At 40.7% G+C, this 41920-nt stretch carries 38 protein-coding genes, 2 tRNA genes and 2 riboswitches; of the genes, 34 read left to right on the top strand and 6 right to left on the bottom strand.

The window, feature by feature from the left end; translation table 11 throughout:
* The first annotated feature begins 744 nt into the window (after window positions 1-744).
* The 9 genes from IHV10_RS22110 to tsaD all read left to right on the top strand — a co-directional run bounded on the left by IHV10_RS22110 (window position 745) and on the right by tsaD (window position 7761).
* Window positions 745-1893 (top strand): trans-sulfuration enzyme family protein, encoded by a 1149-nt coding sequence (locus IHV10_RS22110; RefSeq protein ID WP_197134639.1) that lies wholly within the window; start codon window positions 745-747, stop codon window positions 1891-1893.
* Between the two features lie 109 nt (window positions 1894-2002).
* Window positions 2003-3382 carry an amino acid permease gene (locus IHV10_RS22105; protein WP_197134636.1) on the top strand — a complete coding sequence of 460 codons (1380 nt, stop codon included), beginning with the start codon at window positions 2003-2005 and terminating at the stop codon, window positions 3380-3382.
* Between the two features lie 141 nt (window positions 3383-3523).
* Window positions 3524-3600, top strand: a tRNA-Met gene (locus IHV10_RS22100).
* A 116-nt stretch (window positions 3601-3716) separates the two neighbouring features.
* Window positions 3717-3792: transfer RNA gene (locus tag IHV10_RS22095), tRNA-Asp, on the top strand.
* Between the two features lie 340 nt (window positions 3793-4132).
* Window positions 4133-5131, top strand: coding sequence for a thiamine-phosphate kinase (gene thiL, locus IHV10_RS22090; RefSeq protein WP_231619656.1), 999 nt, complete (start codon window positions 4133-4135; stop codon window positions 5129-5131).
* Between the two features lie 9 nt (window positions 5132-5140).
* Complete coding sequence (gene tsaE / locus IHV10_RS22085) at window positions 5141-5593, top strand: tRNA (adenosine(37)-N6)-threonylcarbamoyltransferase complex ATPase subunit type 1 TsaE (protein ID WP_197134633.1); 453 nt, start codon at window positions 5141-5143, stop codon at window positions 5591-5593.
* Window positions 5593-6288: a tRNA (adenosine(37)-N6)-threonylcarbamoyltransferase complex dimerization subunit type 1 TsaB gene (gene tsaB, locus IHV10_RS22080; protein ID WP_197134616.1), complete on the top strand. Its 696-nt coding sequence runs from the start codon at window positions 5593-5595 to the stop codon at window positions 6286-6288. The genes tsaE and tsaB overlap by 1 nt, the downstream gene beginning before the upstream one ends.
* Before the next feature lie 10 nt (window positions 6289-6298).
* Window positions 6299-6748 (top strand): ribosomal protein S18-alanine N-acetyltransferase, encoded by a 450-nt coding sequence (gene rimI, locus IHV10_RS22075; RefSeq protein WP_066399684.1) that lies wholly within the window; start codon window positions 6299-6301, stop codon window positions 6746-6748.
* Complete coding sequence (tsaD, locus tag IHV10_RS22070) at window positions 6745-7761, top strand: tRNA (adenosine(37)-N6)-threonylcarbamoyltransferase complex transferase subunit TsaD (protein WP_197134613.1); 1017 nt, start codon at window positions 6745-6747, stop codon at window positions 7759-7761. The genes rimI and tsaD overlap by 4 nt, the downstream gene beginning before the upstream one ends.
* A 404-nt stretch (window positions 7762-8165) precedes the next feature.
* On the opposite strand, the gene IHV10_RS22065 is transcribed toward tsaD, so the two are convergent.
* On the bottom strand, window positions 8166-10106 hold the full coding sequence (locus IHV10_RS22065) for an ABC-F family ATP-binding cassette domain-containing protein (protein ID WP_197134610.1): 1941 nt from the start codon (window positions 10104-10106) through the stop codon (window positions 8166-8168).
* A gap of 383 nt (window positions 10107-10489) precedes the next feature.
* On the opposite strand from IHV10_RS22065, the gene moaC reads away from it, so the two are divergent.
* From moaC to tatC, 4 genes are read left to right on the top strand one after another with little or no spacing between them, the layout of a single operon-like run.
* Window positions 10490-10993, top strand: coding sequence for a cyclic pyranopterin monophosphate synthase MoaC (gene moaC, locus IHV10_RS22060; protein WP_197134608.1), 504 nt, complete (start codon window positions 10490-10492; stop codon window positions 10991-10993).
* A 45-nt stretch (window positions 10994-11038) separates the two neighbouring features.
* Window positions 11039-11674: a redox-sensing transcriptional repressor Rex gene (locus IHV10_RS22055; protein WP_197134605.1), complete on the top strand. Its 636-nt coding sequence runs from the start codon at window positions 11039-11041 to the stop codon at window positions 11672-11674.
* 18 nt (window positions 11675-11692) lie between these two features.
* Complete coding sequence (locus IHV10_RS22050; protein WP_191755387.1) at window positions 11693-11875, top strand: twin-arginine translocase TatA/TatE family subunit; 183 nt, start codon at window positions 11693-11695, stop codon at window positions 11873-11875.
* A gap of 12 nt (window positions 11876-11887) precedes the next feature.
* Window positions 11888-12670, top strand: coding sequence for a twin-arginine translocase subunit TatC (gene tatC / locus IHV10_RS22045; RefSeq protein ID WP_197134602.1), 783 nt, complete (start codon window positions 11888-11890; stop codon window positions 12668-12670).
* Window positions 12671-13156: 486 nt separating this feature from the next.
* Here the strand turns inward: tatC and IHV10_RS22040 are convergent, their stop codons facing one another.
* The gene (locus IHV10_RS22040; RefSeq protein WP_197134599.1) at window positions 13157-13360 is read right to left on the bottom strand and encodes a YdiK family protein; all 204 of its coding nucleotides are present in this window, start codon (window positions 13358-13360) and stop codon (window positions 13157-13159) included.
* Complete coding sequence (locus IHV10_RS22035; protein WP_197134597.1) at window positions 13357-14070, bottom strand: CPBP family intramembrane glutamic endopeptidase; 714 nt, start codon at window positions 14068-14070, stop codon at window positions 13357-13359. Before IHV10_RS22035 ends, IHV10_RS22040 begins: the two co-directional genes overlap by 4 nt.
* Window positions 14071-14316: 246 nt before the next feature.
* Between IHV10_RS22035 and groES the strand changes: the two genes are divergently transcribed.
* From groES to IHV10_RS22015, 4 genes are all read left to right on the top strand, one after another.
* Window positions 14317-14601: a co-chaperone GroES gene (groES, locus tag IHV10_RS22030; protein ID WP_137792218.1), complete on the top strand. Its 285-nt coding sequence runs from the start codon at window positions 14317-14319 to the stop codon at window positions 14599-14601.
* A gap of 101 nt (window positions 14602-14702) precedes the next feature.
* Window positions 14703-16340, top strand: a complete 1638-nt coding sequence (groL, locus tag IHV10_RS22025) for a chaperonin GroEL (protein ID WP_137792217.1) — start codon at window positions 14703-14705, stop codon at window positions 16338-16340.
* A 276-nt stretch (window positions 16341-16616) separates the two neighbouring features.
* Window positions 16617-16994 (top strand): DUF4176 domain-containing protein, encoded by a 378-nt coding sequence (locus IHV10_RS22020; RefSeq protein WP_231618452.1) that lies wholly within the window; start codon window positions 16617-16619, stop codon window positions 16992-16994.
* Between the two features lie 162 nt (window positions 16995-17156).
* The gene (locus IHV10_RS22015; RefSeq protein WP_197134594.1) at window positions 17157-19304 is read left to right on the top strand and encodes a S9 family peptidase; all 2148 of its coding nucleotides are present in this window, start codon (window positions 17157-17159) and stop codon (window positions 19302-19304) included.
* A 74-nt stretch (window positions 19305-19378) separates the two neighbouring features.
* On the opposite strand, the gene IHV10_RS22010 is transcribed toward IHV10_RS22015, so the two are convergent.
* From IHV10_RS22010 to IHV10_RS22000, 3 genes are all read right to left on the bottom strand, one after another.
* The gene (locus tag IHV10_RS22010) at window positions 19379-20560 is read right to left on the bottom strand and encodes a DUF4317 domain-containing protein (protein WP_197134592.1); all 1182 of its coding nucleotides are present in this window, start codon (window positions 20558-20560) and stop codon (window positions 19379-19381) included.
* A gap of 137 nt (window positions 20561-20697) precedes the next feature.
* Window positions 20698-21105, bottom strand: coding sequence for a hypothetical protein (locus IHV10_RS22005; RefSeq protein ID WP_197134589.1), 408 nt, complete (start codon window positions 21103-21105; stop codon window positions 20698-20700).
* A 131-nt stretch (window positions 21106-21236) separates the two neighbouring features.
* Window positions 21237-21761: an ECF transporter S component gene (locus tag IHV10_RS22000; protein ID WP_197134586.1), complete on the bottom strand. Its 525-nt coding sequence runs from the start codon at window positions 21759-21761 to the stop codon at window positions 21237-21239.
* A 304-nt stretch (window positions 21762-22065) separates the two neighbouring features.
* Between IHV10_RS22000 and IHV10_RS21995 the strand changes: the two genes are divergently transcribed.
* The 17 genes from IHV10_RS21995 (at window position 22066) to IHV10_RS21915 (ending at window position 41694) form a co-directional block, all read left to right on the top strand.
* Complete coding sequence (locus IHV10_RS21995) at window positions 22066-22776, top strand: hypothetical protein (RefSeq protein WP_197134583.1); 711 nt, start codon at window positions 22066-22068, stop codon at window positions 22774-22776.
* Between the two features lie 383 nt (window positions 22777-23159).
* On the top strand, window positions 23160-24134 hold the full coding sequence (locus IHV10_RS21990; RefSeq protein WP_197134580.1) for an AAA family ATPase: 975 nt from the start codon (window positions 23160-23162) through the stop codon (window positions 24132-24134).
* The gene (locus tag IHV10_RS21985; protein WP_197134578.1) at window positions 24134-25405 is read left to right on the top strand and encodes a DUF58 domain-containing protein; all 1272 of its coding nucleotides are present in this window, start codon (window positions 24134-24136) and stop codon (window positions 25403-25405) included. The genes IHV10_RS21990 and IHV10_RS21985 overlap by 1 nt, the downstream gene beginning before the upstream one ends.
* Window positions 25392-27590, top strand: a complete 2199-nt coding sequence (locus tag IHV10_RS21980; protein WP_197134575.1) for a DUF4129 domain-containing transglutaminase family protein — start codon at window positions 25392-25394, stop codon at window positions 27588-27590. The genes IHV10_RS21985 and IHV10_RS21980 overlap by 14 nt, the downstream gene beginning before the upstream one ends.
* 40 nt (window positions 27591-27630) lie before the next feature.
* Window positions 27631-27732: riboswitch (purine riboswitch) on the top strand.
* Window positions 27733-27868: 136 nt separating this feature from the next.
* Window positions 27869-29425 (top strand): glutamine-hydrolyzing GMP synthase, encoded by a 1557-nt coding sequence (gene guaA / locus IHV10_RS21975; RefSeq protein WP_305069396.1) that lies wholly within the window; start codon window positions 27869-27871, stop codon window positions 29423-29425.
* Between the two features lie 102 nt (window positions 29426-29527).
* Window positions 29528-29629, top strand: a riboswitch (purine riboswitch).
* Window positions 29630-29957: 328 nt separating this feature from the next.
* Complete coding sequence (locus tag IHV10_RS21970; RefSeq protein ID WP_197134573.1) at window positions 29958-31256, top strand: NCS2 family permease; 1299 nt, start codon at window positions 29958-29960, stop codon at window positions 31254-31256.
* Between the two features lie 162 nt (window positions 31257-31418).
* The gene (locus tag IHV10_RS21965) at window positions 31419-32165 is read left to right on the top strand and encodes a prepilin peptidase (protein ID WP_197134571.1); all 747 of its coding nucleotides are present in this window, start codon (window positions 31419-31421) and stop codon (window positions 32163-32165) included.
* Between the two features lie 123 nt (window positions 32166-32288).
* A complete protein-coding gene (locus IHV10_RS21960) occupies window positions 32289-32810 on the top strand; it encodes a hypothetical protein (protein WP_197134568.1) in 522 nt (173 codons plus the stop codon).
* Between the two features lie 29 nt (window positions 32811-32839).
* Window positions 32840-33379, top strand: a complete 540-nt coding sequence (locus IHV10_RS21955; RefSeq protein ID WP_197134565.1) for a hypothetical protein — start codon at window positions 32840-32842, stop codon at window positions 33377-33379.
* Between the two features lie 404 nt (window positions 33380-33783).
* Entirely contained in the window at window positions 33784-33987 is a 204-nt protein-coding gene (locus IHV10_RS21950; protein ID WP_197134562.1) for a hypothetical protein, read from the top strand.
* A gap of 125 nt (window positions 33988-34112) precedes the next feature.
* The gene (locus tag IHV10_RS21945) at window positions 34113-35783 is read left to right on the top strand and encodes a transglutaminase domain-containing protein (RefSeq protein ID WP_197134559.1); all 1671 of its coding nucleotides are present in this window, start codon (window positions 34113-34115) and stop codon (window positions 35781-35783) included.
* 22 nt (window positions 35784-35805) lie between these two features.
* Window positions 35806-36012 carry a hypothetical protein gene (locus IHV10_RS21940; RefSeq protein ID WP_197134556.1) on the top strand — a complete coding sequence of 69 codons (207 nt, stop codon included), beginning with the start codon at window positions 35806-35808 and terminating at the stop codon, window positions 36010-36012.
* 15 nt (window positions 36013-36027) lie between these two features.
* On the top strand, window positions 36028-37407 hold the full coding sequence (locus IHV10_RS21935; RefSeq protein WP_197134553.1) for a VWA domain-containing protein: 1380 nt from the start codon (window positions 36028-36030) through the stop codon (window positions 37405-37407).
* Between the two features lie 78 nt (window positions 37408-37485).
* Window positions 37486-37776, top strand: a complete 291-nt coding sequence (locus tag IHV10_RS21930) for a hypothetical protein (RefSeq protein WP_197134550.1) — start codon at window positions 37486-37488, stop codon at window positions 37774-37776.
* A gap of 42 nt (window positions 37777-37818) precedes the next feature.
* Window positions 37819-39159 carry a VWA domain-containing protein gene (locus IHV10_RS21925; RefSeq protein WP_197134547.1) on the top strand — a complete coding sequence of 447 codons (1341 nt, stop codon included), beginning with the start codon at window positions 37819-37821 and terminating at the stop codon, window positions 39157-39159.
* Between the two features lie 12 nt (window positions 39160-39171).
* On the top strand, window positions 39172-40161 hold the full coding sequence (locus IHV10_RS21920) for a hypothetical protein (protein ID WP_197134544.1): 990 nt from the start codon (window positions 39172-39174) through the stop codon (window positions 40159-40161).
* 99 nt (window positions 40162-40260) lie between these two features.
* Window positions 40261-41694, top strand: coding sequence for a nicotinate phosphoribosyltransferase (locus IHV10_RS21915; protein WP_197134541.1), 1434 nt, complete (start codon window positions 40261-40263; stop codon window positions 41692-41694).
* Window positions 41695-41920 lie beyond the last annotated feature (226 nt).

Genomic DNA, 41920 nt, shown 5'->3' with positions numbered 1-41920 from the left:
TTTTTTTTGTGTTTTTTTAAAAGATAGAAAAGAAGAAAGGTGGTTTGGCGATTGCCAAACTTCTGATTATGGGGGCTGGGGCTGGAAGGCTCGAGCTCGGGGGTATAGCGCTTAGATCAGGCTGAGAGCGGTTGTCGAGATTTAGCGAACCGCCTTTATTTTTGTTTTTAGACTTAATTGTGGTCTGTTCCGACTTAATTCGCTCTCATTTTGACTTAATTTTTCTTATTTAGACTTAATTAGAGCTCTGGTATACCCCGCACCGTATGCTTCGAAGATAAGTTTCAAACACCACCCCCCTCATAACCCTCAAAATAAGAAGAAGATGGCCACAGCCATCTTCCACCTCGCGATATTCTTAAAGCAAAAGCTCCAAAATCCATCCAAAAAAGCCCCTCAAGCAGCTCCGACAACCATCATCCAAGCCAAAAACTCACTTAAACACCTCAGTTGCCACCACAAATCTCCTAATCAGCTCTCCCCATCAACTCCACCGCACATAATTTCACGGTAATCGTGATTTTATTCACGGTAATCCTCCATATATTCACGGATAAGCTTCATAATTTCACGGATAAAACTCTTTATCGAATTTTCGACAACTACACCCACTAGCTAATACTTAAAACTACGCCAGCAACTAACTAACACACAACACACACACTAACCAACATTTCTCTACACAATATCCCACCAATTTTATGCTAAACTAAAAGATAAAAAACAATGGGGAGGCCATATATCATGAAGAATGTTCATTTTGATACATCCAGCGTACATGCAAGTGGTCATAATAGTGTGAAGTCGGTAAGTAAGATCAATCCGATCTATCAGACATCAGCTTTTTCTTTTAACGATCTAGACGATCTAGAGGATTATTTTAGAGGAAAGAACGATTACTTATATACACGTATGAACAACCCCAACCAAAACGATTTTGCGAGTGGTGTTGCAAACCTCGAACAAGCTCCTGCCGGTGTTGTGACATCATCCGGTATGTCAGCCATCTTAGTTGGTATCTTAGCGGTCGCACAAGTTGGTGATCATATACTAGCATGTGATGATTTGTATGGCGGCACCTATCAGCTTCTTTCTGATGACCTCAAAAGCTTTGGAATCGAAACGACGTTCGTTTCATTCAAGGACCTAGATGAGGTTAAACGAAACATCCGTAACAACACAAAACTCATTTATTCAGAATCCATAACAAATCCTTTATTGCGTGTAGAGAATCTAGAGGGACTTGTTGCTCTTGCAGAAGAACATAATCTTACTACGATGATTGATAATACATTCGCTACACCTTATGTACTTCAGCCGTATACGAAAGGTGTCGATCTTGTTGTTCATAGTGCGACGAAATATTTAAATGGACATAGCGACGTGACAGCAGGTGTAGTAGTAGGAAAAGAGGAGTTAATCGCAAAAGCTCAAGCGAAAATGATTCACCTGGGCTGTAATCTAGGACCGTTTGATGCGTGGTTAGCATCCAGAGGATTGAAGACGTTAAGCGTGCGTATGGAGCGTCATATCTCGAACGCCACAGAATTAGCGAACCAGCTTAAACAGTCAGAGGGAATTAAAACCGTCTACTATCCAGAATACGTGAGTGAAAACGGAAATTCATCAATTGTTACGATCGAACTCGACGAGAAAAGCAGCGTGCATACGTTCTTTAAGTCATTGGATTGGGTTCATATCGTTCCAACGCTTGCTGGTGTAGAAACTACGGTCTCGTATCCACTCGGAACTTCTCACCGTTCACTACCAGCTGAAACATGTGAAAAATTGGGGATCAATAAGAATGTAATCCGAATATCTGTGGGTATTGAAAATATTGAGGATATCGTAACTGTCTTTAAAGAAGCTGCCAAAAAAGCCCTGTTACAATAGGGCTTTTGGGCTTTTTACTGTAATAAAAACGAATTGTTTCTTTTTGTCGAAATGTGATATGATACCTGAGTGAAAGCGCTTCATCATATACATCAAGGGAGGCATAAAAATGAAGCCAAAACAAGAATTACATCGTGGGCTCGAAGAACGACATATTACACTTATGTCACTCGGGGCCGCTATTGGAGTGGGCTTATTTTTAGGGTCAGCTTCAGCAATTGAAATGGCGGGGCCAGCAATTTTATTAGCATATGCATTAGGCGGATCTGTAATGTTCATCATTATGCGAGCGTTAGGTGAGATGGCGATTCATCAACCTGTTGCCGGATCTTTTAGCCGTTATGCTAAAAACTATATTGGACCACTAGCCGGTTATTTAACAGGCTGGAACTATTGGTTCTTATGGATCGTTACATGTATGGCTGAGATTACAGCTGTAGGTATTTATATGAAGATGTGGTACCCAGATGTACCTGTCTGGATTTGGGCACTATCAGCACTTGTGATTATGGCGAGCATCAACTTGCTTGCGATCAAAGCATATGGAGAGTTTGAATTCTGGTTTGCACTTATCAAGATCGTTGCTATCGTATTGATGATTATAACTGGTTTAGGCATGATACTATTTGGTTTTGGTAACGGTGGAGTGGCAACAGGAATCAGTAACCTTTGGGAAAATGGCGGTTTCGCACCAAACGGCATACAGGGAATCCTCATGTCTATGCAGATGGTTATGTTTGCATTCTTAGGAATTGAGATGATCGGTGTTACAGCAGGTGAGGTAAAGAATCCTGAAAAATCTTTAGCAAGAGCCGTAAACTCTGTATTCTGGCGTATCTTGATTTTCTACGTAGGGGCATTATTTGTTATCATGTCCATCTATCCGTGGGATCAGATCGGAACGCAAGGAAGTCCGTTCGTTCTTACTTTTGAAAAAATCGGTATCGGACAAGCTGCTGGTATCATTAACTTTGTCGTACTAACTGCGGCATTATCCAGCTGTAACAGTGGAATATTCAGCACAGGACGCATGCTTTTCAACCTGGCTGAACAAAAACAAGCACCAGCTAAACTTCATAAAGTAAGTAAAACGGGCGTACCATCAGTTGCTGTATTAGTTTCAGCCGGAGCACTTCTGATTGGAGTCGTTTTAAACTATCTTGTTCCTGAAAAAGTATTCGTGTGGGTAACAAGTATTTCAACATTCGGAGCGATCTGGACATGGTCGATTATTCTTGTGTCTCAGCTTAAGTTCCGCAGAAGCTTAAGTGAAGAAGAAAAGAAAACATTGAAATTTAAAGTTCCGTTCTTCCCATATGGATCATATATCGCACTAGCTATCCTAATCTTAGTTGTCGGACTCATGGCATACTTCCCAGATACACGTATCGCCTTGATCGTAGGGCCTTGTTGGTTGATCTTATTAACAGCGATCTACTATTTAAAAGGGTTCAACAAACGTCCTGAGAATAACGATAAAGTGGCTTAAAATAGAGGGCACAGGAAATAAATAAAATTTCTTGTGCCTAATATTTTTAAAACACTTGCATCATACTAAGATACATGATATATTAATAAATGTCCGAAACAAGTTGTTATCTAAACCAGAGAAAACAACATTTTATAACGTCGCGGGGTGGAGCAGTCTGGTAGCTCGTCGGGCTCATAACCCGAAGGTCGCAGGTTCAAATCCTGTCCCCGCAACCAATTTAAATTTCATGAACTACGTCGAGTAAACGTCTAGCCATGAAATATCGGGAGTGCCCATTGGGTGCAACCAATTTTTATTAAAGCAATAAACTACATCAATTACATACTAAGCTGGACCCGTGGTGTAGTGGTTAACATGCCTGCCTGTCACGCAGGAGATCGCCGGTTCGACCCCGGTCGGGTCCGCCACTTTTAAAAACGAAACAAGGTTTCGTGTTTTTTTATGTCTAAAAGTAAGTTAAACTAATATACAACTGTCACCTTAGGAGTTTTATTATGATCCTAAGGCTTTTTTATAATTTTTATTTGGCAATGGCCCATATGACTTGTGTTTTACTATTTTTCTTCATTGATTTGTTGATTGGAGTGAAAGGCGCGAGACTCCTGCGGGACGAGTGGGACAGGTGAGACCCTTAAAGGCGCAAAGCGGCAAGGGGCTCACCGCCCGCCCCGCGGAAAGCGAAGCACCTGTAACGGAAATCAACCACTTCCAAGAACAACAAAGTTAAGACCAGAGAGGAGCACATCCATGATTAAAGATGAATTTGAATGGATCAACAGCATCACGCCTCGTCACTTTTTTCAAAAAGAGGTGGTTCAAGGCATTGGGGATGACGCTGCTCTTTGGTCGGTGAACGAAAAGTTGGATCAAATCGTTTGTGTGGATACCATGGTAGAAGGTGTTCATTTTACGAGGAATACGTTGGCTCCTTATCAAACGGGCTTTAAAGCACTTGCTGTGAACGTGAGTGATATTGCTGCGATGGGTGGTATTCCGCAGTTCTACCTCGTCTCGATCGCGATTCCTTCAGAATGGACGGAGGAAGAGCTGCAAGAGATCTATCGTGGCATGAGCGAACTCGCAATGAAATACAAAATCGATCTTATAGGCGGAGATACTGTTTCTACAAAAGGGCCGTTAGTATTATCAGTGACGGTTATTGGAAAAGTAGAAAAGGGTAGATCTTTATTAAGAAGTAACGCGAGACCAGGAGACTCTGTATTTGTAACAGGAACAACGGGAGAATCAGCGGCAGGACTCAACGTTCTGCTTGTAAAAACAAGGCATGCTGATTTTACGGCAAATGAAGAAAAATGGAGAAGTCAGCATCAGATGCCCCTTCCACATATCGAGCAAGGAAGACTTCTCGCAGGAAGCGGTTTTCGCCTTTCCTTAAACGATGTCAGTGACGGAGTGGCGAGCGAATTGAATGAGATCGCTGAAGCGAGTAACGTTTCCATTCATATAGATAGAAACAGCCTGCCTGTTAGTGAGTCCTTAAGAGATTTACCAGAGGCGGACGTGCTCAACCACCAGTTATTTGGTGGGGAAGACTATGTGCTTGTTGGGACGGCGTCAGAAGAAGATTTTAAGGTGCTGTCAGATACATTCAAACAACATGCGCTGCCGCTTTATGAAATCGGTAAAGTTGGAGAAGCTGGTAAGGCAGAAGTCTATCTTCATAAACAGGACGCCAAGCCGGAACTTCTTACGAAAAAAGGATTTAATCATTTTAGGGAAAGGTAAGGGGAAGTCATGAGTACTTATCAATACGAAACAAAGTCAGCGGAAGAAACGATGTCTTTTGCCGAAAAGCTGGGCTCTATTCTTCAAAAAGGAGATGTACTCACACTGGCTGGAGATCTTGGAGCTGGAAAGACGACTTTTACAAAAGGGCTCGCAAAAGGGCTCGGAGTGACCCGTACAGTGAACTCTCCTACTTTTACCATCATTAAAGAATACAGCGGACGACTGCCGCTATATCATATGGACGTTTATCGATTAGAAGACTCGGACGAAGATTTAGGATTTGACGAGTACTTTTCAGGAGAAGGCGTTTGTGTGGTCGAGTGGGCTGTATTTATAGAAGACTATTTACCAGAGGAAAGACTTGAACTCGTGATCTCACATAAAGGCGACGATGAGCGCGAGATTAAATTAAAACCTATCGGAAGCAGATACGAAGAACGCGTTAAGGAGATTATGTAATGAAAGTTCTTGCAATAGATACATCCAATCTTGTGATGGGGATCTCGGTATTGGATGAAGGAAAAGTGCTCGGTGAGTATATTACAAACTTAAAAAAGAATCATTCGATACGAGTGATGCCCGCGATTGAAGAAGTATTAAAAGAGACCGGGGTAAAACCTGCAGAACTCGATCGCATCGTGGTGGCGAAAGGGCCAGGATCTTATACAGGTGTCAGAATCGGTGTAACGATCGCAAAGACACTTGCGTGGACGCTGAAAAAAGAACTCGTTGGGATCTCGAGCCTAGAAGTGCTCGCTCAGAGCGGGAAATACTTTGATGGCTATACGGTTCCATTATTCGATGCGCGCCGCACGCAGCTCTTTACGGGGCTTTACGGAAGAAATGATTCAGGAGAGTTTCAAAATCTTTGGGAAGACGGAATCATCTTATTAAAAGATTGGTTGGACAAGCTTCAAGAGCTAGATAAAAAGATATTATTCGTCGGGAACGATTTACCTCTGCACAAAGAGACGATTCAGAACGTGTTAGGCGATCAAGCTGTTTTTGGACAAGTATCCGATCACAATCCGCGTCCAAGCGAACTCGGACGTATCGGTATGACGAGCGAACCGGTTGAAATCCATTCGTTTACTCCAAGCTATCTTCAGTTGGCAGAAGCAGAAGTGAACTGGCTGAAGTCACAGGGGAAGTAGGGTGGATTTGATGGGAGAGCCTTATACATTCAGACTGGCAAAAGTAAGCGACATAGATGATATCCTTGGAATCGAGCAAGCATCGTTTGCTGTTCCATGGTCCCGAGAAGCTTTTTACAGAGAAATTGTTGAGAACCAGTTCGCTCATTACCTTGTTATCGAAGACTCCTTTCAGCCGGTCGGTTATTGCGGCATCTGGCTCGTTATGGATGAAGCACATGTTACGAACATTGCGATTCTTCCTTCATATAGAGGGAGAAAGCTAGGGGAGATGCTCATGAGAGAAGCGATCAAGCTCGCGAAGATGCATGGCGCTGTATCGATGACGCTAGAGGCACGCGTAAGTAATCATGTTGCACAGAATTTATATAAAAAACTAGGATTTGAAGCAGGCGGTATCCGGAAAAACTATTATAGCGATAATGGTGAAGATGCTTTAGTCATGTGGGTGGAATTATGATAAAAGATGAATTGATATTAGCGATAGAAACAAGCTGTGATGAGACAGCGGTAGCGATTGTAAAGAACGGTACAGAACTGTTGGCAAACGTTGTCGCGTCACAGATCGAGAGTCATAAGCGTTTTGGCGGAGTTGTGCCTGAAGTGGCGTCACGCCATCATGTTGAAGAGATTACAGTCGTGATCGAAGAAGCGTTGAATCAAGCGGGGTTAAAACCAGGAGATCTCACGGCTGTTGCCGTAACAGAAGGACCAGGACTCGTAGGTGCTCTTTTGATCGGTGTTAACGCAGCGAAAGCGTTCGCCTTCGCGCATGGTCTGCCACTCGTTCCTGTGCATCATATCGCGGGGCACATCTACGCGAACAGACTCGTAAAAGAAATGACGTTTCCGCTGTTGTCTCTTATCGTCTCAGGCGGACATACAGAGCTCGTTCTGATGGAGGAGCACGGAACGTTCAAAGTAATCGGTGAAACAAGAGACGACGCAGCAGGTGAAGCGTATGATAAAGTGGCGCGAACGCTTAACATGCCATATCCAGGCGGACCTCATATCGATAAACTGGCACAAGAGGGAGAAGCAAATATTGACCTGCCTCGCGCGTGGCTAGAGCCGAACTCACTTGATTTTAGCTTCAGCGGCTTGAAGTCAGCCGTGATCAACACGGTTCATAATGCAACACAGCGCGGAGAAGTGATCAAGCCAGAAGATCTAGCAGCGAGTTTCCAAGCAAGTGTTGTGGATGTACTTGTGGAAAAAACATACCGTGCCGCAGAGCAGTATAACGTAAAACAAGTCCTCTTGGCCGGTGGAGTAGCGGCGAACAAAGGACTTCGTCATATGTTAGAAAACCGTTTTAATGGAACAAAGTATGACCTCGTTATTCCTCCTCTCCACTTATGCACAGATAATGCAGCCATGATTGGAGTTGCAGGGAGTGTAGCGTACCAAAAAGGAACGCGTGGAGATATGGCGTTAAACGGTGTACCGGGGTTAGATTTAGAAGCGCAATAAGAAAAAAGCTCTTTTCCTTTAATGAGGAGAAGAGCTTTTTTAGTTATCGACAGAAATCGACACAAAAACCTTTCTTTTTGTGGAAAAGTTATACACAGCTTTGTGGATAATGTGGACAATGGTTTTGAAACATTTGAAACCAAGGGTTTGTGTTATACACAATTCACATCATGTATACACATGTTTGTGTGGATAAAGTGGATAAGTCGTCAAAAAATGCAAAATCCACAGATCGAACTGTGGATAATATTTTATAGTAGTAACGTATTTAAGAGGTTTTGGGGCTTTTGCTTCGTGAAATTGTTTGTAAAATGTGTAGAAGCAATGTCGAAATGTGCGAAGACCAACTTGAAGATGAATAAAAAAAGCTGATATCCCTCTATATAAGGATATCAGCTTTCAATTTAAGCATTCTGAAGTTCTTCCCATTCTTCCATCAACGTTTCCATCTCTTCGTTCAAAGCATCTAGCTGAGACTGAAATTCTTGCGTTTTTTCATAATCCTGAAAGACTTCAGGTTTACAAAGCTCAGCTTCGGCCGACGTGATTTTCGTTTCGAGTCCTTCTAGCAGCCCCTCAATCTCCTCGATACGGCGCTGCCTTTTACGATCGAGCTTCTTCGCTTCTTTATCGATCGAGTTCTTTGCACCGTTCCCTTGGTTGGAAGAAGGAGTATTAGCCGCGTTCTCAGCTTTCTGGCGAGCGGCAATTTCTTCACGTGCTTTCATCTCGTTTTTCTTTTCGGTGTAATAGTCGTAGTCACCTAGATACTCGGTCACCCCAGTTGGTGCGAGTTCAACGACTTTCGTGGCGATACGGTTGATGAAATAACGGTCATGCGATACGAAAAGAATCGTACCAGGATAATGGATCAGAGCTTGTTCAAGGATCTCTTTGCTGTCGAGATCCAAATGGTTCGTCGGCTCGTCCAGCAGAAGAAGGTTTCCTTTCTCCATCATAAGTTTCGCTAGAGCAAGTCGAGCCTTCTGACCACCGCTCAGCTCTGTTACAAGCTTCAACACATCGTCACCGCTAAACAGGAACTGTCCGAGAATCGAACGAATCTCTTTTTCCGTTTTTTCCGGATAGTCATCCCATAGCTCGTTCAACAAGGTCTTGCGTGAATGCAGGTCTGCTTGTTCCTGATCATAGTGAGAGATCATGAGTCCACTGCCGTAACGTATATCGCCCGATATGAGCGGCAGCTGCTTACGTATCACTTTTAATAAAGTCGATTTGCCGATTCCGTTCGGTCCAACGATCGCGACGCTGTCCTGGCGGTTAACCGCTACCGATACATTCTTAAATAACAGTTCACCGTCTTCATATCCCGTGCTCACGTTTTCAAGTTTCAGCACATCGTTCCCACTTTGTCTCTCAATCTCAAAAGAAAAACTAGCAGACTTTTCTGCGCCAGCCGGACGCTCTTTCAATTCCATCTTTTCTAACTGTTTACGACGACTCTGCGCACGTTTCGTAGTCGAAGCCCGCACGATGTTGCGCTGAATGAAATCTTCCAACTTCGCAACCTGATCTTGCTGCTTCTCAAACTCTTTCATCTCTTGAGCGAAGCGCTCCGCTTTTTGCTCGAGATAGTTAGAATAGTTACCAGTGAAACGGTAAGATCGTTTTCTCGAAACTTCATAAACGGTCGTTACGATCTTATCGAGGAAATACCGGTCATGGGAAACGATTAAGATGCCGCCGGGATAACTCTGTAAATATTGCTCGAGCCACGTTAGTGTTTTGATGTCTAAATGGTTCGTCGGCTCATCGAGAATGAGTAGATCGGGTTTTGTTAAAAGAAGCTTCGCGAGTGCGAGTCTCGTTTTTTGTCCACCACTTAATGTGTTGATCTTCGTATCGCGATCAAAATCGGCAAACTGAAAGCCGTGAAGCACCGTACGAATCTCCGCTTCATACTGATAGCCGCCTTCGTCTTTAAACGTAACCTGAAGCGCATCATAGTCTTTCAGGAGACGTTCATACTCCGCTTCATTCGCAATCACTTTTGGATCGCCCATGCGCGCTTCCATCTCACGCAGTCTTTTCTCTTTTTTACGAAGGTCTTCAAACACAGAGAGCATCTCGTTCCAGATCGACTCATCCGAATCCAGCCCCGCATCTTGTGCAAGATAACCAGTCTTCACGTCTTTCGGAATCATGACATGACCAGAATCATAGGAATACTCACCAGTAATCACCCGAAGCAGCGTAGATTTTCCCGCACCGTTCCGCCCAACAAGAGCGATCCGCTCGCCCTTTTGAACCTCTAGTTTTATATTCGATAAAATAACGTCCGCGCCAAAAGACTTCGTAACGTCCTGAACTTGTAAAATAATCATTGTAATTTCACCTCTGAAAACGGGTGGTTTTATTAAATGGCTTCCTAAAATGATTGGAATTATTGCTTCAATGTAAAGTTGATTGGAGTGCAAGGTGCGAGACTCCTGCGGGACAGGTGGGCAGGTGAGACACTTATACGTGAAACGTACGAATGTGGCTCACCGCCTGCCCCGCGGAAAGCGAAGCACCTGGAACGGAAATCAACTACTTTCAACAATCATGTATCAGCCTTAATACAAATAACCCTGTCTAACTAGTAGTTTAGCGTAGTTTGGAGATTCGCGCCAACAAAGGGAATGTTCAACATTTTGCAATAATTACAAGTAAAATCTTAACGACAATAAAAGCGGTTTCGTGTATATTCATCATGAGGAGGGGTTTTATGACAGAGTTTACCCATTTTAACGAAGAAGGCCGTGCGTGCATGGTAGATATTTCGGAAAAAGAAACATCTCACCGAACAGCCATAGCGGTAAGCGGGGTAACGGTTTCTGAAGAAGTCTTCCTTAAGATCAAAGAAAACGGATTTAAAAAAGGGGACGTTCTAGCCGTCGCACAGATCGCTGGAATCATGGCTGCCAAAAAGACCTCTGACTGGATCCCGATGTGTCACCCGTTATCACTGACTGGCGTTGATCTGTCTTTTTCATGGGATGAATTGGCGGACAGCATGTATAAATTAAACATTCAAGTCGAAGTGAAAACGAAAGGCAGCACCGGTGTTGAGATGGAGGCGTTAACAGCGGCTTCTGCAGCAGCGTTAACCGTCTATGATATGTGTAAAGCAGCGGATAAGGGAATGGTGATCGGGCCTACATATCTCCAATCGAAAACAGGAGGCAAGAATGGGGACTTTCTACGTTCTTCAAGCCCTGACAAAATATGATACAATAGGAATAGATAAGCTTTCTACACTTGGAGGGCTCCAAATATGAACCAAGATCAGTTAAAAATACCACACGCAACAGCAAAACGGCTGCCCTTGTATTATCGTTTTTTGAAAAACTTATCATCTTCCGGTAAACAAAGGGTGTCTTCTGCTGAATTAAGCGAAGCTGTTAAAGTAGATTCTGCGACGATCCGCAGAGATTTTTCTTATTTCGGCGCATTAGGCAAAAAGGGTTATGGCTACAATGTTAATTATCTGCTGTCGTTCTTCGCGAAAACGTTGAACCAGGATGAAACGACTACCGTAGCGTTAATCGGAGTAGGTAACTTAGGCACTGCCTTTTTACATTACAATTTCACCAAAAATAACAATACCAAAATAGAAGTCGCATTCGATGTAGACCAGGCTAAAATCGGTAGCGAAATTGCTGGAGTTCCGATTTATCACACAGAAGACATCGAGCAAGAGCTGAAGAACCGAGGTATTGATGTTGCGATCTTGACTGTTCCAGTCGGAGCGGCTCAACCGATCGCAGATCAGTTAGAGCGCGCAGGTGTAACAGGCATCTTGAACTTCACACCCGCACGATTGACCGTCTCACCAGAGATTCGTGTTCATCACATCGATTTAGCTGTTGAATTGCAATCGCTTGTTTATTTTATGAAAAACTATTCTTAAACCAAGGAGGTAATCGTTATGTTAGGACCAGGAAGTATCGCGGTAATCGGACTTGCAGCTCTTGTTATGTTTGGACCGAAAAAGCTGCCTGAGCTAGGAAAAGCAGCAGGTAAAACGCTTCGCGAGTTCAAGAATGCAACAAAAGGCATGATGGACGAAGAAGATGACAGCAAAAAGGAACGCGAACAACTGAAGAAGTAAGGATGTTTGTCTATGACCTCTGAAAAAAATATGTCGCTATACGGTCACATTGGCGAATTACGAAAGCGCATCATGTGGGCGATCCTAGCTTTCTTCGTATTCTTGATCGCTGGATTTTTCTTAGCCAAGCCCGTGATTGTATATCTGCAAAGTGATCCAATTGCAAAGAACATTCAGATGAACGCTTTTCATCTAACCGATCCACTGAACGTGTACATGACGTTTGCCTTCTTTATCGGCCTCGTCCTATCCGCACCAGTGGTGTTGTACCAACTCTGGGCATTCATCAGCCCGGGGCTTTATGAGAACGAACGAAAAGTAACGCTCATGTACATCCCGATCGCATTCATGCTCTTCTTAACGGGACTCGCATTTTCGTACTTTATTCTTTTCCCTTTCGTTGTCAGCTTCATGGGAAATGTCGCCGTGGCACTTAGTGTAGAAGGCGAATACGGAATTCAGGAATACTTCTCATTCCTATTCAACATCACACTGCCGTTCGGACTGTTGTTCCAGTTCCCGGTCTTGATCATGTTTCTGACTCGACTCGGAATCGTAACACCTGATCTCCTCAAGAGCATACGAAAAGTAGCCTACTTTGGAATTTTAGTAGTAGCGGGATTGATTACACCGCCAGAGCTGCTGTCTCACTTAATGGTTACGTTCCCGCTGATCTTGTTATACGAAATCAGCATCATCATTTCGAAGGCAGCTTATAAAAAACGAATGAAAGCCGAAGTCGAAGCACTCGTAAAAGAACGAGAAGCACAAGCAGAAGCTATGTATCATGATTAAAAAGAGGATGAACCCACGCGGGGAATCCTCTTTTTTGTGTGGTTGGAGTGAAGCTGTGGTATGGGAGAGTGGGAGTGGACAGTAATAATAGGGAAGTGGACAGTAAATTTGTAAAAGTGGACAGTATTTCATCGAAAGTGGACAGTAAAACTCAAGAAGTGGACAGTATTTTCTTAAAAGTCGACAGTAAAAGCATCGTTTGAAGTGGCTTGCGGGCTACTCAGGTGTCACCTAAAGTACTGAAACAGCCTTCGTTTTGGTGCTTGGTTCGATAATCTGTCGGATTCGAAGATTAATCTGTCCGATTGGCCGTATAATCTGTCCAATCTCCAACTTAATCTATCTAATCTCCCACATAATCTGTCCATTTCAGCCAATAATCTGTCCAATCTCATATCCACCATTGACCAGCCTCAAAAAGCACCACCGCGACAAATCCCACACAAACAAAAAAAACTGCCTCCATTAAGAAGCAGTTTCCCCATATTATTTCTTCTTTTTTCTTTTTAAGTGGCTGTTTAATGCGAAATAGCGGATGGCATTCGCGTAGTCGAAGGTAGCTACGATCATCGTGATGATCGTCCAGAAGCTTGTCATTCCGTACTCGCTTGCGTAATGAACGGCTAAGTACGTAAAGACGACTCCGATCCCTAGATATAAAAATGCCATAAACAGTGGTGATGTCTTCATAATAGTCCTCCAATAATCAATTGCGCTGTTTCTAGCTGTTGTTCCATTTCTTTGATTTTATCGGCAAATAATACTTGAATGATCAAAACGAGCGTGTTCATGGCAACGTGTGCCGCGATCGGAACGATAAGACGTTGGGTCCGAACATAAAGAAAAGCGAACGTGAAGCCCATTGCCGTGTAGATTAATAAGTGTGTGAAGTCCGCATGAACAGCAGCAAAGATTAACGAACTGATCAAAGCAGAGATAAAGAAATTAAAGCGTTTATGAAGAGAGCCAAAAATGATCTTTCGGAAGATGATCTCTTCTAGTATTGGCCCAACGATGGCCGTTACAATCATAAAATATTTAACGTTTTTAACGATTTCAACAAGTTGCTTCGTGTTCTCGGATCCAGGCTGAATACCAAACAGGTTCATCTCGATCATGCTCGCGATAATTTGAGCGGCGTACGCCATGAAAATACCGATGATCGACCATAGAACGGCAGATCCTTTTGAGACGCGCTTAGTATTTCGGTGGCGTTCTCTCATTTCAGGGATCAGCATGTAAAGGATAATAACAAGAGCCGCGATAAAGCTGAACGTTCCCCACATTCCAAAAAGTTGATTTTTAGGAACACCAAGTTCATTTAACAGTGGAATCCCAATGTAACCTGAGAATTGCATCACGATATATATGAAGATGATCCACCAATATTTTTTCTTCAAATTACCTTCTCCTTTACGTACAGCCCTAAAAATAATTACGTTTCATACCTCTTTATATGCTTACCCATTTTAACATAGAATAGGCAGGGCTCGCGAGGATATCGAATTTGCGGGTAATTCGATTTATATTTATATTTCTCGCTTGCAAAATTTTTTAGTTTTATTTATTATTAGAAATGGAGTTAGCACTCACTAACAAAGAGTGCTAATAAGAAATCTTTTAACTATTTAAGGAGGGTGTTTCACTTGTTAAAGCCACTAGGTGACCGTATTATTATTGAGCTTGTAGAAGGTGAAGAAAAAACTGCAAGCGGCATTGTATTGCCAGATTCAGCAAAAGAAAAGCCTCAAGAAGGAAAAGTTGTTGCTGTAGGTACGGGCCGTGTAACGGATAACGGCGAGCGTATCTCTTTAGAAGTTTCTGAAGGCAACACGATTATTTTCTCAAAATACGCAGGTACAGAAGTTAAGTACCAAGGTAAAGAATTCTTGATTCTTCGTGAGTCTGACGTATTAGCGATCGTAGGCTAAACGTTAGGTAACTGGGAAGCTTCAATAATTTGAAGCTACATAAATCAAACATAAAGCATATGTAAGTCACTAACTTTTAAAATTAATGGGAGGGTTTTTACATGGCTAAAGATATTAAATTTAGTGAAGACGCACGCCGCTCAATGCTTCGTGGTGTTGATGCACTAGCAAACGCTGTAAAAGTAACACTTGGACCAAAAGGACGTAATGTTGTGCTTGAGAAGAAATTCGGTTCTCCTCTAATCACAAACGACGGTGTTACAATCGCAAAAGAAATCGAGCTTGAAGATGCATTCGAAAACATGGGTGCTAAGCTTGTAGCTGAAGTTGCGAGCAAAACGAATGACGTAGCAGGAGACGGAACGACAACTGCAACGGTTCTTGCTCAAGCAATGATCCGTGAAGGATTAAAGAACGTAACGAGCGGAGCAAACCCAATGGTACTTCGCAAAGGGATCGAAAAAGCAACAGCTGCTGCTGTTCAAGAACTAAAAGCGATCTCTAAACCAATCGAAGGCAAAGAGTCTATCGCACAAGTTGCGGCGATTTCTGCAGCTGACGAAGAAGTAGGACAATTGATTGCTGAAGCGATGGAGCGCGTTGGAAACGACGGCGTTATCACGATTGAAGAATCAAAAGGATTCACAACAGAGCTTGAAGTGGTTGAAGGAATGCAGTTCGACCGCGGATACGCATCTCCATACATGGTAACAAACTCTGACAAGATGGAAGCAGAGCTTGAGAACCCGTACATCCTTATCACAGATAAGAAGATTACGAACATCCAAGAAATCCTTCCAGTTCTTGAGCAAGTGGTACAACAAGGGAAATCTCTATTGTTGATCGCTGAAGACGTTGAAGGTGAAGCACTTGCTACATTAGTAGTTAACAAGCTTCGCGGAACATTCAATGCAGTAGCTGTAAAAGCTCCTGGATTCGGTGACCGCCGTAAAGCAATGCTAGAAGACATCGCAGTTCTAACTGGCGGTGAAGTGATCACAGAAGAGCTAGGTCTTGACCTTAAGACTGCGAACATCACGCAGCTTGGTACAGCTTCTAAAGTTGTGGTTACAAAAGAAAACACAACTATCGTTGAAGGTGCTGGGGATTCTTCTAAAATCGCAGCTCGTGTTAACCAAATCAAAGCACAACTCGAAGAAACAACTTCTGAGTTTGATAAAGAAAAATTACAAGAGCGCTTAGCGAAATTAGCTGGTGGAGTAGCAGTAATCAAAGTTGGTGCAGCTACAGAAACTGAGCTGAAAGAGCGTAAACTTCGTATTGAAGACGCACTTAACTCAACGCGTGCAGCGGTTGAAGAGGGTATCGTATCCGGTGGTGGTACAGCTCTAGTTAACGTGCTAAAAGCGATCGCTCAAGTAGAAGCGACTGGCGACGAGTTAACAGGTGTGAAACTAGTACTTCGTGCACTAGAAGAGCCAGTTCGTCAAATCGCACACAACGCAGGTCTTGAAGGATCTGTAGTGGTTGAGCGTCTGAAGAACGAAGAAATCGGAATCGGCTTCAACGCAGCAACTGGCGAGTGGGTAAACATGTTCGAATCCGGAATCGTTGACCCAACAAAAGTTACACGTTCAGCTCTACAAAACGCAGCATCCGTATCTGCAATGTTCTTAACAACAGAAGCAGTAATCGCGGATAAGCCAGAAGAAAACGCTGGCGGCGGAATGCCTGACATGTCCGGCATGGGCATGGGTGGAATGGGCGGCATGATGTAATAACGCCCACAAAACCCAAGTGGGTTTGTGAGTTTAAAAACTGTGGAATGCTAGCTAGCATTTTGCTGAAATAAAGGATTTACCAGGAGCTTCTTATAAGTTGATTAAACTTATAAGAAGCTTTTTTTATATTATTCATTGGATAATTAAGGAACTTTATTATACTATTTATTGTATAAATGAAAGAAATAAAGTATTAGCCTGCACAAAATACTAATTTCTTTAAACACTGAAAAAGTTGACCCTAAAAATTAAACTGAAAAGGAACAATGAAAAATGATACTGATTAAAAATAGAAACAAACTAGCATTTATGTTTATACTTGTTTTACTTTTAGTAGGATGTACGAATGCGAAAGAAAATAGCTCCGAAAAAGAGAAGCTTGATAAATCCAAGCCTCTGCCCATTGGCACAGTCGTAAAGTTAAAGCAGATGAAGAAAAGCGTCATGATTTATGGCTACAATCAAATTCAAGTAAGTACTGGAAAACAATATGATTACATAGCGGTCCCGTACCCGGAAGGTAATATTTCTCCCGATTATAATGTGTTTTTTAACCGTAACTTTATTGAGAAGGTTATGTACGGTGGGTATGATTCAGAAGAAGGAAAAAAGCTGCGTAAGAAGGTAGAAAGCAACATGAAAGGCAATTAAGGAGAAATTCCAGAGTTATTAATGATTTGACGGAATTTTAATCTTATCATCTACACACGTTTTTTACTAAAGAGGATACAACAGCAGTTTGTCAAAATAATAAAACTAGTAGTATTTATACTTACTAGATTTGATACAGCAATGGAGGAAATTACAAAGTAAATGAAAATATCAGACTTAATGAATGTCATTGAACCCGCTGCCTTAGTACATATGTCTATGTCCAGTGATAAAAATTGGTTAGCACTTTGTGTAAATGGAGAGCCAGTAGATAAGAGGTCGAATGGTGTTTCGATGGCTGTTGAAGGAACAACACAATGGGTTTGTAATTTGAATACAGGTGAAGCATTTCCGATTGCTCCAGAGGCAAATAGTAGCTGGGCGGGAGTATGGTCTCCTGAAGGTAAGACACTTGCTTTTTTTGCGGATATTGGAGGAAAGGCCCGTTTATGGTTATGGGATTCTACAAACCATAGTCTTCATTTAGCTGCAGATTTAGTCGTTCGGCCATTCTTTGGCTTCGAAAAACCAATTTGGACAAAAGACGGCAAACAAATCATTATAAAAACTATGCCTGACACACCAATAAATGAAAATGATTTTTACTCGAATTGGGAAGAGTCTGGATCACATACTAAACTACCACAACAGGTAAAGGTATTTGATACAGGTGACATTTCTGATCGAGAAGTGATTGAAGATCTAAATAACTGGGCTGATCGTTATCGGGCAGACATTCGTATGATTTCTGTTGAGAGTCAACGTGTTACAACTCTTTGTAAAGGGTTGCGACCAGTAGGGATGAAACTTTCAACAGATGGTAACTATCTTGCTTTCACGCATTGTTTGGGTGAAGAAAATAGGAATACCCAACAAAATATTTTTGAATTATGGATATGCCCACTCAATCCTAGCGATACAACTGAGGTAAAATGTGTCTCTTCAAAAATACATATGATGTATGGTGTAAGTTTTAGTTGGGGAAACGACAATACATCTATCTACTACACTACAAGCGGGCCATTGTCAGATGGAGGCTTATGGGTTGCAAACACAATTACCAATACAAATGAGCTATTATTCCAAGATAAAACAAATCATTTAGGGCATGATTTTGAATCACCAAAAGTAACAAGTAATGATGATGTAGTCATGATTGCAGGAGGAAAGCTATGGTATTATCGTTCAACTTCTGGTTCGCTAAATCACTTTTCTTTGTCGGAAGGACGCATTATTGTTGCAGGGTTTCCGATCACTAAGGATAACCAAATTGTGGTTCAGACTCATGAACCTTTAGAAGTAAGGGATGGATTTTGGAACATTGATTGTGTTACAGGAGTAGCCAATCAAATACTTGAAGAACCAAAAGGGCACCTTCCATGGTTTGAAGGTGGAGTTGCTTATTGTGACCACATGACAGAAACAATAGCTTATCTATTTCAGGATGCTGATCTTCCACCAACAATAAGGGTATTTGATGTTGCATCTAAAAGTAGTACTGATGTAACGTTATCAAAATTAGAGACAGATACGTTTGGTTCTTCGGAAATCATTCGTTGGAAGGGTGAGCATCAAGAGTTGAGGGGAGCTCTACTACTACCTAAAGATAGTAAGGGGCTAGTTCCTGCAATCATTAGAGTTTACCCTGGCTCTATGCAATCCAATAATGTTCGATTATTTGGCATGAGTCCATCCATGTGTGATAATCACCAAATATTTGCTTCACACGGGTATGCTGTATTTTCACCTGACTTACCTATGAAAAGAACACATGAACCAGCAGAAGAAATTACGAAAATGATCGCTGATGCTTATGAGGCTTTAATTAAACATCCAAACATTGATTCAGAAAGAATTGGAATTATTGGACATTCCTTTGGTGGTTATTCAACATTAGTAGCTATAACAAAATTGCCACATTTTAAAGCAGCTATTGTATCGTCAGGAATAGGAAATCTAATCAGCTATTACACACAGTTTGATATTAACTCGAACTTGAACTATGGAAGTATTGAAGACGGACAATTTAACATAGGTGCTACATTATGGGAAGAGCGAGAACGATATATAAAAAATTCTCCATTGTTTGAGTTTCACAAGATACAGACGCCTGTACTAATCACGCAAGGAACAAGAGACCATTTATGCTATGCAGAAGCTGGACCTATATTTTCTTCATTAAATCGATTAAATAAAACGGCTCAGTTGGTATTATATGATGATGAAGAACATTACCAAGGAACGTGGCGGCGAGAAAACCTTGAGGATTATTATGAGCGCGTTCTGAAGTGGTTAGATAAGTACTTATAATTATATTTAACAAAATTTACACAATGGAAGTCATCCTCTAAGAGAAAGGCTTCCATTATGTAATCTGTAGTTAACTATTTCTCAACCTTCTCCCCAAAAGCCTCGGGAATCATCGTAAAGCCTTCAATCACCGTATCTTCCTCAACTTCAATCATGAGGTAACGTTTACCGCTTAGCTGTACTTGCTTCACATACCTTAAGTCTTGTGGACTTATCGAGATTTTAGCTACCTTCGTATCGATCTTAATCGACTTCGAGTTGTATTTCGGTACAACACTGCTCGCTTTGATCTCATACTTATCGTCATCAATCACTTTTTGAAAAGCCGATTCTACCTTTTCCACGCTGATATCTTCCACACCACTCGCTTTTAAAACGCGCTCTACGTCCTTGGAATCTAATCGTGGATGTTCTTCCTCTTCGTTCTCTTCAATCATCCTGTTGATTTCTTCATACACATTGGATAGGGTAGACGTGTTCAATTGATCTTGTGTTACGTCTTTAATGATTTCTTCAAACACGATCTTATCGTCTTTTGCCGTCATGATTTCTTCGCCATTTAATACGTCCACGATGAACTCATAATCAGGCTCATGAACTTTACCTGCTGAATACAGGATGTGGTTCACGTCTGCTGCATTATCGCTGAAACAAGGGAAGAGGAATCCTCCAATCGGTGCGTTTAGGTTGATGATCGGATCGACTACAAAATTGTACTTAAACTCTTTTTCGACATAATCAAAGAGCAGTTCTTTCTTCGGTTCTTGTGTATTGTTTATGCTGCACAAAATAAAGGGGAAGGAGTAGACGGCATCTCGTTCGCTAATCTCAGCCTCATCATTTTTGCGCTTCGTCGGTTTATAGTATTCTCCCTTAATGAAGGTAATCACGATATCCTTTTCGTATTGACGGTTTAGGAGCATCTTTCCTACCATTTGAAGCATGCGTTCTTTCCAGTCTTCTGTATCGCTAGCAAGTAGTCCCTGATGCAGAATGAGCTGGCTATTGTTTTCAGCATTTCTATTAAACTTTAATTCAAATAACTTTTCATCGAGGTTTCCACCAAGCAATTTTTTAAAGTTATTAAAAAAGAGCTCTTGTTGTTCACCATCTAGCATCTCAAAAGGCTGACTAACGTGATGATAGATCTCACTGGATTCTTTCGTAATATACACATTAAAGATGCTGGAGATCTTCAGTAGGTCGTTCTCTTTTTTGAACTGTTTTCGTATTTGAGCGATATCTTTTTTGTTCATGCTTGTATACACTCCTAAGTTGTTGCGATTTTAAGTCGACACTCTCTATATGTCTAACAGGGAAGTATTCTTTATTTTAACATTCAGAAGGAGTGAAGTGTGAAGGTGAAGTTTTGTTGGTTCATAGATTGGTTGCATTAGTAGTTTAATATCTTTTTTAATTTAACAACGTCAAGTTGCTGCAAGGTATAACCCGTACTTGTATCGTCGACATACATAATCATTCCACTATCACTGTCTTTTCGTAACCAAAGTAAATAGTTCTCCTTATTACCGTTTGAATCAACTAGAGTCATCTCTAAATTATTTTTTGACACATTTAAAATTCCAGGTATTCTTTCAGCAGACTGTATCGCATCTCTAGCAATTCTAACGGCCTTGTTATTTTTAAAAGTCTTATTCACATCGCCTGCAATAATAAGCGCTTCTTTTTTATTCTGTTTAATGAGATTTGGAGCGGTCTCTTTACTTTCAGAATAAACGCTGCACCCCGCAAACAAGATACTTAACGTAATAAGAATCAGTTTAAGTAATGACTTCTTCATTTTAGACCCCTTAAAATATCCGTTTTATGGTAAGTCGCATCATATTCTTAAAAGGTTTCAGTGAACTTCTTAAATATAAAAAACCCCATATCGCATAGCGGTTAAGCCGATACGATACAGGGTCTCTGTAACTAAAGAATTCTTTTCTTAATACGTGCTACGAGTGGAACCACGACAAGTCCAGCAAATCCTACTTGCAGAATGTTTCCTGGAATGGATCCAAACGGTACGATCCAGTTGCTGTAAAGCACAACTTCTGCAAAATAATAGCCTACCACTTTAATCAGCATAGCTACGACTACTGCCATTGAGTAGACGAGTACTCGTTTACCTGGTACTTTTTCTGCGATAACGCCCGCTACATAGCCCATTGCACCAACGATAATAAACGTGAACGGAGCCCAAATGGTGTAACCGGATAGAAGATCAAATAAGCCCATTCCGAAAGCACCTGCAATAGCACCTGTTCTTCTGCCAAAAACAAAAGCTGCTACGAATAGAGGAATGTTACCTAAGTGGATAAGACCACCGTTTCCTGCGATCGGAAGCTTAATATTGATGAACATCGTTGCAACAAGAGTCAGTGCCACGAATAGTGCACTGATGACTAACATTCTTGTTTTCGTCGATTCTATCGATGAATAAGTAGTATTCATAACATAACCTCTTTCATAAAAAAATGAATGTAAAAAATAATTGCACTTATTCATTATATATGTCCCTATTCTTTTAGAAAACAGCTATTTTCTGGGTGGGGTGAAGAAATAAAAAAATTATCTCGTGAAATGACCAACTTCCTCAAAAGAAAGAAGGGGAGATCGACACATTTGCCGAAATCTAATTTGTAGAAGATAGACGTATCGATACAGTTCATTGCGAATGCCTATAGTAGAGGAATTAAACGATATGTATCGCATGGCGATATAAGGAATAGATGAAGAGAAATGAAGGAGGCCCGATATGCGACGTGATATACAACCGAATGAACGAGCTTTCTCCTCCAAGGAAGTTGCAGAAGAAGTAGGGATCGCGACACCTACTGTTCGAAAGTATGGACAAATTTTAGAACGAAACGGATATGAGTTTTTAAAGGATGGAGATCGACGTATCTTCGTTCAATCTGACATCGAATCGCTCATAGCGCTACGCGATACAGATAAGCCATTAGACGATACAGCTAAAGATCTCGTGATTCAACAAAAAGAAAGATTGAAAGAAACAGTTCAAACGGACGTAGCGTTACCCGATACATATGAGAACCTTCCACAAGACCCTAATCAATTACGAGAAGTCTTGATGATGCTAGCGAATGAATTAGCAGCGACACGCGAGATGAATGCGCAGCTGACAAACGATATGTCAGAGCTTAAAGTAACCGTATCAAGACTTCAGCAAGATCATCATGCAATCAGTGCGAATGTCGGAAACGCAGCTCAGAAAACGAACGCTAAGATTGAGAAGCTGACTAATCAACAGAAAGAACAATACGAAGCATTGCTAGAACAGGAAAAAGAGAAAAGTGAACTTCTGCAGCAAGAAATTCAAAAGTTAAGAGAAGATAATGTAAAAGAATGGCGTCTACAGAACGATTTTAATAGACGATTAGAAATCGTGGTTCAAAGCCGACCGAAAAGCAAATGGGAAGCGATTCTATCTCTATTTAGAAAGTAAGTTTTGTGTATCGGGGGGCGATACGGTCAAGCGCTATGAAGCTCTTTTTACATAGATATATCGTGACCCGATATGGACTTTACAACGATACAAGATACATTCTTCAACATTCAATCGTCATATTTCTACAATTTCCCGAGAAATATCTACAAAAACAGCATACTTATTAAGCTTGGGAAATTAGAGTTTAAGAACTCAAAACAATATTTAGAAAGAGCGATTACGGTGCACTGTATAAGGTGCATCTTTTTTATTTGTTCACTGATATCGAATCTGCTCTTTTTTTGTAAAAAAACAAGGAATATCGTCTGTCTGATGAGAATATTTAAAGGAAAGAAAAAATTAAATAATGTAGAGACAGAAATGTTAGAGGGGAGTCTATCATGAGCGCTAGAAATGAAAAGACATTTGAATATCATCCTCATCTTAGAGAGGTCATCGCAAACGTAGAAAAAGTTATGGTAGGTAAGAAAAAGGTTACAGAGTTAACGCTTGTTTCGTTATTAGCAGGGGGACATGTTTTACTTGAAGACGTCCCAGGAGTAGGGAAGACGATGATGGTGCGTTCCATCGCTAAATCTCTGGGCCTAACTTTTAACCGCATCCAGTTCACACCTGATTTATTGCCTTCTGATATGACGGGGGTATCGATATATAACCAAAAAGATATGAGTTTTGAATTTAGACCAGGTCCTCTCGTTGGAAACATCATTCTCGCCGATGAAATCAACCGTACGTCACCGAAGACGCAATCGGCACTTCTTGAATCGATGGAAGAAATGAGCATGACGGTTGATGGACAGACGCACATACTGCCCGATCCTTTCTTAGTTATGGCCACACAAAATCCAATCGAATACGAAGGAACTTATCCGCTTCCAGAAGCACAGCTTGACCGTTTTTTAATGAAGCTTACGATGGGGTATCCAACTCCAGAGGAAGAATTTAATGTATTGAACGTGATTGGAAACGAACACCCGATCCATCTCCTTAAACCAGCCATCTCGCCTGAAGAGATCTCTGAATTGAAAACAGCTGTGAAGAACATCTATGTATCAGATTCGATTAAGCGATATATCGTCGATCTGATCAATCGTACACGGAATCATAAATCCATTGCGCTCGGTGTCAGTCCGCGTGGATCACTCGCGTTATTAAAAGCAGCACAGGCTTTTGCGCTTCTCATGAATCGTGATTTTGTTATCCCTGATGATGTGAAATACTTAGCACCGTATGTTCTTGTTCATCGTGTGTTATTAAAACCTGAAGCCCGTTTTGAAGGGGTCTCAGCAGAAGAAGTAATCAATGAGCTTTTGGCACGTGTGCCTGCACCTATTCATAAGGAACAGCATGCATAATGAAGGCGTTTCTTCATAAATTTCGGGAGCGGTATAAAACACCGATCGGGTTTTCAGGGATCATCTTTTTACTACTTGTTACGTTCTCTTTTGCCATGTTTCAGGGAGGATTCGTAAGCTGGTTTCTGTTTTACAGTGTACTTCCGCTCGTACTTTATTCCATTACGATGGCTTTTTATCCGATACAACGGTTGAAAGTTGAGCGATATATCTCGAAAAACAAGCTGATGGCAGGCGAAGAAATAGAAGTGACAATTGTCATCAAACGACGCAGCAACTTTCCGCTTTTCTACGTAGTCGTTGAGGACGTGCTGCCAGAGGTGCTGCTTCGTGAAACGCGATACGAGGGCAATACGCATCAGATCCAGTCTCGTATTTTGCTGTTTCCGTTGTTCCGCAAAAACCTAGAATATTCGTATACGATCAATCCTGCACCGCGTGGGTTATTTAAATTTGATCAGATTCAAATCAGTACAGGCGATATCTTTGGCTTTGTTTTAAAAAGTACGAGTGTCTCCGTACAAGACCAGATCTTTGTATACCCACAGTACCAAGATATCGAGCGGTGGGAAGCTGGTAAGATGCTTCAATCCGGTATGAAAAAAGTCGGGAAGCGTTCTTTTACTGACTATACATCAACCGTTAGTGTCCGTGATTATGTGGCCGGCGACCGGATGAACTGGCTGCACTGGAAAGCGAGTGCCAGGTCGAATAAGTTATTAACCAAAGTGTTTGAACAGCAGCGTAATGATGACTTCGTAATCGTGCTTGATCATTGTGAGAAAAGCTACGGCACGCAGGATTGGCTGTTTGAACGCGGCGTATCGCTTGCGGCATCGATCGTCCACTATGCGATCTCAAAGGGTGGTTCGATCGGCTATCATCCGCTATCTGGAAAAGAAATCCCGATGAATATTGGGGTTGAACAAGAGTGGCGGATTCTTCACGAACTTGCAAAAGTGAAGTCAGACGTGAAGCCGCCATTTGAAGAACGATTGAAACAAGAATACATGGCAGGTTATATGGAAGGAAAGACGGCTCTTATCATATCGCCGAACCTTTCAGAATACACGATGAAAACGCTCGAGCTTATCGCATCGAGACAGCAAACGAACGTGATTTTCTTTTACTTAGCGCTTGATTCCAAATTGAAGAGTCAAGAACTCACGTATATCTCTCGAATCAGACAGTTCGGTGTGCCTGTAACGCCGATTATTGGTTCTGACTTTAACGAAGCCCTGAAGGCAGGTGGCACGTATGCCTCAATCTAATCAGCAACAAGCGTCAACACTACACGTTTTAGTTCTGTACGGCTTAGGCTTTCTACTTTTATGGGAGTGGTTAAGACCACTTAAAGAACTTACGACGACAAACGATATTCAGATTTTTGTGATGTACACATTGTTTTTGTTTATTGTTACGTATTTTCAGCTTCCGTTCTGGATCTCTTTTCCGGTGAAATTGGGAGCGATGTTATATGCGCTTCATTCGCTTTACTTTTTTGATGTCTTCTTATCGTTTAAGTGGGTTCCGTTTCTGATTGAAGATATTAAATATAATCTAGGGCTTTTTTCAGACCAGAATTGGAATGAGATGACGTCTCTTTCCAGGAGTCTTCTGTTCTTTATTTTACTCTGGCTCGTAAGTTATTTGATGCATTATTGGCTCGTCCAGACACGCAGAATCTTCCTGTTCTTCTTGATCACGGTTATCTATATTTCGATACTCGATACATTTACGGTGTATGATGGGAAGTTCGCGATCATCCGTACCGTTTTCATCGGACTGATCTTGGTCGGTATTTTACGAATGATGAAGATTATTGAAACGCAAGGGTTTTCTCTTTTAAAAGGAAAGTTTCCTGTTCTTTGGGTAGCACCACTTTCTGGCGTCATTGCATTGTCGTCAGCTCTAGGGTATGTGGCACCAAAAGCATCTCCAATCTGGCCAGATCCTGTTCCGTTTCTTCAGAACATGTCAGGTAAAGATGGAGAAGAAGGACTAGGAAAAGGCGCTGGGATTGCAAAGATTGGTTATGGTGAAAACGACAGCCAGCTTGGTGGACCTTTTGAGTTCGATTATACGCCGATCTTCACCGCTTATGATAACGGCAGGCATTATTGGCGGATAGAAACGAAAGAATTCTACACCGGTAAAGGGTGGGAAAATAAGATTCCGACTCAGGCGATCGCTTTAGAAGCAGATAATCCTTCAGCCGATACGAATTACACGAGAGTCTGGGAAGATGGATTAGAAATGAAAGACCATAAAGCACGTATCGAAGCGGAAAAACGAAAAGAATATTCATTTTTAATGATTCCAGGAAAGTTAACCAACATTAAAGCAGAATCGGACATCAACTATCAGTTAGATGGTGTAAACGGAAAAATTTCTACCTTTCAAGGTGGAAGTGAAGAGAAACTTTCTGAATACGAGATGGACTACCAGTTACCTGTAATAAAAGAAGAACAATTAAAAGCTTCCAACAATCAATACCCCGTTTATATAACAGAAAATTACCTGCAGCTGCCTGAAACATTGCCGCAGCGGGTAAAAGATCTTGCGCAAGACGTTACTGCCGACCAACCAACGCTCTACGATAAAGTCAAAACGGTCGAAGGCTATTTTGCTAAAAACGCTTATGGCTATAACACGATCGAAGTTGCGGTTCCAAAAGGCGATGAAGATTACGTTGATCAATTTTTGTTTGAAACGAAAATAGGGTATTGTGATAACTTTTCAACGTCGATGGTCGTGATGCTGCGTTCTGTTGGCATACCTGCTCGTTGGGTAAAAGGATTCACTCCTGGAACCTTTGAGGCACTTGGTGATGATGGTCTTCGTGAATACACCGTTACAAACGCAAACGCCCACTCTTGGGTAGAAGTGTATTTTTCAGGAATCGGATGGGTTCCTTTCGAGCCGACGCGCGGATTTGATAATCCGTTCGAGCCAGAGAGTGAAGAAAAGGATTCTACACCAGCTGCCCCTGTACCGACTCAGCCGGATAAGCCTGAAAAAGACGTAACAAAGGACGATAGTTCTACTTCTGGAGAGAAAACGAGTTCAAGTTCAATCCTGAATTCTGTAGGAACGCTAGCTGTAGTTCTGTTAATCGCCCTTGTTGTGATCGCTGGGCTGGCTTATCTGTTCCGCAGAAAATGGCTTCGTCAGTACACGATTTGGCGCTATAAACATAAAAAGGGCGCTGATAGCTTTGAACAAGCCTTCGAACGCTTGATGTGGCTATTAAAAGTATATGGCATAAAAAGAAGACCTGCTTTTACGTTGAGAGAGTATGCTCTATATGTTGACAGAGAGCTTGATACAAAGGACATGAGAATCCTCGCGAAAGCTTATGAAGGCGTTCAATTCAGTCCGAAAAAGCAGTCGGATCTGTGGAATGATTTTCATAAAGAATTGTGGGAAAATTTAATTAAAAGAATCCGCCCTTGACCGCTATAACAGGCATTGTTAGAATGTCTTTAAGATTATAGTGTCAGATATTATTCTCCTTCGTATATCCTCGATAATAAGGTTCGAGAGTCTCTACCGGGTTGCCGAAAATGACCTGACTATGAAGGCAGGATTCTTTATAGCTACATTTTAAGGAATTCTGCCTTTGTTTTTGTATGTGGAAAACAAGGGTAGAATTCTTTTTGTTTTATAAAGAAAGTGTAAAGATAGACAAGCTGACGGATACTATAGCTGATAATAATAGATGGGGTGAGTACATGAGCGTAACGAATGATTTGCACGTAATGAGTGAAATGATCGTTGTGTTAGATTTCGGTGGACAATATAATCAGTTGATTGCACGTCGTATCCGTGATTTAGGAGTATACAGTGAATTACATCCGCACACAACAACGGCGGAAGATATAAAGAAAATGAACCCAAAAGGAATCATCTTCTCTGGTGGACCTAACTCTGTTTATGCAGAAGGGGCACCAGCTTGTGATCCAGCTATTTTTGATCTGGATATCCCAGTGCTTGGTATCTGTTATGGTATGCAGTTGATGAGCTATCACTTCGGCGGTAAAGTAGAGCGCGCGAGCCACCGTGAATACGGTAAAGCAGAAATCACTGTAACAAACACGAACAAGCTCTATGAAAAACTTCCAGAACAACAAGTGGTATGGATGAGCCATAGCGACTTAGTTGTTGCGCCACCAGAAGGTTTCGTAACAGACGCTACAAGTCTTTCTTGTCCTGTAGCGGCGATGAGTGATGTATCTCGTAAACTTTACGGCGTACAATTCCACCCAGAAGTTCGTCATTCAGAGTACGGTATCGAGTTTCTTGATAACTTCGTAAAATCTGTTTGTGAATGTGAAGGAAACTGGACGATGGAAAACTGGATCGAAGACGAAATTCAAAAGATCCGTGACGTTGTTGGCGACAAAAAAGTAATCTGCGCAATGTCAGGTGGCGTTGACTCATCTGTTGTTGCTGTTCTTGTTCATAAAGCGATCGGTGACCAATTAACATGTATCTTCGTTGATCACGGTCTTCTTCGTAAAGATGAAGCAGATCAAGTAATGAAAACGTTCAGCGAAGGGTTCAACATCAACATCATCAAAGTCGATGCAAAAGAGCGTTTCTTAAGCAAGCTTGAAGGTGTTTCTGATCCTGAGAAGAAACGTAAGATCATCGGTAACGAATTTATCTACGTATTTGATGAAGAAGCGTCAAACCTTCAAGGCATCGAGTTCCTTGCACAAGGTACGCTTTACACAGATATCGTAGAGAGCGGTACAGCAACTGCACAAACGATCAAGTCTCACCATAATGTTGGAGGACTTCCTGAAGACATGCAGTTCAAATTGATCGAGCCACTTAATACACTCTTTAAAGACGAAGTTCGTAAAGTAGGTACAGAGCTTGGAATTCCTGAGCACATCGTATGGCGTCAGCCGTTCCCAGGCCCTGGTCTAGGAATCCGTGTACTTGGTGCGATTACAGAAGAAAAATTAGAAATCGTTCGTGAGTCTGATTTCATTCTTCGTGAAGAAATCGCAAAAGCAGGCTTAGAGCGTGAAGTGTGGCAATATTTCACAGTCCTACCTGACATCCGAAGTGTTGGTGTTATGGGTGACGCTCGTACGTACGATTACACGATCGGTATCCGTGCTGTAACGTCGATCGACGGAATGACTTCTGACTGGGCACGTATCCCTTGGGACGTTCTTGAAAAGATCTCTACTCGTATCGTAAACGAAGTCGATCACATCAACCGCGTGGTGTATGATATTACGTCTAAGCCACCAGCAACGATCGAGTGGGAATAGGTATGTAAGCGAAAACACGAACGATTATTGCGAAATAACATAAAATCATTCGTAAAAACGCTTGACGTACGACAAAGTTCGACCTATACTACAGAAGTAATTAAAAATTAAATGTATTTCCTACGTATAAATTCGGGGATATGGCCCGAAAGTTTCTACCAGACTGCCGTAAATGGTCTGACTACGAAGGATTTTTGAAACATGGCGCACATGCTCTCTTTGCATAGGCCTCGTTTCATTAACTCTTACGTATTCAGACCCAAGGGCTTGTCCCTTGGGTCTTTTTGTTTGAACAAAGCTGCTTTTGGAAGTAGTTGATTTGCGCTCCAGGTGCTTCGCTTTCCGTGGGGCAGGCGGTGAGCCACTTGCCGCTTTGCGCCATTAAGTGTCTCACCTGACCGCTTGTCCCACAGGAGTCTCGCACCTTACGCTCCAATCAACTAGTCAATGAAGAACAGGTCAAACACTTCGAGTCATGGGCGACTTTTAAAGAGAAGCTTTATACGTAGACAGGGTATAGGGGGATGTATAGATGGAAAAGTATTTTGGTTTCAAGGAGTTCAACACTTCTTACAAAAAAGAAGCAACAGCGGGATTAACAACGTTCCTTGCGATGGCTTACATTTTATTCGTTAACCCATCCGTACTAGGTGATGCTGGTATGGATAAAGGTGCCGTGTTCACGGCAACTGCACTTGCTGCGGCCCTTGGAACACTTTTCATGGGGATTGTAGCGAAGTATCCGATTGCACTTGCTCCAGGTATGGGACTTAACGCATTCTTCGCTTACTCGGTAGTCTTAGTCATGGATATTCCGTGGCAAACAGCACTTGCTGGCGTATTGATGTCTGGAATTATCTTTATTTTTATTACATTATTTAAAATTCGTGAAACCATCATAAACGCGATCCCAGAAGATCTGAAGTTTGCTGCAGCGTCCGGTATCGGCCTGTTCATCGCATTTATCGGACTCAAGAACGCAGGAATCGTTGCTCCAAACGAAGCAACACTTGTTTCTCTTGGCGACTTAACACAAGGTCCAACACTTCTTGCCATCTTTGGTTTTATCATTACGATTTTAATGATGATCCGAAACGTTCGTGGAGGAATCTTCTACGGCATGGTAATCACCGCTGTAGTTGGTATCTTTGCTGGCTTGATCAATAAGCCTGATCAAATCGTAGGAGCGATTCCGAGCCTTGCACCAACATTCGGACAAGCGTTCTCTCACTTTGATCAAATTTTCACAGTAGATATGATGATCGTAGTTCTAACGTTCTTTATCGTAGATTTCTTTGATACAGCAGGAACATTGATGGCAGTTGCTTCACAAGCCGGAATCATGAAAGACAACAAGCTGCCTCGTGCTGGTAAAGCGTTGCTTGCGGATTCATCAGCGATCGCAGTTGGTGCGATCCTTGGAACATCTTCAACAACAGCTTACATCGAATCAGCTTCAGGTGTAGCAGCAGGTGGACGTACAGGATTCACATCCGTTGTAACAGGCGGGTTGTTCTTATTAGCTCTTTTCTTTTCACCATTATTAGTTGTCGTAACACCATCTGTAACAGCACCAGCACTTATTATCGTAGGTGTACTGATGGTATCCGTTCTAAGCAAGATTAAGTGGGACCGTTTAGAAATTGCAGTACCAGCATTCTTAACATTGATTGCAATGCCGCTCACATACAGCATCGCAACAGGTATCGCACTAGGATTTGTTATGTACCCACTAACAATGACAGTAAAAGGGCGTTTCAAAGAAGTTCACCCGATCATGTGGGTTCTCTTCATCGTCTTTATCAGCTATTTTGTATTCTTAGTCGAATAGTAAAAAACATTGGTAGGAATGTCCGTTTTCGGGCATTCCTTTTTTGTATTTGCAGGAAAACAAATAAAAAAGATAGCCGATAACTTTAAGGAAGAGAGATGCAAAAAATAAGTTTCTTCATTATAATAGTGTGCAGAAAGAAGATTAAGGGAGAAGTGGGAAATGGAAGCAATGTGGAGCGTTTGGTTTTTTGTAGTAGGAGCCGTATTAGCCTCGTTCGGCGGAGTAATCGGCTATCGTCTGCCAAAGGGGATGAAAATCGTAGGTGTAGAACGCTCACAATGTGACCATTGCGAAAGGCAGCTAAAATGGTACGAGCTGTTTCCCATCGTTTCATTTTTAGCTGCAGGTGCAAAGTGTAAAACATGTAAGAAGCGGATTCCCCTTTTATATACAATGGTAGAGCTCGCAACAGGTGCTCTTTATAGTTTTTCATACATAAAATACGGGTTCTCTATCGAATTGTTGTTAGCCTGTTCACTCGTTTTATTATGCGCCATCATTACCGTTTCCGACTTGTTGTATTTTATTATCTCGGACAAAGTGCTGATCGTCTTTTTCGTGTGGTTCTTAGCGTTACAAGTAATCTTTGAACCTAGAGGCTGGGTAGACGCTGCCGTCGGAAGTCTGCTTGGATTTTTATTTTTGTTGTTGTTAGCCATTCTCTCAAAAGGCGGAATCGGCGGTGGAGATATTAAGCTGATGGGCGTATTAGGACTCGTACTCGGGTTTCAAGGTTCATATCTGACATTGATGGTCGCGTCCATCGTAGGGGTATTAGTCTCAATCGTAGGATTAGTAACGAAGAAATATAACCGAAAGACCGCAATCCCGTTTGGACCATATTTAGCAGTAGGCGCGTTAGTGACGTTTTATTATAGTGAAGAGTTGTTGGGGTTGATTTTTTGACCTCAACTTTTTTTATGTCGAAACTTTGACTTGGATTGAGCGTAAGAAAGGTATGAAAATTAGAGTAGTTTGAGGATTACAGATACATATAGAAGGGGATTAAGTTAGGAGGTATTGTGGCCAGTGTGGTTAATTATATTTTGGAATATAATTGCGTTCATTTTAGCATTAATATTTGGAATAGGTTATTACAAAAAGAAAAAGAAAGAAAAAGTTAGTCAAATTCGAGCTGAACTCTGGGGAACAGCGGTCTTTATAGGAGTTATGGTTTTTTTTAATGGGGTAATTCTGTACGTGAACTATTCAGACGAGCAAAGAGTAAAAGCTGCATATACAGAAATGGAAAAAAACAATGAAAAAAGAGGAAATGAAGAAGAATCTTTTGCTAACCTGGAGTTATCACTTAAAACTGATAGAAACAAGGGCCCAGATACTCATTATATTTTTGTAGCTAATTTTAATAAAAAGGTATCATTTCATGGAAAGGTTTATATAAAAACCATCATCAATAATAAAATAGTTGACGGAGAATACACAACTAAAAAAATTACTATAAAACCAGGCGAAAAGAAACAAATAGATCATTTTGATGGGAGAAGTCTGTACGATTCATATTCCTGGGAGTGGAAAGGTGAACTTAATTAAATTGAAGTTTTAAAAAGGTGAGGACAAAAATGGATAATGACTATTTAAATGGTTTGTTCTGGTTTAACATAGGAGCTTTTGCATTTGGACTTATTCTAGCCATTAGCTCATTCGTTCACTACAAAAAGTTAGGTAGAACGAGAACAGGTGTTTATTGGGCGATTGGGTGTATAGCAACTTGTTTATTTTTCATAAATGGCATTATAAAAATTGTTGATAGTATGGATGAGCACATGAAGATTAAAGCCTTTGAAACCCTTGAAGAAACTTATGAGGACCGAGGAGATCATAAAAATGAATCCTTTAAGAACTTAGAGGTTGTTGTCATTCCCGAGAAGGGCAGAGGTTCTGCAGCTTATAATATATATGCAGCAAATTTCAACAAGCAATATACATATAACGGGAAAATCGAGATTACGGTTAAGAACAGACAAGACAAAAAGGTTTTTACACACGTTACGGAAACCGTTACTTTAAAACCCGGAGAGAAAAAAGAGCTTAAAAATACGCTGTATGACACCACGCACTATGGTTATTCGTGGAGATGGCTAGGCAATTTTGAAAAATAATGAATAGAATTTTGATAGCACCTAAATTAATTAGGTGCTTTTTTGTGATTTAATTCTTTTTACCTATTTGAATTCATTTGTTTTTAAATGAGTAAAATGCACATATCTAGTGAATTTATAGGTTTATATTTGTAAGAGTTAAGGAAAGTACAATGACAAAATGGATATTTATGTATATTAGTCATGAAGAAATTACTAGTATCGTTTTCTAGGAGGGGTGTCGTAAAAAGTCGAAGATTGCGAAAGGTAGTAATAAGGTTGTGGATAAGTGTGATAAACCTTTATATAGCAAGGTTTTAGAAGGTTGACTCTTCTGGAAATTCTGTGATAGTTTTGGCATAGAAAAAAATTAGACAAGACGAGAAATAAATACCTATTTATAAATTGTAGCCGGGGGAATTTGAATGTCAAATAGTGAAAAGAAATGGCGTCGTTTTTATGTAATCATGTATATCTTTATCTATGGTATTTATGTTCCTTATAATCTCTTCATGTGGTTAGGTGGATATGAAGGGTTTCCTATTGCTATGTTAGGTATAGCTTTAGGTCTGCCTATGATGAAGAAAAATCATATAAACAGTATTAGAGAAAAAGAACAAAGTGTCTAATAGTTATCTTTCTGGAAACTTTTTCAATTGAAATTCGTATTAATTTTTTAGATATAACAATGTTTGTCATGCGAGATGGAAGCTCCATCTCTTTTCTTTTGAAAATAAACAAAGGAGATTATTCAATGAGAAATAAAATAACTAATTTTCTTCTGATACTCATGCTTCTGGCACTAACCGCCTGCACAACCGAATCCCCTTCTGCCAAACCTGAACAAGAAGAGAAAAAAGACAAGTATACAACCCTCGCTGAGGAAGCAAACAAAGAAGACACATTAGAGAAACTAGAACTTCTTCCATACGCTGAAGAAGTAGAAGCGACGTTATCGAGCCCTAAGTACAAAGAGTTTACGGCGAACTCAACAGTACTCATTAAAGGTAAGGCGAAAAAGTATAACAGTTTCAAGTCAGACCATGTATGGATCAAAGTAAGAAGTGATGAAGAAGGGCCGAACGGTCGTGACTTTAGCTATTACGCTCCTTTAAAAGAAGGCAAGTTTGAACAAAAGGTACAGTTGTTTAATGGGAAGGGAAATTATTCTGTCAAAGTAAGTGTGCCAAGTGATACGGCTGAAGACTACTATTACGACATTGCCTCATTTGATGTAGAGAACGTAAACCCTGAGATTAAGAGAGATATTGCTTATACGAAGAACGCGTTTCAATACGATTTAAAGTTAAAAAATTCCATAAATGGGTATATGGAAAGAGATGGTTCTTTCGAGCTTACGGGTGACGTTGCTGATTCTAGTGTGGAGCAGCTTATGGTTGAGCTTAAAAAAGAAAGTGAATCTACCAAAATTATGGTCCCAGTTGAGAATGGAAAATTCACTCAGAAAATCCCTCTATATTATGGTGCGGGTGTTCATGAGGTACAGATTATGACGCCAAAAGAAGGGTCGACAGACTTTTTTACGGATGCGGCTCACTTATATGTGAAGAATTTATCTAGTAAATCCTCTGAACCGGTGAAATATTCCTCTGCTTATGAGGAAAAAGGCTTCAAACTTGAGTCCCCAGAAGTAGGCGGTGAAAAAACGGATCTGATATATAAGATTAAAGGAAGTATTGATCCTAAAGGTGAGGGTGCGAACAAGACAAATGTCGTTTTTGTTCAGACAGAGAAAGACGACCTAAAAGCGATGTACGCGATCCCCGTTAAGAACAATAAATTTGAGGGAGAGTTTTTCCTCCGTTTTGGACCTGGTAAGTACGATGTGTCCTTAATGGCACCAGATTTTACAATGACAAACGGATACATGCAGTATTTTGAAGGGGTAGCCTCCTTCATGGTTGAGAATACAAACACGATTGATCAACGATTTACCTTGCCGTCTAGAGGTATTCAATCAGATGCTCCTGAGATTAAAAAATTAGCAGCGCAACTAACAAAAAATAAAAAGACCGACAAAGAAAAAGCGCTAGCTGTATATGAGTATGTAGCAAATAACGTGAGCTATGACGTAGACAAGCTAAACAATCGAACGTTTGAGTTTGACGACAGTGCGGTAAAAACGTTGAACGAGAAAGAAGGCGTTTGTCAGGACTTTGCGTATCTAGCGATTGCTCTATTGCGTGCAAGTGGTATGGAAGCGCAAATGGTAACAGGATTTGCCGGGCAGAATCATGCGTGGGTGGAGACGAAGGTGGACGGACGCTGGTTAACGATGGACCCAACATGGGGATCAGGTTACCTGCAGAATAACAAGTTCGTTCCAAAGTTTACGATGGAATACTTTGACCCGAAGCCAGCAGAGTTTCAGAAAACACATACAAAAAAAGAGATAGAGTTTTAATCATTAGAAAATGAGGTGCGATATGTCCAAAAAAGAAAAACGATGGAGACGTGTTTATTTTCTTCTATATCTATTAATCTACGGGCTTGTCGTACCGTTAAGTTTGATTCTTTTTTTTATGGGGGAAGAATCATTTCCGTTCTTTATTATTCCAGTGGTTTTGGCATTGCCAGCTATGAAGCATAACCATATCCAGAAGATAAGAGAAAAAGAAGAGATGAGAGCTTAAGAGGAAATGAGGAATATGGGGAAAATGAAATTAGAGAGCTATGTAAAATTAACGTTCCTGAGTTTATCTTTATTTTTATTAATTGCTTGTACCAGTGAAGAAGCAAGTAAGAATAAAACAGAAGAACCTACTAAAGAATCACACACTGAAAATAAGAACGAGAATCAGACATCTCTAAAAGAAAAAATAATCAACCCACCTACAAGTACTGATGAATTGATTAAATACCCTGGGGGAAAATATGCAGGCAAAACTGTAGATTTGTTACCAGTTGATGAAAAAGCAGAGGTTTATAAATCATTAGATAAAATGCCTCCACTTAATAATGATGCAAGTGAGAAAGAAAAAGAGCTATATTGGAACAACATTTTGTACATGTTTCATGAGGATTTTATAGATCCGCAAACTGTTCTTGAAAAGTGGAAAATGGAATCCTTCGGAAGTCCTGAAATAAAAGATCCTCGTTTTAAATTTAAAGAAAATTTAAATGTTGAGATAGTACTTGATGCTAGTGGAAGTATGAACGGAAAAATTGGTGGAAAAACAAAGATGGACCTAGCTAAAGAATCTATAACAGAATTTGCCTCTTCTTTACCAGAAGAAGCAAACGTCGCACTACGGGTATATGGGCATAAAGGGACTGGCTCTGACAACAATAAGAAACTCTCTTGTGAGAGTAGCGATGTAGTGTATGTTATGCAAAATTATGAAGAGAATAATTTTGAGGAAGCACTTAATCAATTTAATCCTTCTGGTTGGACACCAATCACCCTTGCATTAAATAAAGCAAAAGAGGATATGGCCAAATATAATGGAGATCAAAATACAAATATTATTTTCCTTGTAAGTGACGGAGTTAACACGTGTGGTGGAGATCCAGTTAATGTTGCTAAAGATTTAGCTGAATCGAATATACAACCAATAATAAATGTTATAGGTTTTGATGTCGATTCTGAAGGACAAGCTCAGTTGAAGAATATCGCCACAGCCAGTGAAGGAATATACGCAACAGTCAACAATCAAGAAGCGCTAAGACAGCAATTTGAATCAGCAAAAGATATTGCCGAGAAATGGGATAGTTGGAAAAGAGATGCTATAAATGATTTAGATTCTATAAGAGTGGACAGAGAATTTATGACATTAGCATTCTCAAATGATTGGGGCGAAAAAAGAGATAAACAGAATGCAAATTTAATATCTGCTGCTGATTATTTATTCTATGAAAAAAAGAAGATTACTAAAGAGATGTATAACTACCTTAGTGATAAAAGGGATGAACAGAAAGACTTAATAGACAGTTCTCAGGAAGAAGTTGTAAGTTATTTGGAGTCAATTAATGATAAAACCTATGAGGAAATGAAAAAATCTATTGAAGAAGAGTATAAGCAGAAGTAAACATCCATACTAGTTTTTTGTATTTAGGTACTGAAAAATAGAAAAGTACATTTATAGCAGAATGAAGGAGGGTATCAAGTGGATTCTAAAGTACTAGGAAAAGTCTTCTTATTGGCTTTAGTAGGTTTTATAGTAGATATCTTCCTTATGTTTGTTTTCGTAATTGAAAAAACACCTGATAATATTTTAATTACACATAAAAACAAAATTTATTATGTGTTGTACCCAATAGCAATTCTTTGTATTTATATTATGGTTTTCACAAAAATTAAGGACTCAAATAAATCACTTTCAACCTTAAGAGCAATCATTTATACAGCTGTAGCGTTACCAGTCATGATGTTGGCAGTGCATTATATAAATAAGTAAATAAATGTAGTACTTATAAATAACTTTAAAGAGGAGAGAAGTATGAAAAAAATTAATATAGGATTAATGGTTTTACTATTTTTTCTTCTATTAACCGCATGCTCAACAGAAAAAACAGCATCTGATACTGATGAAAAGAAAAAAGAACCGAAAAAAGAGACGGTTGAAAAAGCGCCTACTGATCCTGAAGAGATGGTGAAACAGGGTGCAGGTAAGTATAACGAAAAGGTAAAAGATCTTGAAGGTGATGCTCTTGATAAAGAGATTAACGAAATCACAAAGAACTATCCTAAAGGTATGAAGGCTGAGGAAGCCTTTAATCGAATTGTTGCTGGGTTTGCTGCCAATCATCAGCAGGGGTTTCAGGAGTTAGAGGACTTTGACATTACGTTTGAAGAAGTAGAGGCGTATGAGAAGTATCAAGAAGAAAGTGAAGACGGAGAGGAAAAGAAGGAAGGTCCTCTTAATGTAGCCATTCTTTTAGATGCAAGCGGTAGTATGGCAGGAAAAGTATCAGGAACGGATAAGATGACGGCGGCAAAAGAAGCCTTGAAGAAGTTTGCAGGTGGATTGCCTGATGACGCGAACGTCATGCTGCGCGTCTATGGACATAAAGGAAGTAACGCTGATAAAGACAAGAAGGTTTCTTGTGAAAGTACGGAAGTTATGTACCCTTTCGGCGCATATAATGAAGGAACTTTCCAACAATCTCTCTCTAAATTCGAGCCAACCGGCTGGACACCGCTCGCAGCTTCTATTGAAGCGGCTGAAAAGGATCTACAGGGAAAAGAAGGAAATAACGTCATTTATATTGTGAGTGATGGAATTGAGACATGTGACGGAAATCCTGTAGAAGCAGCGAAAAACTTACACGAGTCGAACATCAAGGCAGAAGTAAACATTATCGGCTTTGATGTAGATAACGAAGGTCAGCAACAGCTAAAAGCAGTAGCAGAAGCGGGTGGAGGCGAATTCCAATCGGTTTCTTCTCAGAAAGAATTGTTTGATGAAGTTGATTCCAACTGGTCGAAGGCGATGCATAATACCCGAATTAATTGGGATTCTTCTATGGACATTACGGATATCAACTGGAGTAGCTCAAACAAATTTATGGATCTCGGAAAAGTTTACACAGACGCCGTTATTAATAGCGTTCGAGATGAACAGTCTCTTTTCCAAGATGTAAAGTTAATTTTGAGAGATCAGAAAAAGCTGACGGATGAAGAAATTAACAAGCTTGATGAACTGATTCGGGAAAGAAATGAAAAACTTATGGAATATGCAAAAGAAAAACACGAGACTAAGAAGGAAGCTCTAACAGCAGAAAGAGATCGTGCTGTAAAGGTGATCCAAGATTATGCGGAGGAAGCTAGAACTGAATAGGAGTGGTGAAGCTTGAAAAGGATAAAAAGCTTATTAGTAGCAACTATCGCGGTAATACTTATTACAGGATGCGGCAATAGCGAATCAGCAAGCTCCAATAAAGGCGTTGAAAGTGAAGTAAAGAATACTAACGAAAAAGAAAAAGTTAATGTTAAAGACACAAATGCTGATGCGCCTAAAGACCAAGGCGAATATGAAGTTTGGTTTGAGGGGGAAGCGAATCGTAAAGGGAAGTTGATTACACTTAAGGGACGGACGAATCTTTTGCCTGAGTCTGGATTAGTTATCTGGCTAGATAGTGTAGAGGGTACGATTATTGGCGGACGTGGTGACACTCAGGTTAATGAGGATGGGACGTTCGAGACTGAAATGAAAATCCCTAAAAACTCTGACGGGTTACTAAAAGTGCAAGTTAAATTTGAACCTAGTACCGACAATCAACCAATCAAAGATCACTATGGAGAAAACGGTGAAAAATTGAAAGGTCCGTTTGTCAGATTACAAGAAGAATCAGATATGCAGCAGAACATCACACTTTTAACCCTTGAAATTCCCCAAGATGAATCGAATGCTTCTGCTAAAATAAAGAAGCCTGAATGGGAAAAGCCTGAAGATTACGGTGCTCCTACAATTCGATTAGATGAACCCGACATTCAAAAAGATGATAAGTATCTTTATATAGAAGGAAAGTCAAATCTCTTAGAGGGAACAAGACTGAAAGGGAGCTTGGATATCCCGAACTATATTGTCTCAGGACTAGCGGATGTGGCGGATGTTAATCCCGACGGGTCTTACAAATTAATCATTGAAAAACCTTCAAGCATGAACAAATTGAAGGATGTTAAAGAATACGAAGTGGTTTTGAGTGTGAGCCCAGCGGATAATCAGTGGAAATCAAACTTAGAAGTATACGGTGTGAATGGCGAGAAGTTTATGGGTGATTACGTTGTCGATCAAAATGGAAAAAAAGAGATTGAAAAGCGGCTTTCCATTTCAGAATAAGAAGTAGCCCGATGATCTATTAGGTTATCGGGCCTTTTATTATGTTTAACAACTACACAAATAGAGAAAAATGAAGAGAGAGAAAGGCGGGACTCATACATGAGCTATGAAGATTTAGCATTACATACAGATAAGTATCAAATTAATATGATGTACGCCCACTGGAAAAACGGAACCCACAACAATATTCGCGTATTTGAAGCGTTTTTTCGAAAGAATCCCTTTAAAAGCGGCTATGCGGTATTCGCGGGACTCGAGCGAATCATTCGTTATTTGGAGCATCTTCATTTTACAGAGGAAGATATCGACTATTTAAGAACACAAGAAGAGCAGTATGAGGAATCTTTCTTAGAGGAGTTAAAGAACTTTAACTTTTCGGGAGAATTATTCTCTGTAAAAGAAGGAACGGTCGTGTTTCCGAATGAGCCGTTAATTCGCATAAAGTGCCGTGTGTTTGAAGCGCACTTGTTGGAAACAGCACTGCTTAATTTCATGAACTATCAAACTTTAATCGCGACGAAAGCGGCTCGGATTCGGTATGTCACTCCAGATGATCAATTGATGGAGTTTGGAACACGTCGTGCCCAAGAAGCTGATGCCGCAATATGGGGTGCACGTGCCGCATACATTGCCGGATTTGATGCCACATCGAACATGCGCGCCGGAAAACTTTTCGGTATTCCGACAAAAGGAACGCATGCACACGCGTGGGTCCAAGATCACGAAACAGAAGAAGAAGCGTTTGAACGGTTTGCAGATGCTTTGCCTAATCAAAGCGTTTTACTGGTTGATACGTACAATACGTTAAAAAGCGGAGTACCGAACGCGATAAGAGTGGGATTAAAGATGAAGGAAGCTGGGAAATCACTCAAAGGTATACGGTTGGACAGTGGTGATTTAGCATACCTATCTATTCAGGCTCGGAAAATGTTAGATAAAGCAGGTCTAACAGATGTGGGGATCGTAGCAAGTAATGACTTGGACGACGATGTGATTTCAGATTTAAAAGCACAAGGTGCAAAAATCACTTCTTGGGGAATTGGGACGCAGCTTATTACAGCATCAGATCAGCCTGCACTCGGAGGCGTTTATAAAGTTGTAGCTAAATACGAAAACGGAGAATTTGTACCCACAATCAAAATTTCATCTAATGTAGAGAAAATAACAACACCTGGATATAAAAAGGTCTACCGTATCATCAACTCAAACGGAAAAGCAGAAGCGGATTACATTGCGATGGATGATGAAGTGCTTCCTGAAAAAGATATTAAACTATTTGATCCAGTGCACACATACAAAAGTAAGATTGTTTCTTCCTTTACTGCCGAAGAACTGCTACAGCCCGTTTATATAGAAGGAAAGCTTGTGTATGACCTTCCGAACCTCGAAGAAATTCGGCGCTATCATCAGGAACAGCTTGGTTTATTCTGGCCTCAGCACTTACGAAGATTGAATCCACAAGAGTATTTTGTCGACCTTTCCGTTCAAGTATGGAAGACGAAAAACGATCTTTTAGAGAAGTATTCCTTATAGAAAGCAAACCTCTTTTCGACAAGAAAAGAGGTTTTTTAATAAAATCTTTAAAAAAGCGTTGACGGGCGTCCGTATCGCTGATATAGTAATAAACGTTGTTGCTTTTCTTACATAACGTTCGACAAAAACAAACATAAACTTTTAAAAAAGTTGTTGCTTCGAAAGAAGATATGTGGTAAGATAGTTTTTGTCGCTGCTTTAAGAGAGTGATGCGGTAAAAGAAAAA

The sequence above is a fragment of the Fictibacillus sp. 5RED26 genome, assembly GCF_015903895.1.
In the GTDB taxonomy this organism is placed as follows: domain Bacteria; phylum Bacillota; class Bacilli; order Bacillales; family Fictibacillaceae; genus Fictibacillus; species Fictibacillus phosphorivorans.
This window is presented reverse-complemented; position numbering and strand designations above follow the sequence as displayed.

What these genes read in the sequence shown, in the direction of transcription:
- IHV10_RS22110 (WP_197134639.1), top strand. Translation starts at nt 745, where the DNA reads ATGAAGAATGTTCATTTTGATACATCCAGCGTACATGCAAGTGGTCAT.
- IHV10_RS22105 (WP_197134636.1), top strand. Translation starts at nt 2,003, where the DNA reads ATGAAGCCAAAACAAGAATTACATCGTGGGCTCGAAGAACGACATATT.
- thiL (WP_231619656.1), top strand. Translation starts at nt 4,133, where the DNA reads ATGATTAAAGATGAATTTGAATGGATCAACAGCATCACGCCTCGTCAC.
- tsaE (WP_197134633.1), top strand. Translation starts at nt 5,141, where the DNA reads ATGAGTACTTATCAATACGAAACAAAGTCAGCGGAAGAAACGATGTCT.
- tsaB (WP_197134616.1), top strand. Translation starts at nt 5,593, where the DNA reads ATGAAAGTTCTTGCAATAGATACATCCAATCTTGTGATGGGGATCTCG.
- rimI (WP_066399684.1), top strand. Translation starts at nt 6,299, where the DNA reads ATGGGAGAGCCTTATACATTCAGACTGGCAAAAGTAAGCGACATAGAT.
- tsaD (WP_197134613.1), top strand. Translation starts at nt 6,745, where the DNA reads ATGATAAAAGATGAATTGATATTAGCGATAGAAACAAGCTGTGATGAG.
- IHV10_RS22065 (WP_197134610.1), bottom strand. Translation starts at nt 10,106, where the DNA reads ATGATTATTTTACAAGTTCAGGACGTTACGAAGTCTTTTGGCGCGGAC.
- moaC (WP_197134608.1), top strand. Translation starts at nt 10,490, where the DNA reads ATGACAGAGTTTACCCATTTTAACGAAGAAGGCCGTGCGTGCATGGTA.
- IHV10_RS22055 (WP_197134605.1), top strand. Translation starts at nt 11,039, where the DNA reads ATGAACCAAGATCAGTTAAAAATACCACACGCAACAGCAAAACGGCTG.
- IHV10_RS22050 (WP_191755387.1), top strand. Translation starts at nt 11,693, where the DNA reads ATGTTAGGACCAGGAAGTATCGCGGTAATCGGACTTGCAGCTCTTGTT.
- tatC (WP_197134602.1), top strand. Translation starts at nt 11,888, where the DNA reads ATGACCTCTGAAAAAAATATGTCGCTATACGGTCACATTGGCGAATTA.
- IHV10_RS22040 (WP_197134599.1), bottom strand. Translation starts at nt 13,360, where the DNA reads ATGAAGACATCACCACTGTTTATGGCATTTTTATATCTAGGGATCGGA.
- groL (WP_137792217.1), top strand. Translation starts at nt 14,703, where the DNA reads ATGGCTAAAGATATTAAATTTAGTGAAGACGCACGCCGCTCAATGCTT.
- IHV10_RS22020 (WP_231618452.1), top strand. Translation starts at nt 16,617, where the DNA reads ATGATACTGATTAAAAATAGAAACAAACTAGCATTTATGTTTATACTT.
- IHV10_RS22015 (WP_197134594.1), top strand. Translation starts at nt 17,157, where the DNA reads ATGAAAATATCAGACTTAATGAATGTCATTGAACCCGCTGCCTTAGTA.
- IHV10_RS22010 (WP_197134592.1), bottom strand. Translation starts at nt 20,560, where the DNA reads ATGAACAAAAAAGATATCGCTCAAATACGAAAACAGTTCAAAAAAGAG.
- IHV10_RS22005 (WP_197134589.1), bottom strand. Translation starts at nt 21,105, where the DNA reads ATGAAGAAGTCATTACTTAAACTGATTCTTATTACGTTAAGTATCTTG.
- IHV10_RS22000 (WP_197134586.1), bottom strand. Translation starts at nt 21,761, where the DNA reads ATGAATACTACTTATTCATCGATAGAATCGACGAAAACAAGAATGTTA.
- IHV10_RS21995 (WP_197134583.1), top strand. Translation starts at nt 22,066, where the DNA reads ATGCGACGTGATATACAACCGAATGAACGAGCTTTCTCCTCCAAGGAA.
- IHV10_RS21990 (WP_197134580.1), top strand. Translation starts at nt 23,160, where the DNA reads ATGAGCGCTAGAAATGAAAAGACATTTGAATATCATCCTCATCTTAGA.
- IHV10_RS21985 (WP_197134578.1), top strand. Translation starts at nt 24,134, where the DNA reads ATGAAGGCGTTTCTTCATAAATTTCGGGAGCGGTATAAAACACCGATC.
- IHV10_RS21980 (WP_197134575.1), top strand. Translation starts at nt 25,392, where the DNA reads ATGCCTCAATCTAATCAGCAACAAGCGTCAACACTACACGTTTTAGTT.
- guaA (WP_305069396.1), top strand. Translation starts at nt 27,869, where the DNA reads ATGAGCGTAACGAATGATTTGCACGTAATGAGTGAAATGATCGTTGTG.
- IHV10_RS21970 (WP_197134573.1), top strand. Translation starts at nt 29,958, where the DNA reads ATGGAAAAGTATTTTGGTTTCAAGGAGTTCAACACTTCTTACAAAAAA.
- IHV10_RS21965 (WP_197134571.1), top strand. Translation starts at nt 31,419, where the DNA reads ATGGAAGCAATGTGGAGCGTTTGGTTTTTTGTAGTAGGAGCCGTATTA.
- IHV10_RS21955 (WP_197134565.1), top strand. Translation starts at nt 32,840, where the DNA reads ATGGATAATGACTATTTAAATGGTTTGTTCTGGTTTAACATAGGAGCT.
- IHV10_RS21950 (WP_197134562.1), top strand. Translation starts at nt 33,784, where the DNA reads ATGTCAAATAGTGAAAAGAAATGGCGTCGTTTTTATGTAATCATGTAT.
- IHV10_RS21945 (WP_197134559.1), top strand. Translation starts at nt 34,113, where the DNA reads ATGAGAAATAAAATAACTAATTTTCTTCTGATACTCATGCTTCTGGCA.
- IHV10_RS21940 (WP_197134556.1), top strand. Translation starts at nt 35,806, where the DNA reads ATGTCCAAAAAAGAAAAACGATGGAGACGTGTTTATTTTCTTCTATAT.
- IHV10_RS21935 (WP_197134553.1), top strand. Translation starts at nt 36,028, where the DNA reads ATGGGGAAAATGAAATTAGAGAGCTATGTAAAATTAACGTTCCTGAGT.
- IHV10_RS21925 (WP_197134547.1), top strand. Translation starts at nt 37,819, where the DNA reads ATGAAAAAAATTAATATAGGATTAATGGTTTTACTATTTTTTCTTCTA.
- IHV10_RS21915 (WP_197134541.1), top strand. Translation starts at nt 40,261, where the DNA reads ATGAGCTATGAAGATTTAGCATTACATACAGATAAGTATCAAATTAAT.